The organism is Nostoc sp. NOS(2021) (assembly GCF_017115025.1).
Lineage (GTDB): Bacteria > Cyanobacteriota > Cyanobacteriia > Cyanobacteriales > Nostocaceae > Nostoc.
The window spans coordinates 1-56,388 of the sequence record NZ_JABXKM010000107.1 but is presented as its reverse complement, the minus strand read 5'-3'; the positions used below and the strand labels follow the sequence as shown (position 1 = coordinate 56,388).

Sequence of the window (56,388 nt, the reverse complement as noted above, 5' to 3'; positions counted from 1 at the left end):
GGGTTGGGGGTGGGGTTCTAAGAACAACTAGTAAGGGCTGCACCACATTGATCTTCCCTTCTCAACCAACCCTTAACACCTTGATATTCCACCTGCGCCCAATCTCGCTGACAGCCTAACAATTTGACAGCCGTATTAGCAGGAATTCTTCCCACTTTCCGGCTTTTTTGACTGGTACTAGCATATAAATTCACGCTATTAGTACCGTAGCCCTGTGTTGTTAAGCCTAACTTTGGCACAAATACCCATCCAGTTCCTTTAAAACCATCACTAGCATTAGTAATCTGCACCCAATCTCCAGCAGCACCAATAACCTTAACTGTCTCGTTGATGGGTATTTGTCCTAAAATTGTGTTGTTTCTACTTGCACCACTCCGCACATTTAAACCTTGTGCATCTGTATCGGTAATGTAGGCAAGAATATGGCACTTTTGAGGATTAGTTGATTTAGCTAAAACTATTGATTAGCTATACCAGTATTAAGCATCACACTAATACAACTGAATGCCAATCCTATGACTAACTTTGATGCTGGATTTTTCACTTTTTTGTCATAATTTGTTCAACTTTTTGGCATCAGTACTTAAGATTGGAGTCTGATTTATATTTCAGAATATACTTAAATAAATTAGAGTTAACTTTGTAACGTAGTTCCCTAAAAGAGATTTTAGTACTGTAATAACACTTTTAATTTTACAAAATTTAGTACTGCGATGTCTACGACGGGCTACGCCGACGCTGATGGATGCAACACAACGACATGATTGAGTATTAAAATGTCAATATATGGTGTAGTTAACGCCAACAGTGAGTTCAAATTTCGCCAAAGATTTATTAAGTTATATGAATACCAAGATACAGCCCATATCAGATGGCATAGTTCAAGAGATTACTAATCTCGATCGTCTCAGTATTTTAGAATTAGACAAAGAAGAAATTATTAACCTGTTTAAATCTAATGGAGTCTTACTTTTTAGAGGATTTGATGTTGATACTGACCTTTTTAAAGAATTTACCAATCTCTTGAGTATCGATTTTATAAATTATGCTGGTGGTGCATTTACTAGAAGGGTAATTAATGGAGATCAGACTCTTTTAAGCGTAAATGATTTTAAGTCTGAGATTAAGTTGCACGGAGAAATGTATTATCAGCAAAATATCCCACTTCTGCTGTGGTTTTTCTGTGCTAATCCACCATTAGAAGATGGTGAAACTACGGTATGTGATGGCAGACAATTTTTTAATGAAATTAGTAGTTCAACTAAAGAGTTATTCAGCAAAAAGAAGTTAAAATTTACTGTTCGGATGTCTCAACACGACTGGCAGAAAAAATACCAAACAGATGATTTGAATAAGCTAGAAGAAATGTGTCAGAAGAATAATACGCATCTGACAGTAAATAATGATCAATCGATTCTACTTGAATACATTTGTCCAGCCATTATCCCCAGCAGATGTGGAAAGTATCAAGTGTTTATTAATAGCCTATTGCCCACAAAACAGTTAAGCCCAAAGATTCTTAATTTTGAGGATGATTCAGAAATTCCTGAAGAGGTTGTATCTGAACTTAATGAAATTGCTGAAAAAATAACCACGGAAATTTCGTGGCAAAAAGGGGATATTTTAATGATTGATAATACAAGAATACTTCATGGTAGAAGAGATTTTGCTGATGATCAAAGAGATATTTATATCAGACTATGTTCTCCAGCTTTTTCATTCTGATATTTTGTTAATTATGAGTAGGTTTGACTGATAAAAATTAGTGAAGCTGATAGCCAGCAGAGATTTTTACCAGTTTCTATCTAACACCTTATCTCATATCATAGCCAAACAAATTTGGGTCAACTTCTCCTAACTGCAACTCTGCTAAACCATACTCCGCCCATCGTCTCTCTACCATCGCCGCCACATCTGGGTCAGATTCCAAGGGCAAACCCCATTCATGGTCTGTTTCTGGCGGAATCTTTGTAGTCGCATCAATTCCCATGCGTCCACCTAAACCAATCTTTTCACTGGCAAAATCCAAGGTATCAAAAGGTGTATTCGGCAGAATAAAGACATCCCGCACTGGGTCAACTTTAGAACTAATCGCCCACACAACTTGACGCGGATCGCGAATATTTATGTCTTTATCCACAACAATGACAAACTTGGTGTAAGTAAATTGTGGTAAAGCACTCCAAAACGCTAAAGCCGCCCGTCGCGCTTGTCCTGGATATGCTTTATCAATAGAAATAATCGCCGCTTTGTAACTCAAAGCTTCCATTGGTAGGAAGAAATCGACAATTTCTGATACTTGTTGCCGCAGAATAGGTGTATATATGCGATTGAGTGCGATCGCCATCATCGCTTCTTCTTTAGGTGGACGGCCGCTAAATGTTGTTAAGTAAATCGGATTTTTCCGGTGCGTCATACACTCGAAGCGAATCAATGGCGAATCTTCCACGCCACCGTAATAACCCATGTGGTCACCAAAAGGCCCATCTGGCAAAACTTCCCCTGGTGTAATCGTTCCTTCCAAGACAAATTCTGAATCTGCGGGAACTTCCAAATCTACAGTTTTACACTTTGCCAACTGCACACCAGAACCACCGTAAAGTCCAGCAAATAGCCATTCTGATAAATCTACAGGGATGGGTGTGGCAGCTGCCATGATAATTAGAGGATCTACACCAAGTGCGATCGCAACTTCTAATTTCTTCCCACGTTCGGCCGCTTTTCGCAAATGCCTCGCCCCACCCCGCACCGATAACCAGTGAACTGTCATCGTATTCTGAGATTGTAGTTGCAAGCGATACACACCTACATTTGGAGTCCCCGTCTCACAATCCTTGGTAATTACCAGTCCCAGCGTGATAATCTTACCAGCATCACCAATATAAGGACGTATCAAAGGCAATTTGTTTAAATCTAAATCATTACCTTGAAGCACAACTTGCTGACAAGCAGGGAAAAAGTCCCGTCCTGGTTTTGCCTTCACCACGTCAAACAGCACTTTTGCAAAATCTATCGCCTGGGAAATCTTCTTCGGCGGTTTTGGCTGTTGCAGCATACTCAATTTTTTCCCCAGAGTTTCCAACTCCTCTGGATGCTGCATATTCATCGCCCAGCAAATCCTTTCCACAGTTCCCATCAAATTCACCGCCACCGGGAAGGAAGCGCCTTTGACGTTTTCAAACAACAACCCCGGGCCACCTTTTTGCAGCATCCGGTTGGAAATCTCAGCAATTTCTAAATCTGGGTCAACTAAAGCTGAAATTCGCCGTAATTGTCCCTTCTCTTCCAAAATTTTAATGAATCCCCGCAAGTCTCTCGCCATTGTTCTAATAAAGCTGATTATTTAAGAAGTGTGAAGCGCTTTCTTATATTATGGGGCATTGGGAATTAGGAAATATTTTTCCGTGTCCCCGTGTCCCCATCTCCCCATTCGGGAAATTGTTAGTTTTAATTGGAAATTAACCTATTTAGTAACTTTTCTTAACTGTGTTTTCCAAAATATTTAGTTATTGTATCTAGGGATACGCAATTATTTTTTACAAATAAGCGCTAACCTGATCAAACATGGCCAGAATATACTATACCTTCCTGGCAGGCGGCCTTGTTATATGGCCCCTGCTAGGTTTATTTGTTACAAGCTTGGGCTGTGCCTTGCTTTTAGGTTTTTCTGAATTTTTATGAGTTTGCGTTGACGTAGCCCAACCAGCCCTTTCAACGCGAACAAATGAGCTAGGATTTTGATATCTGCAACCCTTTCCCAGTATGGAATGTGAGTTACAACTTCAATGTATCCTCAAGATATTCGACGAGTTTTGGTGTAGTACAGTTGCTCTATCTAGAGGTATCTAGCGGTTCCCTTGAGTACTATAGTCTGATATGACTGTAATTGTCCAAACAGGGGAGTACGGATAAATCCTGATGTTTTTTCAGTAGTTAAAATGGCTTCGGTTTGCACAGAAGTTTCTGTATTACCGATAACTAGGTTGATAATTGGTAAGAGTAAGCTCAGTCTCACTATATTTCCTCCCAGCTTAGGGTTTGGTGGTCTGCTAATAATTACCGTGAGTAGTGTACCGATATCAATAGCTAATGTCTGAATTTGATCACCACTGAAATGCTCGGAAATGTTTTGAGTTCTGTAATCAAGCTGTGGAACTCCATTGAGAATTGAATACTTGATGTGAGTACCTTCGCCCTGAAGTTCAAACTCATTTGGTCGTTGCACAACAATTGCTTGTGCTGGCTTTGTGGATTTGGGAATCAAAAAAGATAACAGTGATGTTGTGGTTAAGCCAGTCACAAAGGTGAGAGCAGTTTTGAGAATTTGACGGCGAGGCGAATTTGGGGATATATCTTTAAGGTTAGGGTTCATAATTGCGAAATGCCAGAAAGTAAAATTATTTCTATACAATTATCTCAATAAATTATCCGATTGTAGTGACAAACTGATAATTTATTGGTGATGAGAATAAGCATCTCTTATTTAAGGCTTATAAGGGCTAATCTCAACCATTTGTAAATATTTATTTATCTTTTTAGAAAGATAAATATAAGTCAGAGACCGCGATCGCGTCTGTTAACTTTTGCCCACCATACTCATCGTTACTAAATAAATTGAGAAGGGTTGGCTTGAGTTATTTCATGACAACCCCTGATTCACCCGCAGAAATTTCTGCACGGACTAATTACAGATTACTCCCGCTCAATTATTATCTGATAATTCTGGTGCTGTTGGCTGTTGTTCAGAGTTAATGAATTCGGTCTTACCTGGTTTTCCTAATGTGTCAGGAGGTTGTGGTTGTGGGTCGGGTTGTGGGTTATCATTCTCGTTCATGTTGATTTATCTCCTTTGTAGCTTTAATAATTTGGCTGTTTTCAAGATTTCTTGCTTGGAGTTGATAAAGCAAGAAGTTCAGTAAACTGTGTCAGTTTGTGTTTTGACGATTATGACTTCAAGCGATGTTATCTCAATTCCGTAATTCTGTTTAAAATTTTGCTCCCAGTGGAGTACCCAAAGCAGAGAACTGCGATCGCCTACAGGTGCGGGTAAATACTTGCAGGTGATGAAGTGCTGATTTGCCCTACCGCGTGTATTTCCCTTACCCGACATGGGTAAGGCTTGTTTCTCACTCAAAAATATTTAAGTCCTGTTAACAGCCTTAAGTTTAGTAATAACGTGTAGATCTTTGCTGGTGAAGACAGGTTTGAAGCGAAATAATAACAACCATACCATTTCTCTTCTTTAATGCCACATATCACAATGAGAAGGCAGAGCGCAGAAGGGAAACCCCATAAATTCAGGGGTTTCAACAAGGACACCTTGTTTTGGCTCGTTCCGACGCTCGATTACTCGCTACCGCTGCGCTAACAGAGCAGTGGCTTCTGCCACTCCGACTTTTCGCTTTTTCTCTCTGCAAGACGCCAAGGGTGAACGCACTGTGTATCTCGAAAAAATCCTCTTACGTTTGTCAATAAATAAATTTAGTGCGGTGTTACCCTCTGGGAGAGGGCAAAAATATATTTTCTTCCTTTCCAGGACTTAGGCAAACAATAGCTGAAAAGAATGATTTTTAGGTAGGGGCAATTCATGAATTGCCCCTGAGCGCGTGTAGTTTTGCGTAAGTCCTACTTTCTTTAGTAAACTTTTTCTTCTTTTTTTCATTGACTTAAACATCTTCTTCCCTGCTAAGGCACAATGAGCAAAAGCTTAAGGAGACAAAATCATGGCCGTTTCGGAAACTATAGCCAGTCGAACGGTTCATCTTGGATAACAACAGTTCAAAGCCAGTATTCGTTCCAAGCTCAAGGCAGTCAGCAATTACTAGTTAAATCAACACCAGCCCTGGAGGTGAAAAATTGTCCTTACTGCTCTCATAGAATGCTCCAACATATTCGGAATAATCACGTATATTGGTTCTGCCGCAGATGTTGGCAGTAAATGCCGTTGCTATAGGACTCCGGTTTAATTAATGAAAATTTTTTCAGATAAAAACCTTGCTGGATAAAGATTTTAGTCTGAGTATGCTTTCAAAATTCAAGTTGGATTGCTATAGATGTAGAAACTATTTTATTGGCATGAATGGAGGTGCTATTAAATCAACTTGTCTGTGCTGCCTAATTGGCTAAAGTCGAACAGAAAAAAACTCATGAATACTTTCACGAATTGGAAAATCCTAAACTGGCCTGAATATGGTGCAGAGTTGCTGGGAACTGCTTTCAATCTCTTGGTTGGATTCAGTATAATCACTTTCAATTTTGGCAAAGGCTTGCCTATGGAGCATCTTATCCCTGCTGTGAGTCCTCGTTTATTAATTAATGGTCTCATCTTTGCTGGGAGTGGTGCATTATTTAGTATTTCACCTTTGGGTAAACTGAGTGGTTCGCACCTCAACCCCTGCTTATCATTGGCATTTTGGTTGCAAGGCAAAATGCATAGATATGACTTAATTGGATATATTTTTGGTCAATTTATTGGTGCAATTCTGGGCACATCTTTAGCATTAGCTTTGTGGGGAAATTACCTTGTCAGTGTCAATTATTGTATTACTTTACCTGGGAGAGGTTATCCATTATGGTATGTCTTTATAGCTGAAGTTTTCATGACATTTTTGTTAGTCTTGTCTATCTTCATCTTTTTAAGCCATCATCGGCTATTGCACTGGACACCTTTAATGGTATGGCTTCTAGTGGCAAGTATGGTTTGGTTGGGAGCGCCCATTTCTGGCACCAGCTTGAATACAGCACGCAGCATTGGGCCTGCTTTACTAGCATGGTCTTGGCAAAACCAGTGGCTTTATTGTATTGCATCTCCATTAGGGGCATTAACTGCTGTAGGAGTTTTTCAACTGATAGCTATGGGTAAACGCGAAGTTTTGACAGGCAAACTTTTTCATGTTCCCAATTATCGTTGTATTTTTAAAAATGTGAAAGTACCACATCTTAAAAAGCATGGATAGATTTAATCCTTTCTTAATCAAATAGATGACGTTACAGTACAATATGCCTTTAAGTGAGAGTCATTTATCAGATCCAAAAAACATCAAAATACTCTAGAAGGATAAAATCAATGAAGAAACTAGAAGGTAAGGTAGCTTTAGTCACTGGTAGCAGTGGGGGAATAGGTCAGACTATAGCTGTACATCTTGCTGAACAAGGTGCAGATGTTGTAATAGACTACCGCTCTCATCCCGAAGGCGCTCAAACAACTCTGTCTCAAGTGGAAGCTGCTGGATGCAAAGGCTTGATTATTAAAGCTGATTTAAGTGTAATTAGCGATATTCGCCAACTGATAGACCAGGGTATTCAATACTTTGGCAAGCTAGACATTCTTGTGAACAATGCTGGAATCGACGGTCAAAATGCTGACTTCTGGAACATCACCGAAGCCGACTATGACGCAGTGATTAATCTCAACCTCAAAGGCACATTTTTCGCCACTCAAGCGATAGTACAGCACTTCATCGAAACCAAGCGAACTGGCAAAATCATCAATATTAGCTCTACCCATGAAGAAATAGCATTCCCCCACTTCACTCCCTACTGTGTCAGCAAGGGTGGTGTAAAAATGATGATGCGTAACCTAGCAGTTGAGCTTGGCCCTTTGGGAATTACAATTAACAACGTGGCTCCTGGAGCAATTGAGACACCAATCAATAGTAAACTATTAAACGACCCCGAAAAATTGGGAGCGCTGCTGAAGAACATTCCTTTGGGTCGCTTAGGCAAGCCGGAAGATATCGCACCCATAGTTGTCTTTTTAGCCTCATCAGATGCCGACTACATCACAGGCGCAACCTTCTATGTAGATGGAGGACTGAGCCGAAATTATCATGAGCAATAAACTATTTGTGTTGGCTTTACCATTCCAGAGTTTTTGTGATCTGGAGAACAAAACGTACTGTCCCTTATGAGTATCAACTTTGGATGCTAAATTTGTGGTGTTCTCGATTTGGCAGCAGGCCGAGAATGGTTGGTAAGCTGTTCCACATTTAACTAGCATAATTAGGGCGCTCATGTTGCCCACCCCACAAGAGTTATATTTAATTCGGTTATGCAAATTAGATGTTTTTTCAGCTTAACCAATGGTATCGGTAACTCCCCAAATCACGCCAGTTGCAACAACAAACTGCTTACCGCAACGCACTGCCTCCAAAATGTAAAATTTAAAATCCGAAATCGCTATGACCCAAGAAGAAGCAAGATTAGCAGCAGACCGCGATCGCACAGCCTACTGGAAACGATGGGGTTCTTACCTGAGTGAACGGCAGTGGGGAACAGTGCGGGAAGACTATAGCCCTAATGGTACCGCCTGGGAATTCTTTCCCCATGACCATGCCCGCTCCCGCGCCTATCGCTGGGGAGAAGATGGGATTGCGGGAATTTCCGATAATCATCAGCGACTATGTTTTGCGATCGCTCTCTGGAATGGTGAGGATACAATTCTCAAAGAGAGGCTTTTCGGCCTTACAGGAAATCAAGGGAATCACGGGGAAGATGTTAAAGAATACTACTTCTACCTGGATAACACCCCGACTCACTCCTACATGAAATATCTTTATAAATATCCCCAAGCTGCTTTTCCATACAGCCAGCTGGTAGAAGAAAATCGGCGCAGAGATCGCCAAGCCCCAGAGTTTGAATTAATCAATACAGGTATATTTGACCAAGACCGCTATTTTGATGTATTCGTTGAGTACGCCAAGGCTTCACCCGACGACATTTTGATTGAGATCCGTGTGATCAACCGAGGGCCAGAAGCAAAAATGCTGCATTTGTTACCAACACTCTGGTTTCGCAACACCTGGTCTTGGACTTCTAATCAAGAAGAGAAGCCGTGGCTGAAAATTAGCCAATCTAACTCTCACCTCAGCACCATCGAAGCTTATCACTCCTCTTTAGAAACCCGATGGCTCTACTGCAATGAAACTCCAGAACTACTATTTACAGAAAATGAGACTAATAATCAAAGATTGTTTGGGGTTAGCAATGCTTCAGCATACGTTAAAGATGGAATTAACAATTATGTCGTAAATGGGCAAAAAACAGGTGTCAATCCTAATCAGATTGGCACTAAGTTTGCTGCTCATTACGAATTACACATCGGTGCAGGCGAAACCAAGACAGTGCGGTTGCGATTAAGTGACGCGCAAAATTTAATTGCACCATTCGGGACTGAATTTGATACAGTTTGGCAACAGCGCCAGCGCGAGGCAGATGAATTTTATCAGCGGATTTGTCCGTTGCCGATGTTAGAGGACAGTCGGAATGTGCAGCGACAGGCATTTGCTGGCATGTTGTGGAGTAAACAATTTTACTATTATGTAGTTGAACAATGGCTAAAAGGCGATCCGGCCGGCCCGCCGCCGCCAGCATCGCGGCTCACTGGCAGAAACCATGAATGGTTTCATCTATTTGACGACGATATACTTTCCATGCCCGACAAATGGGAATATCCTTGGTTTGCGGCTTGGGATTTAGCTTTTCATGTAATTCCGCTCTCGATGATTGACCCCGACTTTGCCAAGCTGCAACTGAGTCGTTTGACACGAGAGTGGTATATGCATCCTAACGGTCAGCTACCAGCCTATGAATGGGCCTTTGGTGATGTTAATCCGCCGGTACATGCTTGGGCTGCATGGCAGGTTTATCAGATTGAGCAAAAAATCTATGGTCATGCGGATAAAAAATTTCTGGAGGGTGTTTTTCAGAAATTACTGCTGAACTTTACTTGGTGGGTTAACCGGAAAGATTTAGAAGGCAGAAATATCTTTCAGGGTGGCTTTTTGGGCATGGATAATATTGGTGTCTTCGACCGTAGCGTTCAACTACCAACTGGTGGATACCTGCAACAAGCAGATGGCACAAGTTGGATGGCGATGTATTGTCTGAATATGCTGACGATCGCCTTAGAGTTAGCAAAAGAAAATTCTACCTACGAAGACATCGCCAGCAAGTTTTTCGAGCATTTCTTGTACATTGCTGATGCCATGAACGGCGTTGGTGATGCCGAAATAGCATTATGGGATGAAAGTGATGGCTTTTACTACGATGCCCTACATTCACCAAATGGTCATCAATTCCCGATGAAAGTGCGATCGCTGGTAGGGTTAATCCCATTGTGTGCCGTGAGCATTTTAGAACCAGAAACCTTAGAACGGCTCCCAGGCTTTAGAGAGCGGACGCAATGGTTTCTAAAAAATCGCCCCGATCTAACCCAAAATATCGCTTGTATGCATAAACAAGGTGTCGGTGAGCGCCGACTACTAGCGATCGCTCATCCAGATAAACTCCGTCGCATCTTAGAAAAGATGTTAGATGCAACAGAATTTTTTGGCCCTTATGGTATTCGCTCTGTTTCTAAAGTTCATGCATCCCATCCTTATGTCTTGACGGTCGATGGACACCAGTATCGAGTCGATTACGAACCTGCTGAGTCTACCACAGGGATGTTTGGCGGTAATTCTAACTGGCGTGGCCCAATTTGGTTTCCGATTAATTATCTACTCCTAGAATCATTGCAAAAGTTCTATCGCTACTTCGGTGACGATTTCAAAGTTGAGTGTCCAACCGGTTCTGGGCAAATGATGACGCTTAAGGAAGTAGCCATTGAATTAGCTCAAGGGCTGATCCAAATTTTTCTCACAGATGCTTCTGGTCGCCGACCTTTTTATGGTGGAATAGAAAAATTCCAAACTGACCCGAATTGGCGTGATCTGATTCTGTTCAATGAATACTTTCACGGAGATAACGGCGCTGGTATTGGTGCTAGTCATCAAACTGGTTGGACGGGTTTAATCGCCAAATTAATCCAGCAGTGTGCAGAACAGGTGTTGTCAGATTAATTTCGGGCTGATGCCACTCAAGTGATGCACTGGATAATGAACGTCTGCCGCATAAAGTATATTTAGATAGGTATCTGGTTGCAATACAATTCAGTTAAGACTTGATCCCCTACCCTCCTTAAAAAGGCTTGCTCTAATTCCTTCTTTTTTAGGCTTGTCATTACCAGGTATCTTGAAGTGTACAAGCTTTTATATCATGTCCGGTTGATTAGTTGTCATTGCCTTCGCCCCTGGCGTTCCCGTTCGCGTAGCGTCTTTGCCAGGAGAAGGGTACGAAGTGTTCGCGGAGCATAGCTTGCTTCTCCGTAGGAGTACGTTCCACTTCGTTGCACTCGCCATGACATATCGTAAGTGATTAGGCGGACATGATATTACTTGTATTACTTTGATTCAATTTTATTTACTGGCAATTTTAAAATAATATAATATATATTAAGTTTATTCTTAATTTATCTTTCTTTCTTTATTGCCTTGTCAAAATATTCTAAAGTTTAAGGAGTTGCATATCTTGTAAATTGAACAAGTAATATTGCCAGATATTTATTGAAGGCATTAATTATGAGCTTTACTTTTGAAAAAGTAATGGTTGATAATAAGTCCAAATTTTCCAACAGCAATTGAGGATGATATCGAAATTTGTGCTCAAAGAAACTAGTGAGGAAACCGTAGTTGTCAAGGGAGCTATACCGAAAACTTTAAAGCTTAAGTTTAAGGTGATTTGTGTACAGAAAGAGTTAGAAATGAGTGAAGTCTTGGATAATTTAATTAGGCAATGGATACAAGCAGATGCGCCTCTTGCCGAATTATCTCTAGATTCGTTGAACGAAGACCCTGAAGATGTTAAAGCATATGTTCCAAAATCTTTAAAGCGTCAATTCAAATTGCTTTGCACTCAGAAACAAGTGAGTATACGTTCTATTTTATACCTACTCATCAAGCAATGGGTAGAAATGGGAGAAGCGTTGCAATTTTCCCACAGTAGGGGAAGAAAAGATAATTCGCAAGTTTGAACTACTGACTACACATACGAAATTGAGAATTCCTAAGTAGAGATGGTATTTCTGCCTTAATTGTTATAGAAATATAGCAGTTGCCAGGTAGCCATTGACATCAGCTAATCAGAAAACACTTACAGCAAGAGACTTTCAACCCAGATAAGTCAGAGCGCTCTCAAGCCCCCGATGCCAAAACCTGATCAGAACGAGGATTACTTGCAACTGGGGGTAAAAGAAACGATCATTGCCTATTAGACATCTGGTAAAAATTAATTCTGCGTTGCTCGAAATCTTTGGTAGGGACAATTCATGAATTGTCCCTACGTCATTTTCACTCCTATGTCTATTGCAGATGTTTCTTCAGTTCAGCGGCTGCCTGGACAAAAAGAGAACGAGTTGCTGGAAGCTCGGCTAAACCATTCAGCAATCCAAAGTCATGAATCATCCCGTTGTAGCGCACGGTTGTCACCTTTACCCCGGCTTCATCTAGCTTGCGTCCATAGGCTTGGCCTTCATCATGCAAAATATCGCTTTCTGCGAACTGAATTAACGCTGGAGGCAACCCTTTCAGTTGCTCAACGGTGGACTGCAGGGGCGAGGCATAGATGTCTTTGCGTTTTTCTGGGTCAGTGATGTACATGTCATACATCCACTTCATTGTAGATGTGGTCAGGAAACGGTTCTCGCCAAATTGTTGATAAGAATCCGTTTCAAAATTAGCGTCTACGATCGGCCACATCAAGATTTGCAACTTAATCTGCGGCCCCTGTTTCGCTTTCGCCATCAACGTGGTGACAGCCGTCATGTTACCGCCGACACTGTTGCCGACTACTGCCAGATTTTTGCCATCAACACCAATCTCCTCACCATGATCAGCAACCCATTTGGTAGCGGCATATATCTCATTGATAGCTTGTGGATACTGAGCGTCTGGAGTGCGAGTGTAGTTGACAAAGACAGCCGCAAAACCTGAAAGCACGACGAGATCGCGAACCATGCGCTTGTGTGTTGGATAATCACCGAGTACCCAACCACCGCCATGAATAAAGATGAAAACAGGCAATATACCTTGAACACCTGCTGGTCGCACGATATTGAGCGTGATTGGATAACCGTCAGCAGTAATTGTCTTCTCAGACTCGTCAATGCCTGAAAGATCCACTTCAACGGCAGCCTGTGCATCCACGAGTACTTGACGCGCTTCGAGTGGAGTTAACGTCTCTAAACCCACACCTCCTGAATTCAGCAATTTCAAAAATGCCTTCACTTCTGTAGAAAGACGCGGATCATCTGCGACTTCCAAAACTTTTACTGCTGGCGATTTTACTTGACTAACCATAATGGTCTCCTTTTGTTGATAAGGGTCAATGATCTGTTGAAATGGCACTGTTAAACCACCTGCTGGCGCAATTGTGGAATGGCAATTATCCACTATCTAGATCAAAATCGAGATCAAAGTAGGTTGGCATGATTTTGATTACTCAACATGAGTTGTCAGTTGTAAGTTTATAGCGGCGAAATTTTGGCGTTTTACAGTCGCTCAAACTTTGGATTGATTAGATAGGGATGGTTTGCAGCCGTGACGTGAGAAATTGAGCGATATAGTTTGCGATAGCATCTCCTTCTTCTTCCAGGGCAAAATGTCCGGTATCGAGTAAATGAAACTCAACATCTTTCAGGTCGCACTTGTAGGGATAAGCACCTTCGGCAGGGAAGATATAGTCATTCTTACCCCAAACAATCAGGGTGGGTGGTTGATGTTTGCGGAAATACTCCTGCCATTGCGGATATAATGGTGGATTAGTGCCATAGCTATACAGCAGCGCCAGCTGAATCTCATCGTTGCCGGGGCGATCGAGGAAGAGTTGATCCATATTCCAGGTGTCAGGGCTGATCGCTTCCAGATTGCGAACGCCGTTGGTATATTGCCACTTAGTTGCTTCCAGGGTGATAATATGTCTGAGTTTGTCAGCATTCTCAGCAGAACGGTCTTGCCAATAAGCCTTGAGCGGTTCCCAAAATTCGCGCAGACCTTCTTCGTAGGCATTCCCGTTTTGGACGATGAGCGCTTCCACTCGCTCTGGATATTTAGCCGCAATCCGATAGCCAATGGGCGCACCATAATCCATCACGTAAAGGCTATATTTATTGAGATCGATCGCGGTAATAAATTTCTCCACGATCTGGGCTAGGTGATCAAATGTGTAATCAAACTCATTCACAGTTGGCATCGAACTGTTGCCGTAACCCGGATAATCTGGTGCAACTAGATGGAAGCGATCGGCAAGCGCAGACATCAGATTGCGAAACATGTGAGAGGAGGTCGGGAAGCCATGCAATAGCAGAATTGTCGGATTATTGCGGGAGCCTGCTTCTCGATAAAAGATATCTAAACCATCGATCGAAACTGTGCTATATGTGGTCATGACTTTACTCCTTGTAAGGTTATATACAGGTGAAGCTGAAATTGTGGGGTGAAATCGATCGTCAGTGATTACCCATAACTAAAACTCGTTGCTTTACGGTGAGTCGTCGTGTTGTCATTGCTGAGGAGGCGGAGGAATAATTTCGATGCCGTACTTAGGTGAAGTGGTGAGGATTTTATCTAAGTCTTCAGAACTACAATGGTGGGGCAGATGTAATTTTACCATTCACCGCCTTTCCAATTTCAGCAATAAATTCCTTTTTTAGTTGGGTTTTGTGCCTCAACCAACCTACACAAGCCCTATATTTAATTCTATTTACCTACTTATCTCTGGAAATAGTCGCGCCAACTTTGGGGTAAGGCTTCAAGTTGAGCAGCCCGGTGAAGTAACTCTGGATTGTGCTGCTCACGCACATAAAGTTGAGTGATATCGGCAACCGTAATGTTGTTATCATCCCGGCTCACTAACTCTAGAGTGTCTCCGGCTCCGACTTCGCCCTCTTGCAAAACACCGAAGTAAAATCCGGTTCGACGACTTGCGAGAAATCGTTTAACCATATCCGGTCGTCCAAAGCGAATCCCAAGTTTATAGCAGGGTAGGCGAGGTTGTGTCACCATTAACGTGACAGTGCCGATACGAAAATGAGAGCGCTACCGCGCACACTTCGTGAACGCCAATGTTCACTTCCTCTTCTCTGAGTCCAGTGGTTGTGAAATTTTCACCAAATATGCCTAGCGGCAGTTCTGTATCAGGCAATTCACTTCGCCAGTACTCGTAATGCTCGAACGGGTATAAATAGACTGCTTTATCTGCTCCTCCATGAACGGTTAAATCAGCCTGTCCATCCCCGTCTAAATTAAGCGATCGCAAGCTGTAAAAAAGTGGATAAGGGCATGGGGCAAAAGATATAATGGTGTTCGTCTAGTACAAATCCACCCGGAAACTGCGAAAAAAGCGTTCCTAGATTTCAGCAGGAGCGGTGTTTCGCTTGGTATCAACGCTTTAGTCCGTCGTCTAGTCGTTAGATGGGAGCGTCCAAAGGCTTATTTTGACGCATTTATTGACCTCGCTACCATCCACATCTGGATTCACAAAATATTATTAGTGGGATAGGTTCATAATTCCCTCTCTACGAGAGCAGATTATCAATGAAATTTGTATCTGAATCACCTTAAATTTCTGGATCGACCAAGCGGGTAGTAGGACGACTCTGATATAAATCCTGAACGACTTGGACAACAGAAACTACAGCTACAAGGGTGATGACTGTAACAGGTAACAAACCTTTGCCAAAGATGGCGATCGCTAGCAGCACAACTGCACCCCAAAGTCGATACTGAGAACGCATTTGGCAATAGCGAAGCACCCCATATCGGTGGAAAATACTGATAGCCAGAGAGCATAATGCTACTGAACCACAGATCAGCCATCGCTGTGAATCGGGTAGTGCTAAAGTTGGCTTACTCAACAAAATTTGTTCGACGCCGACTCCAGCAGCAGCAATCCCAATCACTAGCGGTAAATGGGTGTAGAGCCAGATATTGACAACACCAATTCTTCCATGTGTCCGCGCCATCTGAATAGGTGCGCCACCAAGGTTATCAAAATAGACCCACCACCAACTAAAAGCGATAAGTAGACCAAACACGGCAGCAATCACGGTTAAAGTATCCCATTTTTGCTCAGAAACACCATTGACCACCGCGATAATTGCTTCTCCTAAGACAATAATCGTAAACAGCCCGAAACGTTCTGGTAAGTGTGAGGCGTGGGGGAGTAACCCGATCTGGAACTTAGCTCCTGTTAAAGGTGTGGCAAAGTCAATAATGATTCCCAATGTCCAGAGTGCGAACCGCCAAGGAATGGGTACAGATGTCGAAACCAACCAGAGGAAGGCTGCGATCGCAAAACCAATAGCGTAGCGAGTGGTCAAAGGACGGGCCGAAGGGATATGTCTTCCAGCACGGACGTATTCTATAACCAGCACGGCACGACCAAGAGCATAGGAAAGGGCAAAACCAGGCGAACTCTCAGCTAAACCGTGGTGGATGTTGATAGCCATTGCTGCTGCTGTCAGCATTTGTAAACCAATCAGCAACCGATGTCCTACATCATCGCTATCAAAGCGGTTGGCATAGAGTGTGGTGCCAATCCATGAGAACCAAATGGGTATGAATAGAACTACAAAGCCAAACCAGCCGGATAGCGATATATCTTCTGTGAGATTGTGAGCCAGTTGAGAAATGGCAACCACAAATACCAAATCGTAAAAAAGTTCTAACCAAGTGGCGCGTCGTTCTTCTTCGGTGTCTTCACCAACGCGTAACCTTGGTGGTTGGAGAAAATTACTCGTCATATTGGCAATTATTGCTAAGGAACGTGGATCAAATAATCGCAAAGGCAGAATCAGCGGCAAATTTCCGAAGATATCATCATCAATACATGGTCTGCTGATTCAAGATTTGCTTGAGCAAAAGTATTACAGACGATAATATTTCTGAGCGATCGCTCCAGATAAAAAACTTTTCGATCTACTGAAAGATTATTTTACCGCCAAAATTTAATCAGTGTTTCAGGTTTAGCGTTAATTTCTGTACAATTGCTCATCCTTATCCTTACTATAATCTTTGATGTTTATTCTCTGCAAAACAAATTATTTGGCGAATTAAGCAGGGGTTTAACCCATCGTGAATTGACCAACAGTCTCATATAATTTGCGACTACACAAACAAAGTTTGCCTGTACGAACTAACACCCAATTAAGGTTAAGGTTTTCAAACCAGCGTAGACTATCTTTCATCTGAGAAGCCGCTACGCGTCTTGCCTGTGTAGCTGCGACTTGCGATCGCTAGGTTAAGTATGAAATAAGACTTATTTAACATCCTCTAAAGTTTAAGTCCTTGCGGCTCTAAGGACTTTTTGTGATATATTCATACTGAAGTACATCTGCTGCTTTTAGGGACTTCCAAAAACTAAATTATCTATCTTGTGGGGTGGGCAGGAAAGCCCGCCCTGAATATGCGATGAGTGCGGACACCCGTCCCACAAGAAAGTTTGGGATGTTTTTTGATTTGTCAGTCCCTATGTAAAATATCTTTAGTTGTAGTAAAAAAAGCAAGTAATAAATTGTAGTTGTAGTTCTAAAATAGTCCGCTTTAGAGTAACTAAATTAATCACATAGCCAAGCCATTTTATGGCTAAAAAGGTGGTGCGTTAAATGAAACTTACAAAGCAAAAGCGTAAACGTGGTCTGATTCTCACTCCCGAAGGATTACAAAAACTTCAGTCCGCTAGACTGACTGCCGAATTAAACGAAAATTATGGAAACAGGTATACCTTTGAAGATTTAAGTGAGCGGATTGGAATCAACACGGCGACAATTTCTAAGGTGCTGTCTCGTGACGACGCAGTTGACAAACGAACAATTGAGCTTTTCTTCCAAGCTTTTAATATCAAGCTAGATAAAGATTGCTACACCAATTCTGACCAATCTCAGCACCAAGATTGGGGAGAAGCAACTAATGTATCAGTTTTTTATGGGCGCACAGAAGAAATAGCCACATTAGAACAATTGCTCCTTGAGGATCGGTGTAGGTTAGTGGCAGTGTTGGGAATGGGAGGAATTGGTAAATCGGCTCTGGTTATAAAGCTGACAGAGCGGATTAAAGATAATTTTGAGTATATCATCTGGCGATCGCTGCGAGAAGCTCCGCCCATCAAAAATATTTTAGCTAGCCTGATCCAGTTCTTATCCGACGAGCAAGAAACAGAAGTTTCTTTACCAGAAGGTGTAGGCGAAAGAATATCCCGACTAATTGATTATCTGCGCCAGCATAGATGTCTGCTGATATTAGATAATATAGAGTCAATTCTGCAAAGTGGTAGTCGAGCCGGACTTTACCGAGAAGGATATGAGGGATATGGGGATCTGCTCAAACGAGTGGGAGAAGTAACTCACCAAAGCTGCTTACTGCTGACAGGTCGAGAAAAACCTCAACAAGTAGCAGCATTAGAAGGAGAAACACTGTGTGTACGTTCATTTCTTCTTGGTGGTTTGCAGGCGGTGGATGGGCAAGAAATTTTGAAAGTCAAGGGAGTCTCTGCTTCCGAGTCAGAATCCAGCAAACTAGTAGAGCGTTATGCAGGTAACGCCTTAGCTTTGAAGGTGGTTTCTACCACTATTCAAGATGTATTTTGTGGTGACATATCTAAATTTTTACAACAAGAAACAACTGTTTTTGGTGATATTCATGAGCTTTTAGAACAGCAGTTTTCGCGGTTGTCAAATTTAGAAAAGGATGCAATGTACTGGCTAGCCATCAATAGTGAGCCAGTTTCGCTATCAGAAATACGGGACGATATTGTATCACAAATCCCGCCACAAAGATTGTTGGAGTCTTTAGAGTCTCTGGTGAGGCGATCGCTAATTGAGAAAAATGAAGGACTATTTACGCTACAAGCTGTAGTGATGGAGTATGTGACTCAGCGATTCATAGATCAAATTTGCCAAGAAATTGCTAATCATAATATTGATTTGTTCAGGTGTCATGCTTTGATGAAGGCAATGGCAAAAGACTATGTGAGGGATATTCAAATTCGCCTGATTGTTCAACCAGTTATAGATGGGTTGCTTGGTGTTTTTAGAAGCAAAAAAAACCTGGAAAATCAACTAACCAAAATTTTGGCAAATCTACGAGAAACATCACCCTTAGAACAAAGTTATACAGCTGGCAATGTCCTAAATCTGCTTTGTCATCTGGGGAATGACCTCAGTGGTTATGATTTTTCTTATCTGACTATTTGGCAAGTAGACCTGCGGTGTATGAAATTGCACGATGTCAATTTCCAAAACGCCAATTTTGATCGGTCTGTTTTTGCTGAAGCCTTCGGTGGTGTTGTGTCGGTAGCCTTTAGCCCTGATGGTAAGCTTTTAGCTTTGGGTGATACCAATAGTGAGATTCGCTTGTACCAAGTTTCGGATTGGCAACAAATTCTAACTTGTAAAGGTCATACTAATTGGGTTGTGTCGGTAGCCTTTAGTCCTGATAGCAGAACCATTGCTAGCAGTAGTATTGACTACACCGTGAAGTTGTGGGATGTTACTACTGGTCAAGTGCTTCAAGTCTTGCACGGACACAATAATGAAGTTTGGTCTGTTGCCTTTAGTCCAGATGGTGACACACTATTAAGTGGCAGTAATGACCAGACGATAAAGTTATGGAGTGTTCAAAGTGGTGAATGCCTAAGAACTTTACAAGGACATACAAGTTGGATTCCCTGTGCTACCTTCAGTCCTAATGGTCAAATTTTGGCAAGCGGCAGTGACGATCAAACGATCAAGTTGTGGGATGTGATTACTGGTCAATGTTTTAAGACTTTTCAAGGACATTGTAATGTAATCAGGTCTATTACCTTCAGTCCTGATGGACAGATGCTAGCGAGTAGCAGTGAAGACCACACCGTAAAGTTATGGGATATCAATACTGGTGAATGTCTCAAAACATTTCAAGGACATTCCAATGAAGTATATTCAGTCGTCTTTAGTCCACAGGGTGATTTCCTGGCTAGTGGCAGTCATGACCGCACGGTGAAGTTATGGGATATTAGTACTGGTGAATGCCTCAAAACTTTTCAGGGGCATTCCAGTTGGGTCTATTCTGTCGCTTTTAGTCCACAGGGTGATTTCCTGGCTAGTGGTAGTTACGATCAGACGGCAAGGCTATGGAGTGTTCACACTGCTCAATGCTTCAAAACTTTCCAAGGATATACTAATCAGGTACTATCAGTCGCTTTTAGTTCAAATGGGCAAAGGCTAATAAGTGGCAGCCATGACTCTGCAATCAGGTTGTGGGATATCAATACCGGCCGATGCCTGAAAACATTCCAAGGACATGGTGCTGCCGTTTGGTCAGTTGTTTTTAGTCCAGAAGGGCAGATGCTGGCAAGTGGCAGTCATGACTCTTCAGTAAGGTTGTGGGATATTAGTACGGGTCAAACCTTAAGAACTTTACAGGGACATCGTGCTTTGGTCTGGTCAGTTGCTTTTAGTCCTGACGGTCAAACATTAGCAAGTGGCAGTGATGATCAAACAGTCAAATTGTGGGATGTCAGTACAGGTCAAGTCTTAAGAACTTTCCAAGGACATCAGGCTGCGGTTTGGTCAGTTGCCTTTTGTGCTCAAGGAACGATGCTAGCTAGTTGCGCTTTAGAGCAGACAGTCAAATTGTGGGATGTCAGCACAGGTGAGTGCAAAAGAACATTAGAAGGTCATACAACTTGGGTTTGGGCAATTGCTTGTAGCCCAGATGGTGAACTCTTGGCAAGTACTAGTCCAGATGGGACATTAAGGTTATGGAATGTCAGCACAGGTGAATGTAAAAAAATTTTGCAGATAAATAGAGGTTGGTTACAGGTAGTTGCCTTTAGTCCAGATAGCCAGATGCTAGCAACTTCCAGCTACGATAATACACTCAAACTTTGGGATGTTAGTACTGGTCAATGTCTTAGGACTTTGCAAGGACATACAGGTAGGATTTGGTCAGTCACCTTTTGCCCTGATAATCAAACTTTGGCTAGTGGTGGTGAAGATGAGACATTTAGACTCTGGGATGTAACAACAGGTCAGTGCTTAAAAGCTCTGAAAGCAGAAAAACCATATGAGCAGATGAACATTATGGGTGTTACAAGTTTAACTCCAGCTACTATTGCGACGCTAAAAGTATTGGGGGCTGTTACTGGCGAAAAACAGCCTATTTAGCAAATATATGAAATCAGGTCAATGAGCGGGAGATTTTTTCTAGCCAAAAAATGTTATGTAATCCCCAACAGTCTAGCTGTTAATTTAGCCAGAGCTAACCAGCTTTGAAGCTGCTTTCGCTCCTGACTTCACAGAAGCTAGACAATCAGGGATATCGACTGTTTCAAGTTTAAGCCACTAAATGAACAGATAAGCTGAATCTACAAAAAACCGAATTCAGTGTCACTTGGCAATCCTTGTCGGAATTCATTGCTGATAATACTTTCCAAATCATCAAGTTTGATGTCATTCAACATATCGAAACTGGTTTCAAGCAAGTAGCTGGTAAACTCCTGCCTTAAAGACTGCTGCTTGGTAATTGTAGTATTCATTCCATCTGGAAATGTCCGTGAAAAAACAGCTTCATTGGTAAAACCTGAACCTAGCGATACTACAATCGGAGATACGAGTTCTAAAATCTGAGATGGCATTCTTTTTCTCCTTGTGATTTAAACAATACAGTTAAGGGTGTCTGAAAAAAGCCCTTCTTAGTTACCGGGTCATTTCTTTAGCTTCTGAAAATTAGTTCACACTCGTAGGGAAGTATTTAACTTTAGCGGTTTCAATACATTCTGAAGTTCTTCGTCTGATATGTAGCCTTCCTTGGGTGGAGTAAAGCGTAACAACGCAGTTTCATAACAGGCTTTTACTATAGAGGTAAGTTCTTGGAGAGTCAGATATGTAACAACCTTAACTATCTCCTCTACATGTTTGACTTCAGCACCAACACCGCTGTGTATGCGTAGCCAGCGTGTGGCATGAGTACCAGGTGGTAACAAAGCCTCTACACTCTGGATGTATTCCTCCCCTTGAAATGTCCCTAAGCGTTCGCCCGCATAGAAAAAGCCAAGGCAATCAATTGGATTGGTTCCCCGCACGGTTTGAGTGAAGTACTCTACAAAAGCCGTTGCCGCAGATGGAGTCAGCGCTTGCACCACAGCCTCTGCGTTATATCCCATCGACTGAATATCGAGCAGGGCGAGTCGGTCGTGACCAGCTTCCTCTCTGGCTTTCTGTGTAGCCCACTCTGCTAAACTCTGGCGACCAGATGCAGCGAAGTGTTTAGTAGCTTCTTCCATCAGTTGTGAGGTGTAGCGGCTTGAATGGTACGCACCAGCAAGCCGCCATACCCAACGTATAGGGGTAAGTTTTGGTGGTCTGCGATCCGTGTTGACTGTGTGCCAAGCAGATGCGATCGCCCTATCTAAAAGCTTCTTGGTGTTAGCCATCCTGTCTGCATTACTTATTTTTGAAGCGGTGCGATCGCCGCCCCCTACAAGAGTAGGTTGATGTATCCAAGTGCCTTTGGCAGTCGCCATCACTACTTTGTCAGACAGAATACACGCAGATTTAGTATTAATTAAAAAGTCATTACGCATGGTTCGTTTCCTCAGTTGTGGTTACTACAGACAGAATGAGAGAAAGTCACTTGTGGCAATAATACAGCTGTTGCAAAAAGGTGATATTCTTCATAATTGTGCTAGTGAACTGAAGTATCTTGATACTAAGTCTTGCAGCCCGACAAAGTTTTGTAAAATGAATATCGATAACTTAAGGACAAACTTAACACCTTAACTGTATAAGAAAAGCGCTGAAGCACTTGGTTTATCTGTGCATTTTTCAGCTTAAACTGTCACATCCGATATTTTGTGACTGCTCTAAAGGTTCAGACTCTACAACAATATATTGTTATGACTCAATACCGTTGAGTTCAGAATAATTTAGGACTAGCCCTTTCAAGGTGGGTAAAAATTTTCGGGTCAAGAAACTCCTCTTTAACTTCTTGACCACCGAAGTTATGTTCGGCTCTGTTGAATTTGGTGTGATAATTAAAATTATAGTTTGCACTTATGTTAGTCCCATTCCATAATTAGCCTTTTGCAAAAGTCCCTAACCCTCACCCCCAAGCCTTCTTTGCTTATGAGTTGGGGTTCTTCTTTTTGATTTATGCAAGAGGTTTATTGATTAGATGTCTTGCAAAAATAATTGACCAGTCTGGAAATCACTTTCCAAAGCAGGCTAACATCTGTTAAAAAGGACTTAAAGCCTAAAAATATTAGTCTGTTAAGTAGCTGGGCGAAATTAAATATAAAATATCATTGCGAGCGGAACGCAGTGGAGTGAAGCAATCGCAAAGACTGAGATTGCTTCACGACCTTCGCAATGACAAACTATCTTATATTTATTTAGAACCATCTACTTAAAAACGAACCTAGCTATAAGCCAGTTCTTATCTTTCCGCAATAGCCGCTTGGACAAGAGAATTTTGACAAACCCCTCACCGTAATAGTATAAAAGCTTAAATTTAGTCTTAACTCAAAGATTTTAGCTGGCTGATACTTTCCAAAATTGTTAAAAATAGGTAAAGAAACGAGGTTTATAGATTTATCAAAATGCAGTGCAAAGAATAATTATCGTAATGGCTGCACTGTGAGCATCGATGGAAACCAAAATCAAATTATTCATCAAAGTTTTTTGTCTTATTACACAAGCAAAGCACTTAATAGCTTTTTTTATTCCAAAACAACTTTGGTAGTATAAAAGCTAAATTTATCCAATAGTGGAGAAAATATATGAGTCAGCCTGATAATGCAACACTGGAGCTAAATGCCAAGACAACAGTATATAAAAATGCTGTTTTAGATGATGTAAAACTTCAAGATGCTTTAAAAAGTATCAATCCTAAATTTGGGGATTTTTGTACTCGCGTAGCAGGTGAAGCATGGGGTCTTCCGTTAATTGACCAAAAAACCAAGGCTTTAATAACAATTGCTATTGATGTTGTCAATCAAGATCAAGTTGGGACTGGCAGTCCTTTTGCTGCACATGTAAATATGGCCATGAAACAAGGCGCTACCCGTGCAGAAATAGAGGAGCTTTTTTTGTTCATGTGCGTTTACGCAGGATTTAATAAGGCTGCGGGGTGCTTTGGTACTCTGAATGATATTCTCAATTCAAATGAATAGCAGACTGATTAAGTGAAAGATTGAAGATGAATACAAGCCTGTTGTAAATAGGTATAGGTATAAAGGAGATACAAAAACATGGTAACTAATGCTAAAAATCAGGGTAAAATAGGTGTACTTATTGAAGAACATTTTGACGAAATTGAGTTTCGAGCATTTAATAGTTTTTTCCCGGAAAATGGATACGAAATAGAGTATATTTCTCATCTTTGGAACCAAGATAAACTGACCTATAAGGGAATTGGGTTAATAGAAGAAGTGACTGTTACTGTAGAAGTAAATGATATTGAACCTACCGATTATGAAGGCATTATTCTCATCGGTGCGTATGCTATGGATCGTCTTCGCTATGAAGAATATCCTAAACAGGGTCAACCCAATCAATCTCCTGCTGTCAGATTTCTCCGAAAAGCTGTCAAAGCTATGGATGCTGGCAAATTAAAGATTGGAACTATCTGTCATAGCCTTTGGCTGCTTTGCGCTGACCCAGAATTGCTGAAGAATCGTGAGGTGACTTGTGCACATAACATTCTTTGTGATGTACAAAATGCTGGAGGCATCATTATCTTCGATGGTGATGGAACTAAAAATTTACACATTGATGGCAATCTCATCACAGCAAAACATCCTAATGTAGTCGCCGAGTTCATGGAAATTTTCTTAAAGGCAATTAATGAGCAGAGATTGCAGGTAGCTACCAGGTAAAAAACTAGGATTAATAAATTGAGTCTGTCATGTCGGAAAGAAAAACGCTGCTACTTTCTCAGCAGTCTAGTTGGATTGTTTGCAACTATGTTAACGCTACTAGCCAGATTCAGGTACTTCGGATCGCAAATATTCCTAATTGGTACTTTGAGCGAGTTATTTTCCCAAGACAACGTTTTCGGTTTGAAGCACCTCCTGATGCCGATCTGGAAATTCACACGGGCATTATAGCTAGTGCAATTCTCTCAGATAAGATTCAGTGCAACCGTTTACACATTAGTTAGAACACCAATTCAGTATTAAAATAATGCGAATAAACTTGGTTTTTCTCTTCTGTAAAATGAAGTTTATTTGGTACTCTTTTAACAGACTTTGTTTCTGTAAATACTGAATTTATGCTCTCTAAAATATGCTTTATACTGATAAATTTTGGCGGAATTGTTCAGTAAATTATCAATTAACGCTCCAGGTGAGAAGAAAGGCACAATGATTGCAATACCACTTCAATATCAAGCAGAAACTACAACAAACTACCAAGTAGAATTGGGACGTACATATCCTTTGGGTGCAAAGCCCGACAAATATGGAGTCAACTTTTCCATCTTTTCTGAACATGCCACATCTGTCGAACTGTTGTTGTTTGAAACACCCAATGATTCAGAACCCATACAAATCATTCAGTTAGACCCAAAGCTCAATAAAACGTTCTTCTTGTGGCATATCTATATCAGAGGCTTAAAACCTGGTGCTGCTTATGCTTATCGCATTGATGGCCCTCAAGATTTACATGCAAAAGGACACCGCTTTAACAAAAACAAAGTACTAATTGATCCTTACTCAAAGGGAAACAGTACTACGCTATGGAAGCGCACTGATGCTTTAGGCTCAAAAGATAACTTGGCTACTTCAATGCGTAGTGTAGTCATAGATATATCAGATTATGACTGGGAAGGCGATCGCCCTATTAACCGACCCATGAATGAAACCATCATTTATGAGTTACACGTTCGTGGATTTACTAAATCACCTTCTTCTGGCTGCAAACATCCCGGTACTTTTTCTGGAGTTATCGAAAAGATTCCTTACCTGCAAGAATTAGGGATCACATCTGTTGAATTGTTACCAATATTTGACTTTGATGAAACGGAAGTTCTTCGAGAAGTCAACGGTAAGCAACTGAAAGATTATTGGGGATACAATCCACACAGCTTTTTTGCCCCAGAAACTTCATATTGTGCTTCTCCCAGTGAGAAAAACCCAATTACAGAGTTTCGGGATATGGTGAAAGCCTTACATAAGGCAGGAATTGAGGTCATTCTAGATGTAGTCTTTAACCACACTAGTGAAGGAAACCATGAAGGCCCAACTATTAACTTTAAAGGGTTCTTTAATAGTATATTTTATCACCTTGTGCCATTTGATAAACAGTACTACATGGATTACTCAGGGTGTGGGAACACGATTAACTGCAACCATCCTTTAGTGCAGAAGTTAATTGTTGATTGCCTAGAGTTTTGGGTGCAAGAGATGCACGTTGATGGCTTTCGGTTTGATGAAGCCTCTATCTTATCCCGTGACCAAAACGGAAACCCGATGGTTCATCCGCCCGTAGTCTGGCAAATTGAAACATCGGAAGTCCTAGCGGAGACAAAAATTATTGCTGAAGCGTGGGATGCTGCTGGATTGTATCAAATTGGCTACTTTCCAGGATATCGTTGGGCGGAATGGAATGGACGCTTCCGAGACGACGTTCGCCGCTTTATCAAGGGAGATTCAGGACTCGTAGGGGCAGTGGCTTGGCGTATTTCTGGAAGTGCTGACCTTTACCAAGCAAGCGGACACTTACCAATTAACAGCGTTAACTTTATCACTTGCCACGATGGGTTTACTCTCAATGACTTAGTTTCTTATAACAACAAGCACAATCAAGCTAATGGCGAGGGCAGTCGGGATGGAATAAATGATAATTTGAGTTGGAATTGTGGTGCTGAAGGAGAAACTGACAATTCCGAAATTGATGCTTTACGGCGGCGACAAATTAAGAATTTTACGGCTATTCTTTTTCTCTCGCAGGGTGTGCCAATGATTACATCTGGTGATGAAATTAGGCGCACTCAAAATGGCAATAACAATGCTTACTGCCAAGATAACGAAATCAGTTGGTTTGATTGGAATCTTGTGGAGAAGAATGCTGATATATACAGATTCTTCAAACTGATAATTGATTTCCGTAAGTGCTATTGCCATGAAGCATTACACCGCCGCCACTTCTTCAACGGCGAAGTTAATGAGCGAGGTTTGGCAGACATCTCTTGGCATGGCTTACATTTGTTTAGACCGGCTTGGAACGAGGCTCATGGCAGAGTTCTCGCTTTTACATTAGCAGGCTTTAAAGGAGCATCAGATATTCACATCATGCTCAATATGTACTGGGATACTCTCAAATTTGAAATTCCTTCTCTTGCAGCTAGGAAATGGTACAAAGTCGTGGACACTGCTCAACCTTCCCCGATGGATATTGTGGAATCGGGGCAAGAGACTTTAATTTCAGAGGATTTTTGCTTAGTTCAAGGTCGTAGCATTGTTGTTCTGATTTCCAAATAGTTTGACAGTCAACGTGCTTTGCATTGGGGGTAGAAAAATCCTCTAACTAAAGTTAGCAGTATCAAATCAGAACGCCTTTTTTCTTCAGTTTATTAGTCATCTAAAAAATCTCCTTGATTTTCCATTATTAAATTCAGGAGCTTATATTCAATAGATTTCAAGGCTAGTTCTTTTGCCTATACCCTGCTACCTGCCCTGAAAGGCTTTGGTCATCGACATTACATCTTGGGAGATAATTCAATGAACACAGTGACTTTCCCATTCTCAGATTTAATCGCTGGGTATGTTATCAACTTTAATTCTCAAAACGGAGCTTTTGGGACATTCAATCTTAAAACGACCGATGGAAGAGATTTTGAAGTAGCGCTGTCTGAGACGACCTATGCTGAACTAGTACGGAATCTGGGTGAACCTTATTATGATTGCACTCTTCAAATGAGAGCAATGTTGGTTTTAAATCGCTATCTTTTCGTGTACGGGACTTTTTATCCTGGGGATAGTCAGCATAAATTTGAAGCTAAACATATTGTATTCCTTGGCAAAACTGAAACTGAGTATGCTTTTGAAAAGCAGGATTGGTGGGTCAATCAAGTACGGAACCTTGCTAATTTTTACTTAAAAGTGCAGTTTGAAGATGGAGAAATAGACTATCGGAAATATCGCACTAATTTAGGCTTGGTTGGTGCAAAAGAAATAAGTAATCGTCAAGAAACCGACACGATTTCGCGTCTAGTTTACGGTTTTGCTACAGCCTACCTGATGACTGGGGATGACCGTTATTTAGAAGCTGCTGAAAAAGGCACTGAATATTTGCGCGATCACATGCGTTTTCTGGATGAGGGTGAAGGAATTTGTTATTGGTATCACGGAATTGATGTTAAACCAGATGGTAGAGAGCAAAAAATATTTTCCTCAGAATTTGGAGATGACTACGACGCAATACCAGCTTATGAGCAGATTTATGCACTAGCAGGTCTGACCCAGACTTATCGGGTGACGGGCGATCCAGGTCTCATGAATGATATCGAATTGACTATGAATCTGTTCAAACGCTATTTTCTAGACAAAACGGACAAAGGAGGGTTTTTCTCACACATTGATCCGATTAATCTCAGTCCCTACAGTAGTACCTTGGGTCATAACCGGGCGAAAAAGAATTGGAACTCAGTAGGCGATCATGCTCCAGCATACTTAATCAATCTTTGGTTGGCTAGTGGCAAGAATGAATATGCTGATTTACTAGAGTATACCTTTGACGCAATTGAAAAGCATTTTCCAGATTACGACTCTAGTCCGTTTGTTCAAGAACGTTTTCATGAAGATTGGAGTCATGACAAAACGTGGGGATGGCAACAGAACCGAGCAGTTGTAGGTCACAACCTCAAAATCGCTTGGAACCTAATGCGGATGCATCACCTAAAACCAAAAGAGAAGTATGTTGCCTTGGCTGAAAAAATTGCAGACATCATGCCCGCAGTTGGTAGCGATCAACAGCGTGGAGGGTGGTACGATGTCGTAGAGCGCATTCTAGAACCAAACCAAAAGACACACCGCTTTGTTTGGCACGATCGCAAAGCTTGGTGGCAACAAGAACAGGCTATACTAGCCTACTTGATCCTAGCTGGCTCACTTAACAATGCTCAGTACCAAAAACTAGCGCGTGAATCAGCAGCTTTTTATAACGCTTGGTTCCTTGATTACGCAGATGGGGGTATCTACTTCAACGTTTTGGCTAATGGAGTTCCCTACTTGCTAGGAACTGAAAGGGGCAAGGGTAGTCATTCCATGAGCGGTTATCACTCGTTTGAACTGGCCTACTTGTCTTGTGTTTATACTAATCTATTGCTGACTAAGAAGCCGATGGATTTGTATTTCAAGCCAAAACAAGGAGGTTTCAAAGATAATATTTTACGAGTTCAGCCTGATATTTTACCACCTGGTAGTGTCCAAATTGGCGAAGTTTGGATTAATGGGCAGCCTTATTCCGACTTTGATGCTGAAAACCTGATAGTCAAACTACCATTAACTCAAGACGAACTAAAAGTTAGAGTTAGACTTCTTCCCACTCAAGTATTTTTCAATGCAACTTTGTTAGAAGTAACCGGAGGTGTTGCCAAAATATCTTTAAGTGGTTTACTTGATGCCAATGCTTTGGGACTGCTTGAGGAAGAATTGCAGAAAGCAACAGCCCAGTCAATCAAACGCTTGGTCTTGCTGGTACAGGATTTGAAATGTATAAGCGCGTCTGGTCTAAGATATCTCATTTTCACTAAGCAAAAGCTGGGTAGCGATATTGATATCTATATCGTTGGCGCAACTGAGAATGTATTAGATTTCTTGAAGAAAGGTGCATTTTGTGAGGGTGTCACTGTTTTAGAGCATTATGACACTGTTGAACTAGCGATCGTGTAGGTAAGGGCAGCAACTTCTTTTTTCTTGCTACTAGTAGCAATTTTATGTGAAGCCCACAGCTTCATACTTACTAAAAGCCTAGTATGCAAGGCTTTTTATCCCTAGAATGTGTATCTTTATTTCATGACTCTCGAATCAATTAACGTAAGTTCAAGGATACAGCCAATGAAGATTTAAATTTTCACCCCAAAGTGATGAAAAAAGCCTATCTAGCAGGGCTTTTAGTGAATTCAGATTTTGTGCTTTTGACCTATGTAGCTTGTGTTTTAGCGCTAGTTAGAGACTCACATATAACACTTGTGAGGAGACTGAATACACACCGACTATAGAAAACAATTGTGTCGTTTGCTGGATGTTGCTGCAAGCAGCATTTTTAAGGAACTTATGGCTAAACCTGTGATACTGACATTAGATGATGACTCGGAAGTTTTGCAAGCGATTGAGCATGACTTACGCAGCGAGTATGGCGATCGCTTCCGGGTACTGCGAGCCAGCTCGGCTAAGACGGCTCTGGAGGTGCTGCAAAAGTTGAAATTACGTAACGAGTCAGCAGCCCTGTTTCTTGTAGACCAGCGAATGCCACAAATGACCGGTGTGGAATTCCTAGAACAGGCAATGGAAATTTTTCCCATGACCAAACGCGTCTTACTCACAGCTTATGCAGACACTAACGCGGCTATTCATGCTATCAACAAAGCAAAAATTGATTATTACCTCTTGAAACCTTGGAACCCTCCTCAAGAACGTTTATATCCGATGCTTAACGATTTGCTTGAGGTTTGGCAAGCTTCTTTCCGTCCACCTTTTGAAGGTGTTCGGGTTATTGGTTGCCGTTGGTCGCCGAGATTGCATCAAGTCAAAGATTTTTTAGCCCGCAATCATATTCCCTATCAGTGGTTAAACATTGAGTCAGATGAGGCCCATCGCCTTGTTAACTACGCTATTAGCTCTGATACTAAACGCCAGCCGATAGTCCTCTTCCCCGACGGTTCAAATCTTGTAGAGCCGACAAATATCCAAATTGCCGAGAAGATGGGGTTAAAAACACGCCCCAAAATGCCGTTTTACGACTTAATTATTGTGGGTGCTGGCCCGGCTGGTTTGGCAGCAGCTGTTTATGGGGCATCTGAGGGACTTCGTACAGTGTTAATTGAACGAGAGGCTCCAGGAGGGCAGGCTGGTACTAGTTCCCGGATCGAAAATTATCTTGGTTTTCCGGGTGGTATTCATGGCGGGGATTTAGCTAAACGTGCTGTCACACAGGCTCTAAAGTTCGGAACAGAAATTCTCTCGCCACAAGAAGTCACCGATGTTCGTCTGGATAGTCAATATCGATTGATCACTTTAGCAGACGGTTCGCAACTCAGCACACATACATTAATTATTGCAACTGGCGTATCTTATCGTAGGTTCAACATACCTGGAAGTGAAATATTAACAGGTGCAGGTGTGTACTATGGAGCTGCAATGACCGAAGCACTTACTTGTAAAGGGGAAGAGGTATTTATTGTCGGTGCGGGTAACTCGGCTGGACAAGCAGCTGTATATCTTTCTAAGTATGCACGCTCCGTTACCCTTATAGTCCGTGGAGACTCGCTCAAGAAAAGTATGTCTCAGTATCTGATTGAGCAGATTGAGGAGATTAATAATATTGGCGTAAAGCTATTGAGCGAGGTTACTGAATTTTTCGGACAAGACAAGCTGGAGGCAATAACCCTTTTGAATTCAATAACTGGTGAAGTCGAAACTATTCCCACCAATGCGCTGTTTAGCTTTATTGGTGCAAAGCCGCGTACCGATTGGTTGCAAGGTGTTGTAGAGCGTGATGAAAATGGCTTTATTCTCACCGGAGCTAACACAATGCGAAACGGGATGTCACCGAAAGGATGGACATTAGAGCGCGATCCCGCTTTTCTTGAGACTAGTGTACCGGGTATTTTTGCTATCGGTGATGTGCGTTGTCACTCAGTTAAACGGGTCGCTTCAGCGGTGGGCGAAGGCGCGATCGCAGTTCAATTAATCCACCAATATCTTACATCTTTGTAGTGATATTCCAGGTAATCACCATGCTTGAGAAATTGCGTAAAATATCGGTTTTTGAGAACTTGAATGAAAATGAACTTAAGTGCTTTCTCAACGGTACCGAATTATGGCTGAATTCAGGAGATATACTGTTTCATCAAGGAGATCCTGTAGAGTACTTTTATGTGGTATTTGAAGGAGCAATCCAGCTTTCACGAGAGATTGGTAATCAAAATATCGTATTAGCTACATACGGTACTGGTACATTCTTTGGTGAAGTGCCTCTCCTTGCAGGTACACTTCACCTTGCAAGCGGGCAAGCAGTGCGTAGAAGTTATATGTATTGTCTACATGAGAATGATTTTTGGCAAATGATTACCATTTGCCCAACGGTTAGAAAAATTGTTCTTGGTCATATGGCTTGTCGAATGCAAGAGTTGCAGTTGTTATCTCAGCAACACGAAAAGCTAGTTGCCTTGGGTACGTTGTCTGCTGGTCTTGCTCATGAGCTAAATAATCCAGTATCAGCAGCACATAGGGCTGCTGGTCAGTTGCAGGATACAGTTAAGTCGTTGGATGCTGTTACTCTCAAATTTATTGAGCAATATCTCACACCAACTCAAGTAAAACACCTCTTGACGTTCAGGCAAGATGCTATTGAACATGCTGCATATGCAGCCACACAAAACCCTTGCGATCCCTTGGTTCAGATTGATTGGGAAGATGAATTAGCGCATTGGTTGGAGTTACATAATGTTACTGATGGTTGGAAACTTGCTCCTGCACTTGTTGCGGCTGGGCTAAACAATGATAAGTTAGAAGCAATTAGCAAGTATTTAACAACTAATACGTTTACTGATGTGCTAATTTGGCTCGAAGCAACGCTGTCTATAACCGGGCTGTTGAAGGTACTAGAACAAGGTACTACTCGTGTTTCAGAAATAGTCAAGGCTATTAAAGACTACTCCTACATGGATCGGGCTTCTTTATTGAAGATAGATGTACATGAAGGCTTGGAAAATACCCTGACGATTCTGCGCTACAAGCTGAGAAAGCACAATATTGTGGTGACACGCGAGTATGAAAAAAGTCTCCCGTGCATTCAAGCTCATGGAAGTGCATTAAATCAAGTGTGGACTAATCTTATTGATAATGCGATCGATGCCTTAGGTGAACAAGGTAAGATTTGGGTACGTACTTCCAAAGACAAAGATTATATTATTGTTGAGATTGTAGATAACGGCCCAGGAATTCCCCCTAAGATTCAATCTCGAATTTTTGAGCCGTTTTTTACAACTAAGGAGGTCGGTGCAGGCACTGGCCTAGGTTTGGAAATTTCCTATCGAATTGTAGTGACTCAGCATAACGGAGACATTCGCTGCTTTTCTCAACCTGGTCAGACACGCTTTCAAATTCGTTTGCCTATCAGTCCTTCATGAAGTACTAACTACCATACGGCTTGTAGTGTGGTGGTGGTACTTTTATCAAGAACAGGACTTACGCAAACAATAGCTGAAAAGAATGATTTTTAGGTAGGGGCAATTCATGAATTTCCCCTGAGCGCGTGTAGTTTTGCGTAAGTCCTAAAGAAGAATAAAGGCGCTTTACTAATAGTTTGAAACTCTAACTTAATTTCTTGATAAATCTATTTATTTATTATATCATGTTTGTCCACCTGGGGAATTAGCTCATCAACAAACTTTCTTAACCGTTCCTTCCAATCGGGGAGGTTAATAGAATACTTGTCCCAGATATTCGATCTGGGACAAAGCGGACTTAATTTTTTGATGTCTAAATGCTTACTTATTTTTGCAAAATATCAAATCCAAAATGGTATTAGCCAGTCGTGATCAATTTCAGTAGCCCACTTGGAGCAAAAACATCGCGGTAGAAGCTCAATTGTTCTGTTTTTAGATAGCATCCGCCTCTATGTCCACGTCGAATCCAAGTAACATTTCCCTTGGCAAGTGTTTCGTTAGTCTCATCATCTACACACTTCCATTCAAAGAAGGTAACTTCACCATGAAACATGACAATTGGCCAGCACATTGTGACACCTGGTTGAGCAATTAATGCCCACCAATGCTGTTCGCGTTCTTTTTGTTGTTCCAAGCCTTGATAGGGGCCATCCTGGCAGAAATAAACCAAATCATCTCGATATTCGCCAGTTAATATATCGCCTCGTCCCTGTCTCAATGCCTCACAATGGGTAGGCCACCATTCTTTATTCTCTTGTTCAATTTGTTCTAGAGTATAACTAGGCCCAATTTGCGGCAAAGTCCTTTCTTTCATTGCCACAATTTTCTCAGCATCCTCTATGAGTTTTTTCGCTACATAAGCAGTCACCAGTCCCGGTCGAGAATAATCTGCTGCTAAATCTTTGTAGTAGTTAGTTCGTTTGTTAATAAATCTGCTAACAGTATTTTGGGAGCCATTCGAGTGACCATTTGAGTTAGAGATAAGTTTCTGTTCCAACATAAGACTAACTACGTCCTCCTTGAGTTGATTAGTTGCGCCAATGTTTGCAATCAGTTCTGCCACTGTAGAACTCCGTTGACCCGCTAGTGTCATTTTGCCGTCGTAAACAAAGGTGTAAGCAGTTCGTTCGGGAAATGGTAAAAGTCGCTGGACATATTTAGCTTGCTCTTTGATAGCAATAGCATATTCTTTGGAAGCTAAGAATGTTTCCATTTCCAGAGGATTAGCAAAAGCAATTTCAAAGGCAGCTTGATACTGTTTTTCTGGGGATTCGTAATGAGAAACTCCAGCAGCATCTGGGCGAGAGTTATCTACTTGCTCAAACAAATGCAATCGAAACTTGAGGATAGAATTGCTTTGAATAACGGCTGGTGCAAAACTATCTGTCAGATATCTGCGAAAAGCTTCTACACTCACGGCATCAGATTTCTTTACCATGACATGAAACTTAATTACACCTACTTTGCCGTTGGGATCTCCTGTGGGGATGCTATCAAGATAGGTTTGAGAATTACCAAAACTAGTGTTGTAGCCGATCGCTTTACTGAATATGTTATGCTCGTCATCCATAAGGATGGCAGCAGATTTAAACCAGATATCTCGTTGGGCAGCTGTCTCAAAGGTTAATTCGGCAATACCATTAAATTGATCTTCATCTGGACAAGTGTACTCAATACCGTTAAGAGTTGGCCATAGACCACCCTCATTTTGAGCCAGGTGAAACTGCCAGTATTGCTGCTGACTTGATAGCTTCGCGCAGACTGGCCCGTGAACATCTCTCCAATAATCATCAAAAAGTTCTAGAGAAATTCCTTTGCGTTTCCACAAGAGAACGTAGAAGGATAATTTACCTTTTTGATCGCGAATTGCATAATCGAATCTCCTAATTGTTGCTATCATTACTGCTTTCCTTTGTCCACATCTACTATCTTGGTTTATCAGGTTTGGGAACTTAGAATTTTGTTGAGGACACCGAAGTAGTCAGCTATTTTATTTAAGCCCCCGTCAGGACGAAAATATAAACTATCGTCACTTGCTTTGGTTTCCTCAACCAAACATTAATAGGATGCGATCGCTAAACAAAATTGTAACCTGATGTAAGCTCTCTGGTGATAGCGACTAGAAATCCCACATTACCATTGGATTACGCAAGTTAGTTTTAGGATCGCTGACTGGAATGCCAGCATCCATTGTGAGAACTTCTTTTTCGTTGTTCATTGTTTGATCTTCACTTTCGTTTATAGATTGTTGTGAGAACCATCACAAAAGGGAGCCTGATTCGTGTATTTGCACAGACAAAGAGCAACGCGCTTTTTTTCAGTAACTTCAAATGGAATTGGTTTGAATCCAGTCCCTTTATGAGCGCCATTGCAGAAAGGTTGATTGCTGGAGTGCCCGCACCCACACCAGTAATATGTCCCAGGTTCCAGTTCCATTACTATTGGTTTCTTGTCAACGATGATCGGTTCATTTGGTTGTTGATTGACCGATATTGTTTCACTCATTGTGTTCTCCTTATTAAGGTGTTATGGCACTTCTCGTTCAGATGGGGTACATCCTCAAAGCTTGAAGACTTTATATCTAAGGTTTAGATGTACTTAACCAGCATAAGAAACACTATATTCAGTAGAAACTTTCTCTGGATGTTGAACGATGTCTCTATTTTCGCCGAACTGTACTAGTCTGTTGAACTGCTTTATTCAACAAATAATTATTTAATTTTTCTCAATTTTTTAGTAGAGAAGATCAATAAATTAAGGAGAAATTTAAGAATATCGATTTAATGGGCAGATATTCAAAGATAATTCCCCCCAAATCAGGTCGGGAGAACAAAATTTCCGCTGTGAAACAGAAGCCTACAGTTGCTACCAGCATTATTATCAAGGCTTGTGTATAGCGAAAGCCTTTATGTTGCAGAAATAGCAATACCAGGACATCCAGCGCAGTCATACACACACCTCATACTAAAGGAATACCGAATAAAAGTTGCAGTGCGATCGCACTTCCCAGTAATTCTGCGCTAAAACCTAGACACAGCAGCCGTTTACAGACCAGATTACCGAAAACCACACATATCTCCGCTTAATACCAAATCCATGCCAACTAGAAAGAGAAGACCGTTCGGAGAGTGCCTGTAATGATCACACCATTGGCATTCTGGTTGGCAGAATTATTAATTACCTGAATCAAAGGACTAACTTGGATGTTGTCACTCACTCTAAAGTTGTAGAATCCTTCAAAGTTAGTTTGAGTAGTATTACCAATCTCACTAGCAATAAAGGGTTGACCAACTGCAATACCAGCCAAAGCACCTGGGGAAAACAAATCTCGGAACGCCACCCCTGCCATCCAGTAGTTGGGTTTGATGTCACCAAAGGTAGTGTTATTGTAATTACCATAGCCATAGCGACCAAATACAGCAAGTTTCGGTGAAAAAGTTAACTCAAAATTTGCACCGAATGCGTCATAGCGGTTATTGAATAATTCTCCACCACTGTATTGGAGTCGTATAGCAAAAAGTTTCGATGGCGCATACTCTAGTTCAACAGTACCTTGATACGTATCGCCAAATAAACCTTGTTCCCCACCACCAGTAGGATACAACAACTGAGTAAACGGCGCTACACTTCTGATAATTCCCTGATTACCTGGATTGGCTGCTTCTGCTGCTGCATACAAGGCCCGTACAGTTAATGCTCCTCCTCCTGGCTTCCAATCAATTGCTGCACCTGCACTTGGGCCGTTGACAGGGAAAAGAATGTAGTTATTTACAAATGCCAAAGTGCTAAAGTCTTGAAAGCTTAGGTAAGCGTAACTGTTGCGGTCAACATAATCTGTAGTACGAATATTAGGGCCCACAGACACCGTGAAGTTTTGGAATGGCTTAAAAGTGTAATATAACCGTGCCAGCCCAATGTCATTATTAGTGGGTGGTTTAATTGAGTAGTCTAGAACACTACCAAAGGTCGACTCTAAGAATCCTGCCGTATTATCGCTACCATTATAACTACCTGTATCAAGGCGGATTTTTAATTGGTCTGTGCCAAAAAAACTTGTATCTAAGTCTAGAGCAACCCGATAAAGCACCGTAGTATTCGGGTCAGAACGAGCAATTTCTTCACCTGTAGGGCTGATGATACGTTCTCCAGCAAATGTTCCTGAATTCACCGCCATGATCACTTGACCACTGAGCTTGGTGGTTGTCGAGAACTGATTTGCCTCTAGTTCTGTAGTACGGGTTTCTAAAGTATCTATACGACCCCGCAGCGTGGTCAGTTCTACCGCAAATTCCTTTTGCAGACGCTGAATTTTGACTACATCTTCTGTGTGAGCTAAGTCAGAAGTTGTCGTTGCAATCAGTTCGTTGACTCGCTCCAAACAAGCATTTAACCCAGCTGCAAACTCATATCTTGTCAAGGCTCGATTACCCCGGTAGAGATTTTCGGGATACCCTGCAATGCAACCATATCGCTCAACTAAAGACTGTAACGCACCAAAAGCCCAATCTGTTGGTTGTACATCTTTTAGCTGAGACACAGAAGTGACTTGTGCCATTGGGGCATCATTACCTGTGTTTGTTTGCGCCTTTTGAACAATAATAAAAGAAAGTGGTAAACTGTCACTTTCATCAGCAGGCGTTGTTGTTATGCCAAACACAGACTGGTTATTAGAAGCAGCAAAGAGAGTAGCCTGATTTTGAGAAGTACTGACTGGGGCTAGCTGGGATAGTTGAGTAACACTCCCTGGAATTGTTTTGGTTGCTTCAGAAGTCGTAGAGATGGCAGCAGAAATAGTCTTATTAATGATCGCCCGTTCAAGCCGGATGTTCGTAGGTTCTGATATTTCAGCTAAAGCAGGAACACTTAGGACAATGAAATTGAGGATACTCATCCCACTGACCAGATTCAAACGCATCATTAAGGTTCGCATCATGAGATTTAAGTCTGAAATACCAAATTTCTTTCGGATCTTGAATATGAGCAAGTACTGATTTTATAGAGGCAAAACATACCGCAACCAAATGAGCATACTTGACTTGATTTTTTGATCAAAGTCACAGCAAAAAGATGAAATCAGTATTAATCAGCGACTTGCAGGACAATTTTTCCCCGTATTTGACCTCTTTGACCTAAATCATGGGCTTTATGTACCTCTGCCAGAGGCAAGACTGTCTCAACATTGAATCTAATTTGTCCTGCGTCAATCAACTGAGCAATCTCAGTAAGTTGCCTAGAGTTGGGCTGCACGAAGAGCATTTCTCCCCGAACACCATAGGTGGCAGCGATTTGTTTTGAAGGTAGGCTGATTGTAGAGATGAGGACACCACCTTTTTTCAAGACACCCCAAGACCGCTCTTGCGTATCTCCCCCTATTGTGTCAAGCACGACATCCACGTTTTGAACAACGTCCTCAAATCGGACTGCATTGTAATCCAATATCTGATCTGCACCTAACTCCTGTAGGCGATAGTGATTATGGGCGGAGGCTGTTGCAATCACCCACGCCCCTTTCCACTTTGCCAACTGCACCGCCAAAGATCCAACGCCGCCCGCCCCTCCATGAATCAGCACCCTTTGTCCTGCGGAAAGTCTACCTATCTCGAATAGTGCTTGCCAAGCCGTCAGCGCTACCACTGGTACAGCAGATGCCTGGGTTGGTTTCAGTGTTGTCGGTTTAAGTGCAACATCTGATACACCTGCAACGGCATACTCTGCATAGGCTCCATTCCGAGTCATGTTGAGGCTGCCATACACAGGTGAGCCAACTTTAAGGCTACTAACACCTGAACCAACCGCGTCTACCACACCCGCAATATCCCAACCAAGGATTAAGGGCAGCTTGTATGGAATTATATCTTTCATCTGACCAGAACGTATTTTCCAATCGATGGGGTTAACCCCAGCAGCTTGTACGCGGATCAGCACTTCGCCCTCACTTGGTTCAGGACGTAGAGCGTTTTCATAGGTAAGAACTTCTGGACTACCATAAGAATGAATATGCACTGCTTTCATTGTTGTCATCAGGAATCTCCGATTCACGTAATAAATTGTCCTGGAATTCAAATTAAGACTACTTGGCACAAGCCAAGTCAGAAGTCAAAACCTACTTACTTATGAAGCATTTTCGATCTTGAATTTAGATTTAAATTATAGTTTTCACTTTCAAAAAGCTTTTGACCAGATAAGATCCTAATGTTAGGAAGAAATTTAGGTAAATTAGACTTATCTGTTTACTTTGACTTGTGTGTACACCGTAGCCTACTGGGGAGGGGCTAGGGGAGAGATGGCGCAGGAATTACAAGTAATTTACCGGACATGATGTGAGCCGCGCACGCACATATTCAAAAAAACTAACACCCAACTTTCAAGTCGTGGCAGTCAGAATAATTGCCTACCCGGTATTGAGGAGATACAAATTATCTGTCATCCCGCTCATCTGAATGTTTTTTCTCATAAGTGAGAAATCCGGGTTCTGCATCTCATGAAAAGTCAGATTTTTTATGGGACTTCATTCACAGGCTTAACTTCAGTAATAACGTGTAGAACTTTGCTGGTGAAGACAGGCTTGAAACGAAATAATGATAACTATACCATTTATCTTCTTTAATGCCACATGCAACAGTAAAGGCACAAATGCGAAAAGTTAACTTTTTATTCTCTGGTTACCTTTTTCATATTCCTCAATTCGCACTCTTTTTTCCGCTCCTTACCCCATTGGAGAAAATCCTCGTCTTCACCTTGTAACTTGATGATCTGTGCATCCAATTGACTCTGACTTTCTCAATAGATGCAATCAAATCAGCAAACTCTGGATACTGAGGCATACTGACGGCAATGCCTCCAATAGCTAAGAGTTTTGTATTGCGTGAATCAACTAGTACTAAATATAGCATTTCATAAATTCATCGCTAATTAAATTTGGCAACATTCTGTGTCCCTCTGCGTTTAAAAACGCTACGATTCTACGCAAAGCTGTACTAAACAATTCAATATCCTGCTCATAGCAAGCCTCTTTTAAATTTATCAGATGCAATTTAAATGTATATCAGGCTAGATGTTATGGCGTGTAGTTACTAGAGGTTACAGCATGAGTTTTGGTGAACAAGGCAGCTAACTTTTGCTAACAGTGGTATGTCGGATCAATCGGACACAGTATTAGCATGAAAACCTGTTAGAGCTTGGATGCCTCTAATGAAATTGTAAAAGAAATTTGGCTTCATTCTTGAGAACATCTTCTTTCCAGTCAAGGCGCAATTAGCAAACGCTTAAGGAGACCAAATCATGACCGTTTCGGAAACTAGAACGAACCCTTTGCAAGCATTACAAAATTATGGACAGTCCATTTGGCTAGACTATATCCGGCGCAGCCTGATTACTAGTGGCGAACTGCAACGCCTAATTGATGATGATGGGGTACGAGGGGTTACATCTAATCCAGCAATTTTTCAGAAAGCCATTGCGGGTAGTACTGACTACGATCAGGCGATCAAGATAGTTGAGGATAGTGAGGATCAAAATGCTATTTCGCTCTATGAACAGTTAGCAATTGAAGACATCCAAGCCGCAGCTGATATTTTGCAACCTATTTACCAACAAACCAACAGACAAGATGGTTACGTCAGCCTGGAAGTCTCACCCTATTTAGCTCACGACACTCAGGAAACCATTTCAGAAGCGCATCGGCTTTGGCAAGCTGTAAAAAGACCCAACCTGATGATTAAAGTTCCTGCTACACCTGCTGGGATCTTTGCTATTCAACAACTGATCAGCGATGGCATTAATGTCAATGTGACGCTGCTGTTCGCCCAAGAAGTCTATGAGCAAGTTGCGAATGCTTACATCGCAGGGTTAGAGGCACTTGCTGCTAGAGGTGGAGATGTCAGTCAAGTGAACAGCGTTGCCAGTTTCTTCATTAGCCGGATTGATACTGCCATTGATAATCTGATCACTACTCGACTCAAAATAACGAGCAACAGCAACAAGGATGAGCGGCGATTACTTGAGGTGATGCTGGGGAGAATTGCGATCGCCAATGCTAAACTAACTTATCAGCGCTACCAGGAGATTTATCAGAGCGATCGCTGGCAAAAACTTGCAGGGTTGGGTGCTAAAGCCCAACGACTTCTATGGGCAAGCACAGCTACTAAAAATCCCCAATACAGTGATGTTTTGTATGTGGAAGGATTAATTGGTCTAGACACCGTGAATACAATTTTGCCTACGACTTTGGCAGCTTTTGCCGACCACGGACAGCCTCGCCTTAGTTTGGTCGAGAACCTTGACATTGCTTCGCAGATGATGCTGAAACTGGAAAGGGCAGGTATTTCCTTTAAAAGCGTCACAGATCAATTGCTGGTTGAAGGATTAGATTTATTTTCCGATGCCTTTGACCAATTGTTGGGTTCAGTAGAGAAAAAGCGAGAAATAGTTTTGGGGGCAAAACTTGACTCCTTATCCTACAAACTGCCAGAAGACCTTGCTACTAGCGTTCAAGCACATCTAGAAGACTGGCGCGTTAAGGGCAAAATCCGTAGACTGTGGTCGCATGATGCTTCTCTGTGGACGGGCGCGGATGAAAATCGCTGGTTGGGTTGGCTTGGTATTACTGAAGATCAGCTAGCGCAAATTGATCACCTCAAACAGCTGGCACAAGAAGTTAAAGATTTGGGCTTTTCTCACGTTGTACTGCTGGGTATGGGTGGGTCGTCACTCTGCCCAGAGGTAATGAAGCTCACTTTTGGGAAAGTTGCAGGTTATCCAGAATTGTTGGTGCTAGATTCAACTGACCCTGCTCAGATTCAGACGCTTTTAAATCAAATTAACCTGACCAAAACCCTGTTCATTGTCTCTAGTAAGTCTGGCAGCACCTTAGAGCCAAACATCTTCAAGCAATATTTCTTTGATCGGGTGCAGCAAATTCTTGGGGCAGAATCAGCAGGAAACCGTTTCATTGCGATCACCGACCCTGGTTCCCAACTGCAACACATTGCAGAAGCTGACGACTTCCGTCATATCTTCTTTGGTCTGCCTAGCATTGGTGGTCGCTATTCTGCCTTATCTAACTTTGGGATGGTGCCAGCTGCGGCAATGGGTGTCGATGTTGCCAAGCTACTAGACTCTGCTGAAGAGATGGTGCATTCCTGCGCTCCTTCGGTTCCAGCAAAGGATAATCCTGGTGTCGTTCTCGGAACCATTTTAGGTGTATTGGCAAACCAAGGACGAGATAAAGTGACGCTGATTACCTCGCCCTTGATTGCAGATTTGGGTGGGTGGTTAGAGCAATTGCTGGCGGAGTCTACGGGTAAAGATAACTTGGGATTAATTCCAATTGACCGCGAACCATTAGGAGATCCAAAAGTATACGGTAGCGATCGCCTGTTCGTGTATATTCGTCTAGAATCTGCCCCTGACCAAACTCAAGATGCTGCTGTAGCAGCGCTAGAACAAGCAGGACAGCCAACCGTCCGCATTTTAGTTGCAAATTCATACCAGCTAGGACAAGAGTTTTTCCGTTGGGAAATTGCCACTGCGGTTGCTGGGTCAATTCTCGGCATCCATGCCTTTAACCAACCTGATGTGGAAGCTAGCAAAATCGCTACTCGTCAATTGACAACTGAATATGAAAGAACTGGGGCATTACCACCGGAAACACCAATTTTCACAGAAGCAGGTATTAAATTATTCACTGACCCCAAAAATGCTGTATTGCTGTCCGAGGCAGTGGGGCGTGACCAATCTCTAGTTGGTTATTTACGCGCTCATCTGAATCAACTCCAAGTTGGAGACTACTTTGCATTGCTGGCTTATATCGAAATGAACGAATCCCACCAAGCGCAACTGCAAGTTATCCGGCAATTAGTTCGGGACTCAAAGCAAGTTGCAACCTGTTTGGGCTTCGGGCCCCGCTTTTTACATTCCACAGGACAGGCATACAAAGGAGGGCCAAACACTGGCGTTTTTCTGCAAATCACTTGTGATGATGCTGTTGATTTGCCTGTAACTGGTCAAAAATACGGTTTTGGAGTTGTCAAAGCAGCGCAAGCAAGGGGTGATTTTCAGGTATTGTCAGACCGAAACCGTCGCTCTCTAAGAGTACATTTTGATCAAAATGTGCAAGCAGATTTAGAACTATTACAGACGGTTATAAAGCAAATTTTGGTCTAAGTTTCACGGCATATAGCGATTCTGATTTCAATGAAATACAGCTTTATGTGTGGTTGATTAATTCTTGGATGTACTTGATCAAATCAATAACCGCCATAGTGCATCTTCAATAGAGAGTATTTAGTCAATAGAGGAGACAAATGATGCAAATTGGTGTAGTTGGTCTTGGGCGCATGGGTGCCAATATCGTTAGACGGTTAATGCGCTATGGACATGAGTGCGTAGTCTTCAACCGTACCCCCGACAAAGTTCGGCAGCTAGAAGGCGAAGGTGCCACAGCAGCAACCTCACTTCATGAATTTGTACATCTACTCACAAAGCCAAGAGTCGTTTGGGTGATGGTGCCTGCTGGCGATGCAACCGAGCAAACAGTTACTGCTTTAGCCCAAAACCTGGAACCAGGTGACATAATTATTGATGGTGGCAATTCCTACTATAAAGATGATATCCGTCGTGCCAAATTGCTGAATGCAAAAGGTATCAACTACATTGATGTAGGCACAAGCGGGGGTGTATGGGGATTAGAGCGGGGTTACTGTCTGATGATTGGTGGCAGAGCAGAGGTTGTCAGTTACCTCGACCCGATTTTTAAGTCCCTTGCTCCGGGAACAGGAGATATTCCCAGGACACCTGGAAGAGAAAACCTGAGAAGCACTGCTGAAATGGGCTACTTACACTGTGGTGCTTATGGAGCAGGACACTTTGTCAAAATGGTGCATAATGGCGTTGAGTATGCGCTAATGCAGGCATACGCCGAGGGGTTTGACATTTTCCGCAATGCCAACTCTCAGGAACTGGCTGAAGATTACCGTTATGACTTAAATGTGGCAGATATTTCCGAAGTCTGGCGGCGGGGTAGTGTAGTGGGGTCTTGGCTGCTAGACTTGACCGCAATGGCGCTGGCAGAGAATCCCACACTTTCTAACTACAGTGGATATGTGCAGGACTCCGGTGAGGGGCGCTGGACAATTATGGCTGCGATCGAAGAAGCCGTCCCTACTGATGTACTATCGGCTGCCCTCTATACTCGTTTCCGCTCCCGACAGGAGCATACTTTTGCGGAGAAAATGCTGTCTGCCATGCGCTACAAGTTTGGCGGACACGTTGAGCAACACAGCTAAGGGATACTACTTGTAAAATCATGACTTTTGCAAAAGCAAATAACCTGACTAAATTGCCAGACCGACCAGCAAATCCCTGTGTGATAGTGATTTTCGGTGCAGCTGGAGACTTAACTAAGCGCAAACTTATTCCTGCCCTCTATAACTTGGCACGCAGTAACTTGCTGCCTGATGAGTTTGCCATTGTCGGTGTCACCCGTGCCCCCATGAGTAGCGAAGATTTTCGTACTCAAATGAGTCGGGATATCGAAGAATTCTCCACTAACGACATTGACCCCCAACTTTGGCAGTGGTTTGAGAAACGGCTGTATTACCTAGCAGGTGATTTCCAGGACACCCACACCTACAGTCAACTCAAAGAATTGCTAATGCAGGTTGATCAAGAGTGTAGCACCCAAGGTAACTATCTCTTCTACCTAGCAACTGCGCCTAATTTCTTCTGCGACATCATCTGGCAACTAGGCTCTGTTGGACTTGCCCAAGAAGACGGTTACTGGCGGCGTGTGATTATTGAAAAACCTTTTGGACACGATTTGGAATCTGCTCGCGCCCTAAACAAAAATATCAGCACAATTCTCAAAGAAAGTCAAGTATATCGGATTGATCACTACCTGGGTAAGGAGACGGTGCAGAACATTTTGGTCTTCCGCTTCGGCAACGGACTATTTGAGCCGATTTGGAATCACCGCTATATTGATCATGTACAGATCACAGTTGGTGAGACTGTGGGAGTAGAACGTAGGGGCGGCTACTACGAAGGAGCGGGGGCAATCCGCGATATGGTTCAAAACCATATATTCCAACTGCTGGCGATGATGGCAATGGAACCGCCTGTTTCCTTTGAAGCAGATGCAGTGCGAGATGAAAAGTCGAAAGTACTCAAGGCAATTCAACCCCTGACTCCCCAGGATGTGCTGACTCATACCGTTCGCGGGCAGTATGGGGAAGGAATAGTCAAAGGAGAGCATGTACCTAATTACCGTTTGGAGCCTCGCGTTGCTCCTGACTCTGGAACAGAAACCTTTGCCGCCTTGAAACTGATGATTGATAACTGGCGTTGGGCAGACGTACCTTTTTACCTACGTACAGGGAAGTGTCTACCACAGCGAGTCACTGAAATTGCCATCCAATTCAAGCGAGTACCATCCTTGCTTTTTCACGAAACCTCCGTTGACCAGCTAGTTCCCAACTTTCTGGTGATTCGTATCCAACCTAACGAGGGAATTAGTTTGCAATTTGGGGCAAAAGTTCCTGGCCCGACAGTACGAATGGGGGCGGTGGATATGGACTTTGCTTACACTGACTACTTTAATAGTACGCCCAGCACGGGTTATGAAACCTTGCTTTACGACTGCATGATTGGTGATGCTACTCTGTTTCAGCGATCAGACAATGTGGAATTAGGCTGGAAGGTGGTCAGTCCAATTCTGGATGTATGGAAAGCTTTGCCACCACGTAACTTTCCCAACTATGCCGCAGGCACTTGGGGGCCAAAAGATGCAGATGAGTTGTTGCAACGCGATGGTCGGCAGTGGAGAACGAGTACCGATTTTACTGCTCCAATCAAGCATTGAATGAATACGATCCCCCAAAGAATAGAAGTGACAACATTTATGAATCAAACGATTCATTTCAAACCATCTAAAATTTCTTTGTTGGTTGCCGATGTAGACGGCACTTTGGTTAATCGTGAGAAGATATTGACAAATCGCACCTATACAGCAGTCCAAAAGCTGAAGGAGGCTGGTATTATCTTCACCATTACTAGTGGTCGCCCACCCTTGGGCATGAAGATGATTGTGGATGCACTTAATTTGACTGCCCCGATCGCGGGCTTCAATGGAGCGGTATTCTTTAATTCTGACCTCTCCATTATTGATCAGAATGTACTGACTCAGGCGATCGCCAAGCAGGTCATTGAAATCATCACTGCTCACGGTCTGGATGTTTGGGTCTATGGAGGCAAGGATTGGTTTATACCTGAGCGGCACGGCTCTCATGTTGACCGCGAAGAAAGGACGGTCAAATTCTCACCAACCGTTGTGTCCAACTTTGATGGACTGCTAAACAACGTCGCCAAAATCGTTGGTGTCAGCGATGACTTGGAAGCAATAGCCCGATGCGAGGTTGATGTGCAGCGAGAGTTCAGTGGACAGGTCTGCTGTCAGGCGGGCGCGAGTTCCGGTGATGGGGAGCAAGTTTCTGCCGCCCGCTCCCAGCCCTACTATTTAGATGTCACCCACCCTCGCGCTAATAAGGGGGCAGTGGTGCAGCGTCTCGGTGAACTCCTGGCAATTCTGGCTCAAGAGATTGCCACCATTGGTGATATGCCTAACGATGTACCAATGTTTGAACAAAGCGGTCTAAGCATTGCTATGGGCAACGCCAATGTCCAAGTGCAACATCGGGCCCAATATGTAACGACTTCCGATGAAGAGGAAGGATTTGCCAATGCAGTGGAACGGTTCATTTTGGGTAACAACGGCTCAAAGTCAGTACTCGATGGGAACTCAAGGCAGTCAGCAGCAAGGGGTTAAATCTAGACCAGCCCTTGAGATGAAAAATTGTCCTTGCTGCTCTCATCGAATGCTGCAACATATTCGGAATAAGCAGATGTTGGCAGCAAATGCCATTGCTGAATGTAGAAACCCGTAACTCATTCTCAGCTTATGTTGTCAGCAGGTCATTAATTAAACATGAGTTCGACGGCTCAAATGGTGTTTGCCTAATGACCTGAATCAAAAGACCTCTTAAGAGTTTTTACTACGCAAAACCGTTCCTTTCTAACTCGGACATGATATCAGGGAGAGGTTCATCGAACTCACGTTAATTAAAAGAAAAAAACTGATTCATTTTGGAGAATCAACATGATCCAACAAGTAAAAGAAATTCTAAGTTGGTACGGCAGCGATAATCCAGGAACGCTAACCAACCTGGCACGACTACTCAATCATGGTAAGTTAGCAGGTACTGGTAAACTTGTTATCCTACCTGTGGATCAAGGGTTTGAACATGGGCCAGCCCGTAGTTTTGCGGCTAACCCACTTGCCTACGACCCTCATTATCATTTTGAGCTAGCAATTGAATCAGGCTGCAACGCCTATGCGGCTCCTTTAGGATTTCTAGAGGCGGGTGCAAGAGAGTTCGCGGGTGATATCCCCCTGATTTTGAAAGTTAACGACCATGATGTGCTGATAGATGAAAAAGACCCCAACCAAGCCTTGACTGGGAGTGTTCAAGATGCTTTAAGACTAGGTTGTGTGGGAATTGGTTTTACTATCTATCCTGGCTCAACTCATCGATTGGAGTTGTATGAGCAAATTCGCGCCTATGCTGAAGAGGCAAAACGCCACGGCTTAGTAGTAATTATCTGGTCTTACCCGCGTGGCTCTGGTCTGAGCAAAATGGGAGAAACTGCGATCGATGTGACGAGCTACGCTGCTCACATTGCTGCTCAACTTGGTGCCCATATTATTAAGGTGAAACTACCAACTGCTCATATCGAGCAAGAAGCAGCCCGTAAAGTCTATGAAAAAGAGCAAATTCCAATTACCACTCTGGATGAGCGAGTCCGGCATGTTGTGCAATGTACGTTCAATCGTCGGCGAATCGTGATTTTTTCGGGTGGCCCTACTGAAAGTGATGATGTGTTACTTGATGAGATTCGTGCTATTCACAAGGGTGGCGGATTTGGCTCTATCATCGGGCGCAATTCATTTCAACGTTCTCAACCAGATGCATTGCGGCTACTGACTGCAATTATGGATATTTACCGTGATGAATTCGCTCTGATTCCCACTCCAGTCCTTGCCTAGCGGTTCATACTCCAAAAATTTCCGCTCAAGACTAATTTAGATGAGTTAGAAGAAGTTTTATTTCAACGTTGCAATGTGCTATGGGACTCCGATTTGATTTTTAAAACATATTGAGACTGAAAAGCCCGCTTGCTTAGGATTTTATCTGAAATCCTGTTCAGAAATCAAAGAGGAGTCCTATATCTAGCGATCGCGACCTAATTTGCAGTCTAACTTGTTACCACTGCTAGCCACAAACAAACAACAGCATTACTATCTGCCTTTAACCGGATTTGATATTACTAGGAGATGAACTATGGCAAAGGTCAATTACTCAGCAGATGATCAAGATGTGACAACAATATTATATATACTTCTTAAAAAGAGAGAAGAAATAGATTGGCAAACATTCTATAGCTACTGGAAAAATGTTCATGGCCCAGTAAGTGCAAGGCTACCAGGTCAATACCAGTATTGGCAGTATCACTTGACTCATAATTGGGATAATATTTGGCCAAGCATTGATGGGGTAGAATACAAAATTTCAGAAGAAGAACAGTTAGATGGAATAGCAGAATTGACGTTTGTATCAGAAGAGAACTTTAAAACCTGGATTAATACTGCTGCTATTCTCGATTCTGACCAGCAGAACTTTGTTAGTAAAGCTGTTATGTATATAACAACTCATGGTAATTCTAAAACGTATGTTAACAGCATAGAAAATAGTTCCCAAATTGGCAAGATAGATGTAATCAAATTCCATGTTATGGTCAAAAAGACAAATGCTATCACTGTTGATGAGTTTCGGAAATATATGGTAGATACATTTGCTGAATCTTTTTGGAAAAGTGATTTAGTTCTTAAGTTTAGACTGCATCTACTTGAGGAGCATGACAATTCACTTCCACCAGCACCCGGAGTTTCTCATTACGAACCAATAGAAAAGCAATATCAAGCAGCATTTGAAATTGCCTTTAAAAATTCGATAGACATGGAAACTTTCCTTAATTCAGAAGCATATACTTCTGTAGTAAAAGATCACAGAAAGTATATAAAGCAATTTGTTACTTTTTTAGAACAGGGTACTTACACCTTTGTCGATAATGGGAAGTTAACTCTAGCTGGACAAAGAACTTCCACAGTAGCGGAACTTATCACAAATCTGGGTGCAACCAATCAAACACAAGACAAGATACTCAATCTGATGCTTGACAACGATAAATCGAGGCTTGTCATCTGACACTGAAGCACTTTTAAGGGTTTGAGGCTCAATCTTTATATCTACCGTCAAAGCCCTAGCAATGCCCAATTCTTGCTAGATAACTAGAAGTACAGGAGAGTAATTATTATAACAATCAATATCAAAACTACGTTAGTGCCGCCTAGTCCGAGTTCTACATATTTGGTGCTGGGTGACTTAGGGACTTCCAAAAAATAAAACATTTCCCTAAAAAACAATGATAATAATTCTTATTTACATACTCAGAAATTAATTCTTTGGGACAATTTATTCTTTGAAAGTCCCATAATCAAACTGAGGGAGGAGGCGAGCGTCGCTCGCCTCGTCTCACCACACACGATTATCATTTTTGTTAAGAATATTTTGAGTATTTTAACTGATTGACAAAAAGCGATTGTAGTAAAAAAAATTAGCAAATTTCACATCGTTCCCCATCCAAAGCTTTAAAGTGTAGTTAATGTTCCTAAGAGCCAAGCAAAACCATTACTACCCCAGAACTTTTAGGTAGAATGCTGACGTGGCGGGGTTTCTCAAAAACTTTTCGATTTACCGACACTCTTCACCCAAATTCACGATGACTGAAACCCTTATTTTTGCGTCGGTTTCCGAAAGTTTGTGATAAAGCTGACTGTCAGAGAAATGCCAAGATAGGGATCGCTTAACAACGAAAAATTATGACAAACAATATTGTTGACAGAATTCACCGATTCAATACAGAGCAAAAACGCGATCCAGAACTACTGAAATTAAAGTACAAGGCAATGCGTTCTAATGTTTTTACCTTTTATCGCGGCACTTGTCATTTATTTTACGAAGACTTCCCTAAAAATTCACCGTTGAATGCAGCGCCAAGTGTATGGATTTGTGGTGATCTACATCTGGAAAACTTCGGCAGTTATAAGGGTGACAATCGATTAGTTTACTTTGATATTAATGATTTTGACGAAGCTGTTATCGCCCCTTGTACCTGGGATATAGTGCGATTTATTACTAGTTTAATAGTCGGTTCACACACGCTGGGTGTAAATGAATCAGAAGCATTAGATTTAAATAATCACTTTCTCGATGCCTATGTTAATACTTTAGCTAAAGGGCAGATTAGGAGTGTAGAAAAGGAAACAGCTAAAGGCTTAGTTAAAGATTTATTATCAAGCTTAAATAAACGCGATCGCCAAATATTTTTAGATGGGCATACTCAAGAAAAAAAAGGCAACCGTCGCTTGATTGTTGATCACAAATCTATTGCAGCAAAAGCGACAGTAGAAGAACAACAAAAAGTCATAAAATTAATCGGAGATTGGCACAAATCTACACAAAAAGACGCGGAGTTTTACCAAGTTTTAGATGTACAAAGGCGGATAGCTGGTACGGGAAGTTTAGGGTTAGAACGTTATATAATTTTGGTGGAAGGCAAAGGTTCTCCTGACGGTAATTATCTATTAGATTTGAAGCTAGCAGCACAAAGCTCATTACAGCCATATTTATGTAAATTGCCTCAGCCACATCAGCCACAGTGGGCAAGTGAAGCAGCGCGGGTGGTGGCTATCCAACAGCGGGTGCAAGGGACGCCACCTGCACTACTGGAGGCGATAGTTGACGATACTAATTCTTATGCTTTGCGCGAGTTACAGCCATCACAAGACAGAGTAAGTTTGCAGGCGTGGGATGGAAAGCTGGGACGTTTAGAGAAGTTGATGCAGACAATGGGTGAAGTAACAGCGTGGGATCAATTACGCAGTGGTGGTAGACAAGGTTCTGCGATCGCAGATGATTTAATCAAGTTTGCTCACTTATCTGATTGGCGTAATCAAATCCTTAAGTATGCAACCAGCTACTCTAAGCAAGTAGAACTAGATTACCAAGAATTCTGTCAAAAATCATCAATCTTGCCTAGTTAAGAATCGCCATGTAATTAATTCTGTTTGGTTACTTATACCGCTAGCATTAGAGAAAGATTAATTAATTAATGCGGGAGCAAGTTGATGCGCCTCACCAGAAGTCGGAGAGCAGTACTGCTCCTACTGCTTGGCGGATTTATTCCCTTACTGATATTTGGGGACTTAGCAGAGGATGTCTGGAAACAAGGCGGATTTCCCTTCGATGTTCCCCTATTATTAGCTATTCACAGCACTGCCCAACCGAAACTAGACGTTTTTGTCTCGCACTTGACGAAGTTAGGAGTGTTTTGGGGGGTATTCCCAGCAGCAGCAATGATTGCGCTGTTCCTACTGATTCGACAACGGTGGCGTGCTTTAGAGTACTTTTTCACAGCCTCGGTGGGCAGTATAATCATTAATCAGACGGTTAAGCTGTTGCTGCACCGGGCACGTCCTCATCTGTGGACATCACCCGCTCCAGAATTTGATTATGGCTTTCCTAGTGGTCATGCTATGGCTAGTATGACTTTAGTAGCAGCTTTGAGCATTTTGAGTTGGAACAGCCGTTGGCGTTGGTTTGTGCTGATTATCGGAACCCTGTTTGTCTTAATAATTGGTTGGACACGTTTGTATCTAGGAGTCCATTATCCAAGTGATGTATTAGCAGGATGGATGGTGGCATTGGGCTGGACAGTTGGAGTCAGCTTGCTAATCAACCCACATCAAGTTCGCCGGAGATGTCAATAAGCTGTTCCACATTTAACTTGCATAATTAGGGCGCTCATGTGTGTATGCATCGCTCCTAAAGTATTACTTATTTAAATTACTTAAGAGTATGACTAATACTCTGTATCAAAGCAGTGAGGCGATAACTAGACTGGACAGTTTAGTATGTCGCTGTCAGGATAACTTGTCCGAGAAGATACGTTTTTGTGCCTTGATTGAGAAATCCGGGAGAAATTATTTCCAAAAGACCACCTACGACTTTAGAGTGTTGAAATAACTAAAATAACTATCTATCTGAAGGCGAGGTATGACAACAAACTTTAGTCGGCGTGAATTTATCTTGTTTGGTTCAGCAGGGTTTGGTACCAGCTTACTGCTGCAAGCTTGCAGTAATAAGCCGACGACATCAACAGTGACAACAACGGGTGGTACTGAAGGGTTTAAAATAGCGATCGCTCTCCCTGGAATGATTACTGACAAAGGCTGGAATCAATCTGGTTATGAAGGCATCAATCTAGCAAAACAAAAGCTAGGTGCAGAAACCGCCTATGTCGAAAAAGTAGCACAAGCAGATCAAACAGAAGTATTAACAGATTTTGCTCGTAAAGGCTACAATCTCATCTTCGCGCATGGCGGACAATTTGATGCCGCAATTGAACAAGTCGCTTCACAGTTTCCCAACACATTTTTTGTGGGAGTAAATGGTAATCTCAAGGCTGAGAATATTGCTTCTTTACGAATAGATCACCTACAAGCTAGTTATTTGTGTGGCATTATCGGTGCTTCCGTCACTAAATCTAATAAATTAGCTTATATTGCTGGAGAGAAGTTTCCCGCTACCGAGGGGGAACTGCGGGGATTTGAATTAGGAGCAAAGTCTATTAAACCAAATATCCAAATTACTTCTACTTTTACGGGTGATTGGAATGATGTCGCCAAAGCCAAGGAAGCGACTCTGGCATTTATTTCTTCTGGTGCTGATGTCATCTATCAATGGTTAGATAATGCTTCAGCCGCAGTTTTACAAACAGCAGGTGAAAAAGGAGTATATGCTTTTGGTAACACCAAGGATCAATTAGACGTTGCACCAAAAGCTGTCTTAACCAGCGCTGTCAAACGCTTAGATTTAGCCATCGCTTACATAGCAGAATTAGCCAAACAAAAACAAATCCAAGGACAAATATATACAATTGGGCTAGAAAGAACAGATATCTTATTTTTAGGGAAATTCGGAGCAATCATACCGGAAGCAGTAAAGCAAAAGGTATTGAATGCAAAGCAAGAAATTGTTAATAAAAAAATCGTTTTTGAAGACTGCAAAGAGGCTGGTAAGGATACGCGCTGCGTGAAGAAAGCAACAACATAGGTTTAGCAGACTATATTAAAAAACTTTCGTAGTGAGGACTTTAGCCCAGATTTTGAGGACTAAAGTCCTCACTACAAGCTATCAGTTTTGTGAACATGAACTATTTACGCTTAAACAATATTACCAAACGCTTTGGGTCTTTTATTGCTAACGACAATATCAATCTCTCTGTTGCATCTGGAACCATTCATGCAATACTAGGCGAAAATGGTGCAGGGAAGAGTACTTTAATGAATATTATTACTGGACTCTATCAACCTGATGCTGGTGAAATTTATCTCCAAGAACAACCAATAAAAATTAACTCACCAAATGAGGCAATTAAATTAGGCATTGGCATGATTTACCAACACTTCATGCTTGTACCTCAATTGACTGTAACAGAAAATATCATCTTAGGAACGGAGAAAACTTTGCGGCTAAATTTACAATATAAACAGCAAGAAATCGCTGCTTTATCCCAAGCTTATGGATTAGAAATTGACCCCACTGCCAAAGTTGAAAATTTATCTGTTGGGGCACAACAACGGGTAGAAATTCTCAAAGTTCTCTACCGTCGAACAAAGTTGTTGATTCTTGATGAACCTACAGCAGTTTTGACACCGCCAGAAGTAGAATCATTAATTGCTATCTTGCGCCAATTGGCAGCCGCAGGCAATACAATCATTTTTATCAGTCATAAATTAGAAGAGGTAATAAATCTCTGTGATTCAGTAACAGTTTTGCGCCAGGGAAAGGTAGTAGCAACAACATCAACTGAAGCGGCGACACCTCAGCAGTTAGCAACATTGATGGTAGGACGCGAAGTAGCTTTACAGTTAAATAAAAGTCCTACATTACCAGGAGAAATCATTCTGTCGGTGCAAAATTTGCAAGTTGCTGATGAAAGAAATATTCCTGTTGTAAATAACATATCTTTTGAACTGCGGGCGGGAGAAATTTTAGGAATTGCTGGTGTCGATGGGAATGGACAGCGAGAATTAGCTGATGCGATTACTCTTTTGCGGACTATTAAGCAGGGTAAAATCGAGTTTACGCCCAAACATTCCTCAGTGGGCTACATTCCAGAAGATAGACAGACAATGGGATTGGTGTTGCAATTTAGCATCGCCCAAAATTTGATTTTAAAAGCTTTTAAATATCTGCCATTTTGTCGCCGTTTTTTGTTACAACAAGAAGCGATCGCTAATCGTGCCCAAGCTGCAATGCAAGAGTTTGACATTCGGGCGAATGGGATTGATATCAAGGTAAGTCAGCTTTCGGGAGGAAATCAACAAAAAGTGGTGTTAGCGCGAGAACTGGCGCATTCCCCTGCTTTAATTATCGCTATGCAACCTACCAGGGGGTTAGATGTAGGGGCGACAGTAGCAGTCCAATCTCGAATATTAACAGAACGCGATCGCGGTGCCGCAATTTTGTATATTTCTACTGAGTTAGAAGAAGTGATGACTATAAGCGATCGCATTGCTGTAATCTACAGAGGTGAGTTTGTGGCTATTTTGGATGCAGCCACGGCGAAGGTGGAAGAAATTGGTTTGTTGATGGGTGGTGGGAATAATGAATGATATTGTGTACGGTTAAAGACGGATTGTTAAGACTGCAAGGGGGTAGGGGGAGAAAGAGTTTTCAAGTTTTTGGACAGATGCGGGAATATTAATCAGCCGGACATGAACGATCGCAACTAATCGCATGAAATTCCTGTTACCAATCCTATCACCGCTAATTGCGATCGCCTCCGCTCTCATCGTCGGTGCTATCCTGATGCTAATTGCTGGGGCAAATCCCATCACCGCATACAGCATCCTATTTCAAGAATCTCTCTCTACCTACTTTGGATTTGGTAACACTCTCACCAAAATGACACCGCTATTGTTTGCTAGTTTAGGCGTGTTAGTGGCGTTGCGGGCTGGGCAATTTAATATCGGTGGAGAAGGACAAATTTATCTGGGTGCGTTGGGAAGTACTTTAATTGGGTTATACGTGCAAGGATTACCTGCGGTGATTCATATTTCCTTAGCACTTTTAGCAGGATTTTTCTTTGGTGCAGTTTGGGGTTGGATTCCTGGTTATCTCAAAGCAATGCGCGGAGTGAATGAGGTAATTACTACATTGTTGCTCAACTATATCGCCGTGAATTTAGTTAGCTACCTCGTACAAAATCCATTAATGGCAACAGGTGCGCCTAGTCCTTATTCGCCATTAATTGCCAAAACATCGCGTTTGCCGATTATATTACCCCAAAGCCTTGCCCATGCTGGTATTTTATTAGCTTTAATTGCCGCAGGTATTTTATGGGTATTGTTAGTGCGATCGTCTCTAGGTTATCAAATTACGGCAGTGGGATTTAACCCGATTGCCGCCCGTTATGCTCATATATCTGTTGAACGTACCATTATGCTGGTGATGGCTTGTTCGGGTGGTTTAGCTGGATTGGCTGGGAGTTGTGAGGTGATGGGGTTGAAATATCGGCTATTTGAACAAGTTTCACCAGGTTATGGGTTTGATGCCATTGCGATCGCTTTTTTAAGTCGTGGTAGTGTTATCGGTGTAGTATTGACTTCTTTGTTTTTTGCAGCGCTTCGCAGTGGTGCGAATGTGATGCAGCGTAGTGCAGGTGTGCCGGTAACTGTAGTTTACGCGATTCAAGGGTTTATGGTGTTGTTTATTGCTATCAGTCTCGCAGTCGAAAGAGAGATAAGAGTCAAAACGCAGAGTGGCGCGAAGGTTTAATATCATGTCCGCATAATTAGTTATGCTAACCACAGTCAATATACCCCACCCCCAGCCCCTCCCGAAGAGCGGCTATCCATTAGTCACATCTTTCTTAACATTGCGGAAAAGAAGTCAGGGAGAGG

The 56,388-nt window shown here is 42.2% G+C and carries 40 protein-coding genes and 1 pseudogene; 24 read left to right on the top strand and 17 right to left on the bottom strand.

The features are described 5' to 3' along the window. Window positions 1-17: 17 nt before the first annotated feature. The gene (locus HWQ41_RS13490) at window positions 18-380 is read right to left on the bottom strand and encodes an SH3 domain-containing protein (protein WP_366931668.1); all 363 of its coding nucleotides are present in this window, start codon (window positions 378-380) and stop codon (window positions 18-20) included. A 463-nt stretch (window positions 381-843) separates the two neighbouring features. Between HWQ41_RS13490 and HWQ41_RS13485 the strand changes: the two genes are divergently transcribed. After that, entirely contained in the window at window positions 844-1,725 is an 882-nt protein-coding gene (locus tag HWQ41_RS13485) for a TauD/TfdA family dioxygenase (protein WP_292763434.1), read from the top strand. A gap of 88 nt (window positions 1,726-1,813) precedes the next feature. Here HWQ41_RS13485 and HWQ41_RS13480 read toward each other — a convergent pair whose 3' ends face one another. The 4 genes from HWQ41_RS13480 to HWQ41_RS13465 form a co-directional block, all read right to left on the bottom strand. Then, window positions 1,814-3,322 carry a UbiD family decarboxylase gene (locus HWQ41_RS13480; RefSeq protein WP_292763433.1) on the bottom strand — a complete coding sequence of 503 codons (1,509 nt, stop codon included), beginning with the start codon at window positions 3,320-3,322 and terminating at the stop codon, window positions 1,814-1,816. A 513-nt stretch (window positions 3,323-3,835) separates the two neighbouring features. Continuing rightward, window positions 3,836-4,372, bottom strand: coding sequence for a hypothetical protein (locus HWQ41_RS13475; protein WP_292763432.1), 537 nt, complete (start codon window positions 4,370-4,372; stop codon window positions 3,836-3,838). A 330-nt stretch (window positions 4,373-4,702) separates the two neighbouring features. Continuing rightward, window positions 4,703-4,834: a hypothetical protein gene (locus HWQ41_RS13470; protein WP_292763430.1), complete on the bottom strand. Its 132-nt coding sequence runs from the start codon at window positions 4,832-4,834 to the stop codon at window positions 4,703-4,705. Window positions 4,835-4,912: 78 nt separating this feature from the next. Then, a complete protein-coding gene (locus HWQ41_RS13465; RefSeq protein WP_292763428.1) occupies window positions 4,913-5,134 on the bottom strand; it encodes a hypothetical protein in 222 nt (73 codons plus the stop codon). Between the two features lie 1,012 nt (window positions 5,135-6,146). On the opposite strand from HWQ41_RS13465, the gene HWQ41_RS13460 reads away from it, so the two are divergent. The 4 genes from HWQ41_RS13460 to HWQ41_RS13445 all read left to right on the top strand — a co-directional run bounded on the left by HWQ41_RS13460 (window position 6,147) and on the right by HWQ41_RS13445 (window position 11,851). Beyond that, complete coding sequence (locus HWQ41_RS13460; RefSeq protein ID WP_292763427.1) at window positions 6,147-6,956, top strand: MIP/aquaporin family protein; 810 nt, start codon at window positions 6,147-6,149, stop codon at window positions 6,954-6,956. A 110-nt stretch (window positions 6,957-7,066) separates the two neighbouring features. Continuing rightward, on the top strand, window positions 7,067-7,840 hold the full coding sequence (locus HWQ41_RS13455) for a glucose 1-dehydrogenase (RefSeq protein ID WP_292763426.1): 774 nt from the start codon (window positions 7,067-7,069) through the stop codon (window positions 7,838-7,840). 340 nt (window positions 7,841-8,180) lie between these two features. Beyond that, a complete protein-coding gene (locus HWQ41_RS13450; protein ID WP_292763425.1) occupies window positions 8,181-10,841 on the top strand; it encodes a glucosidase in 2,661 nt (886 codons plus the stop codon). A gap of 638 nt (window positions 10,842-11,479) precedes the next feature. Continuing rightward, the gene (locus HWQ41_RS13445) at window positions 11,480-11,851 is read left to right on the top strand and encodes a hypothetical protein (protein ID WP_292763423.1); all 372 of its coding nucleotides are present in this window, start codon (window positions 11,480-11,482) and stop codon (window positions 11,849-11,851) included. 328 nt (window positions 11,852-12,179) lie between these two features. On the opposite strand, the gene HWQ41_RS13440 is transcribed toward HWQ41_RS13445, so the two are convergent. The 5 genes from HWQ41_RS13440 to HWQ41_RS13420 all read right to left on the bottom strand — a co-directional run bounded on the left by HWQ41_RS13440 (window position 12,180) and on the right by HWQ41_RS13420 (window position 16,618). Next, window positions 12,180-13,223, bottom strand: coding sequence for an alpha/beta hydrolase (locus tag HWQ41_RS13440; RefSeq protein ID WP_292763421.1), 1,044 nt, complete (start codon window positions 13,221-13,223; stop codon window positions 12,180-12,182). 169 nt (window positions 13,224-13,392) lie between these two features. Continuing rightward, the gene (locus tag HWQ41_RS13435; protein ID WP_292763420.1) at window positions 13,393-14,262 is read right to left on the bottom strand and encodes an alpha/beta hydrolase; all 870 of its coding nucleotides are present in this window, start codon (window positions 14,260-14,262) and stop codon (window positions 13,393-13,395) included. 323 nt (window positions 14,263-14,585) lie between these two features. Next, window positions 14,586-14,879, bottom strand: a complete 294-nt coding sequence (locus tag HWQ41_RS13430) for a 3-alpha domain-containing protein (protein WP_292763418.1) — start codon at window positions 14,877-14,879, stop codon at window positions 14,586-14,588. Then, a complete protein-coding gene (locus HWQ41_RS13425) occupies window positions 14,848-15,132 on the bottom strand; it encodes an MOSC domain-containing protein (RefSeq protein WP_292763417.1) in 285 nt (94 codons plus the stop codon). Before HWQ41_RS13425 ends, HWQ41_RS13430 begins: the two co-directional genes overlap by 32 nt. Before the next feature lie 301 nt (window positions 15,133-15,433). Continuing rightward, window positions 15,434-16,618, bottom strand: coding sequence for a low temperature requirement protein A (locus HWQ41_RS13420; protein WP_292763416.1), 1,185 nt, complete (start codon window positions 16,616-16,618; stop codon window positions 15,434-15,436). Between the two features lie 861 nt (window positions 16,619-17,479). Here HWQ41_RS13420 and HWQ41_RS13415 point away from each other — a divergent pair. Beyond that, window positions 17,480-21,019 carry an NB-ARC domain-containing protein gene (locus tag HWQ41_RS13415; protein WP_292763415.1) on the top strand — a complete coding sequence of 1,180 codons (3,540 nt, stop codon included), beginning with the start codon at window positions 17,480-17,482 and terminating at the stop codon, window positions 21,017-21,019. 200 nt (window positions 21,020-21,219) lie between these two features. Here the strand turns inward: HWQ41_RS13415 and HWQ41_RS13410 are convergent, their stop codons facing one another. Together HWQ41_RS13410 and HWQ41_RS13405 are read right to left on the bottom strand one after the other, a co-directional pair. Then, window positions 21,220-21,489, bottom strand: coding sequence for a hypothetical protein (locus HWQ41_RS13410; RefSeq protein ID WP_292763413.1), 270 nt, complete (start codon window positions 21,487-21,489; stop codon window positions 21,220-21,222). A 96-nt stretch (window positions 21,490-21,585) separates the two neighbouring features. After that, window positions 21,586-22,437: a hypothetical protein gene (locus HWQ41_RS13405; RefSeq protein WP_292763411.1), complete on the bottom strand. Its 852-nt coding sequence runs from the start codon at window positions 22,435-22,437 to the stop codon at window positions 21,586-21,588. 1,194 nt (window positions 22,438-23,631) lie between these two features. On the opposite strand from HWQ41_RS13405, the gene HWQ41_RS13400 reads away from it, so the two are divergent. The 7 genes and pseudogenes from HWQ41_RS13400 to HWQ41_RS13370 all read left to right on the top strand — a co-directional run bounded on the left by HWQ41_RS13400 (window position 23,632) and on the right by HWQ41_RS13370 (window position 33,206). After that, window positions 23,632-24,024, top strand: coding sequence for a carboxymuconolactone decarboxylase family protein (locus HWQ41_RS13400; protein ID WP_292763409.1), 393 nt, complete (start codon window positions 23,632-23,634; stop codon window positions 24,022-24,024). A gap of 78 nt (window positions 24,025-24,102) precedes the next feature. Further along, the gene (locus tag HWQ41_RS13395; RefSeq protein ID WP_292763407.1) at window positions 24,103-24,729 is read left to right on the top strand and encodes a DJ-1/PfpI family protein; all 627 of its coding nucleotides are present in this window, start codon (window positions 24,103-24,105) and stop codon (window positions 24,727-24,729) included. Between the two features lie 29 nt (window positions 24,730-24,758). Then, window positions 24,759-25,010, top strand: a pseudogene (locus HWQ41_RS13390) (DUF1830 domain-containing protein); the annotation flags it as partial. Between the two features lie 205 nt (window positions 25,011-25,215). Beyond that, window positions 25,216-27,333 carry a glycogen debranching protein GlgX gene (gene glgX, locus HWQ41_RS13385; protein WP_292763405.1) on the top strand — a complete coding sequence of 706 codons (2,118 nt, stop codon included), beginning with the start codon at window positions 25,216-25,218 and terminating at the stop codon, window positions 27,331-27,333. Window positions 27,334-27,573: 240 nt separating this feature from the next. Continuing rightward, window positions 27,574-29,745, top strand: a complete 2,172-nt coding sequence (locus HWQ41_RS13380; RefSeq protein WP_292763403.1) for an AGE family epimerase/isomerase — start codon at window positions 27,574-27,576, stop codon at window positions 29,743-29,745. A 384-nt stretch (window positions 29,746-30,129) separates the two neighbouring features. After that, entirely contained in the window at window positions 30,130-31,791 is a 1,662-nt protein-coding gene (locus tag HWQ41_RS13375; RefSeq protein ID WP_292763401.1) for an FAD-dependent oxidoreductase, read from the top strand. A 20-nt stretch (window positions 31,792-31,811) separates the two neighbouring features. Further along, window positions 31,812-33,206: an ATP-binding protein gene (locus HWQ41_RS13370; RefSeq protein WP_292763399.1), complete on the top strand. Its 1,395-nt coding sequence runs from the start codon at window positions 31,812-31,814 to the stop codon at window positions 33,204-33,206. Between the two features lie 397 nt (window positions 33,207-33,603). On the opposite strand, the gene HWQ41_RS13365 is transcribed toward HWQ41_RS13370, so the two are convergent. The 5 genes from HWQ41_RS13365 to HWQ41_RS13345 form a co-directional block, all read right to left on the bottom strand. Beyond that, window positions 33,604-35,145: an EthD domain-containing protein gene (locus HWQ41_RS13365; RefSeq protein WP_292763397.1), complete on the bottom strand. Its 1,542-nt coding sequence runs from the start codon at window positions 35,143-35,145 to the stop codon at window positions 33,604-33,606. A gap of 338 nt (window positions 35,146-35,483) precedes the next feature. Further along, window positions 35,484-35,750 (bottom strand): CDGSH iron-sulfur domain-containing protein, encoded by a 267-nt coding sequence (locus HWQ41_RS13360; RefSeq protein WP_292763395.1) that lies wholly within the window; start codon window positions 35,748-35,750, stop codon window positions 35,484-35,486. 241 nt (window positions 35,751-35,991) lie between these two features. After that, entirely contained in the window at window positions 35,992-36,195 is a 204-nt protein-coding gene (locus HWQ41_RS13355) for a divalent metal cation transporter (RefSeq protein ID WP_292763393.1), read from the bottom strand. Between the two features lie 153 nt (window positions 36,196-36,348). Further along, the gene (locus tag HWQ41_RS13350; RefSeq protein WP_292763392.1) at window positions 36,349-38,178 is read right to left on the bottom strand and encodes an iron uptake porin; all 1,830 of its coding nucleotides are present in this window, start codon (window positions 38,176-38,178) and stop codon (window positions 36,349-36,351) included. A gap of 146 nt (window positions 38,179-38,324) precedes the next feature. Beyond that, window positions 38,325-39,266: an NADP-dependent oxidoreductase gene (locus tag HWQ41_RS13345; RefSeq protein ID WP_292763391.1), complete on the bottom strand. Its 942-nt coding sequence runs from the start codon at window positions 39,264-39,266 to the stop codon at window positions 38,325-38,327. A 1,260-nt stretch (window positions 39,267-40,526) separates the two neighbouring features. Between HWQ41_RS13345 and HWQ41_RS13340 the strand changes: the two genes are divergently transcribed. The 11 genes from HWQ41_RS13340 to HWQ41_RS13290 all read left to right on the top strand — a co-directional run bounded on the left by HWQ41_RS13340 (window position 40,527) and on the right by HWQ41_RS13290 (window position 56,263). After that, on the top strand, window positions 40,527-43,409 hold the full coding sequence (locus tag HWQ41_RS13340; protein ID WP_292763389.1) for a bifunctional transaldolase/phosoglucose isomerase: 2,883 nt from the start codon (window positions 40,527-40,529) through the stop codon (window positions 43,407-43,409). Between the two features lie 140 nt (window positions 43,410-43,549). Next, a complete protein-coding gene (gene gnd / locus HWQ41_RS13335; RefSeq protein WP_292763387.1) occupies window positions 43,550-44,530 on the top strand; it encodes a phosphogluconate dehydrogenase (NAD(+)-dependent, decarboxylating) in 981 nt (326 codons plus the stop codon). A 20-nt stretch (window positions 44,531-44,550) separates the two neighbouring features. Continuing rightward, a complete protein-coding gene (zwf, locus tag HWQ41_RS13330; protein ID WP_292763386.1) occupies window positions 44,551-46,104 on the top strand; it encodes a glucose-6-phosphate dehydrogenase in 1,554 nt (517 codons plus the stop codon). A gap of 39 nt (window positions 46,105-46,143) precedes the next feature. After that, a complete protein-coding gene (locus tag HWQ41_RS13325) occupies window positions 46,144-47,067 on the top strand; it encodes a Cof-type HAD-IIB family hydrolase (protein ID WP_292763385.1) in 924 nt (307 codons plus the stop codon). A 330-nt stretch (window positions 47,068-47,397) separates the two neighbouring features. Then, a complete protein-coding gene (locus HWQ41_RS13320) occupies window positions 47,398-48,345 on the top strand; it encodes a class I fructose-bisphosphate aldolase (protein ID WP_292763384.1) in 948 nt (315 codons plus the stop codon). 295 nt (window positions 48,346-48,640) lie between these two features. Further along, a complete protein-coding gene (locus tag HWQ41_RS13315) occupies window positions 48,641-49,564 on the top strand; it encodes an EthD domain-containing protein (protein ID WP_292763383.1) in 924 nt (307 codons plus the stop codon). A gap of 674 nt (window positions 49,565-50,238) precedes the next feature. Beyond that, window positions 50,239-51,462: a DUF2252 family protein gene (locus tag HWQ41_RS13310; protein WP_292763381.1), complete on the top strand. Its 1,224-nt coding sequence runs from the start codon at window positions 50,239-50,241 to the stop codon at window positions 51,460-51,462. 84 nt (window positions 51,463-51,546) lie between these two features. Then, window positions 51,547-52,188 (top strand): phosphatase PAP2 family protein, encoded by a 642-nt coding sequence (locus HWQ41_RS13305; RefSeq protein ID WP_292763379.1) that lies wholly within the window; start codon window positions 51,547-51,549, stop codon window positions 52,186-52,188. Between the two features lie 286 nt (window positions 52,189-52,474). Continuing rightward, window positions 52,475-53,533 carry a BMP family protein gene (locus HWQ41_RS13300; RefSeq protein ID WP_292763378.1) on the top strand — a complete coding sequence of 353 codons (1,059 nt, stop codon included), beginning with the start codon at window positions 52,475-52,477 and terminating at the stop codon, window positions 53,531-53,533. Window positions 53,534-53,628: 95 nt separating this feature from the next. After that, a complete protein-coding gene (locus HWQ41_RS13295) occupies window positions 53,629-55,098 on the top strand; it encodes an ABC transporter ATP-binding protein (RefSeq protein ID WP_292763376.1) in 1,470 nt (489 codons plus the stop codon). Window positions 55,099-55,222: 124 nt separating this feature from the next. Then, window positions 55,223-56,263, top strand: coding sequence for an ABC transporter permease (locus tag HWQ41_RS13290; RefSeq protein WP_292763375.1), 1,041 nt, complete (start codon window positions 55,223-55,225; stop codon window positions 56,261-56,263). Window positions 56,264-56,388: the final 125 nt, after the last annotated feature.

Coding starts and splice junctions, on each gene's coding strand:
- HWQ41_RS13430 (WP_292763418.1), bottom strand. CDS start 14,879: ATGGTGACACAACCTCGCCTACCCTGCTATAAACTTGGGATTCGCTTT.
- HWQ41_RS13340 (WP_292763389.1), top strand. CDS start 40,527: ATGACCGTTTCGGAAACTAGAACGAACCCTTTGCAAGCATTACAAAAT.
- HWQ41_RS13470 (WP_292763430.1), bottom strand. CDS start 4,834: ATGAACGAGAATGATAACCCACAACCCGACCCACAACCACAACCTCCT.
- HWQ41_RS13415 (WP_292763415.1), top strand. CDS start 17,480: ATGAAACTTACAAAGCAAAAGCGTAAACGTGGTCTGATTCTCACTCCC.
- HWQ41_RS13360 (WP_292763395.1), bottom strand. CDS start 35,750: ATGAGTGAAACAATATCGGTCAATCAACAACCAAATGAACCGATCATC.
- HWQ41_RS13435 (WP_292763420.1), bottom strand. CDS start 14,262: ATGACCACATATAGCACAGTTTCGATCGATGGTTTAGATATCTTTTAT.
- HWQ41_RS13370 (WP_292763399.1), top strand. CDS start 31,812: ATGCTTGAGAAATTGCGTAAAATATCGGTTTTTGAGAACTTGAATGAA.
- HWQ41_RS13450 (WP_292763425.1), top strand. CDS start 8,181: ATGACCCAAGAAGAAGCAAGATTAGCAGCAGACCGCGATCGCACAGCC.
- HWQ41_RS13380 (WP_292763403.1), top strand. CDS start 27,574: ATGAACACAGTGACTTTCCCATTCTCAGATTTAATCGCTGGGTATGTT.
- HWQ41_RS13325 (WP_292763385.1), top strand. CDS start 46,144: ATGAATCAAACGATTCATTTCAAACCATCTAAAATTTCTTTGTTGGTT.
- HWQ41_RS13310 (WP_292763381.1), top strand. CDS start 50,239: ATGACAAACAATATTGTTGACAGAATTCACCGATTCAATACAGAGCAA.
- HWQ41_RS13455 (WP_292763426.1), top strand. CDS start 7,067: ATGAAGAAACTAGAAGGTAAGGTAGCTTTAGTCACTGGTAGCAGTGGG.
- HWQ41_RS13320 (WP_292763384.1), top strand. CDS start 47,398: ATGATCCAACAAGTAAAAGAAATTCTAAGTTGGTACGGCAGCGATAAT.
- HWQ41_RS13295 (WP_292763376.1), top strand. CDS start 53,629: ATGAACTATTTACGCTTAAACAATATTACCAAACGCTTTGGGTCTTTT.
- HWQ41_RS13290 (WP_292763375.1), top strand. CDS start 55,223: ATGAAATTCCTGTTACCAATCCTATCACCGCTAATTGCGATCGCCTCC.
- HWQ41_RS13400 (WP_292763409.1), top strand. CDS start 23,632: ATGAGTCAGCCTGATAATGCAACACTGGAGCTAAATGCCAAGACAACA.
- HWQ41_RS13405 (WP_292763411.1), bottom strand. CDS start 22,437: ATGCGTAATGACTTTTTAATTAATACTAAATCTGCGTGTATTCTGTCT.
- HWQ41_RS13315 (WP_292763383.1), top strand. CDS start 48,641: ATGGCAAAGGTCAATTACTCAGCAGATGATCAAGATGTGACAACAATA.
- HWQ41_RS13300 (WP_292763378.1), top strand. CDS start 52,475: ATGACAACAAACTTTAGTCGGCGTGAATTTATCTTGTTTGGTTCAGCA.
- HWQ41_RS13375 (WP_292763401.1), top strand. CDS start 30,130: ATGGCTAAACCTGTGATACTGACATTAGATGATGACTCGGAAGTTTTG.
- HWQ41_RS13460 (WP_292763427.1), top strand. CDS start 6,147: ATGAATACTTTCACGAATTGGAAAATCCTAAACTGGCCTGAATATGGT.
- zwf (WP_292763386.1), top strand. CDS start 44,551: ATGACTTTTGCAAAAGCAAATAACCTGACTAAATTGCCAGACCGACCA.
- gnd (WP_292763387.1), top strand. CDS start 43,550: ATGATGCAAATTGGTGTAGTTGGTCTTGGGCGCATGGGTGCCAATATC.
- HWQ41_RS13410 (WP_292763413.1), bottom strand. CDS start 21,489: ATGCCATCTCAGATTTTAGAACTCGTATCTCCGATTGTAGTATCGCTA.
- HWQ41_RS13420 (WP_292763416.1), bottom strand. CDS start 16,618: ATGACGAGTAATTTTCTCCAACCACCAAGGTTACGCGTTGGTGAAGAC.
- HWQ41_RS13475 (WP_292763432.1), bottom strand. CDS start 4,372: ATGAACCCTAACCTTAAAGATATATCCCCAAATTCGCCTCGCCGTCAA.
- HWQ41_RS13395 (WP_292763407.1), top strand. CDS start 24,103: ATGGTAACTAATGCTAAAAATCAGGGTAAAATAGGTGTACTTATTGAA.
- HWQ41_RS13350 (WP_292763392.1), bottom strand. CDS start 38,178: ATGATGCGAACCTTAATGATGCGTTTGAATCTGGTCAGTGGGATGAGT.
- HWQ41_RS13480 (WP_292763433.1), bottom strand. CDS start 3,322: ATGGCGAGAGACTTGCGGGGATTCATTAAAATTTTGGAAGAGAAGGGA.
- HWQ41_RS13365 (WP_292763397.1), bottom strand. CDS start 35,145: ATGATAGCAACAATTAGGAGATTCGATTATGCAATTCGCGATCAAAAA.
- HWQ41_RS13485 (WP_292763434.1), top strand. CDS start 844: ATGAATACCAAGATACAGCCCATATCAGATGGCATAGTTCAAGAGATT.
- HWQ41_RS13305 (WP_292763379.1), top strand. CDS start 51,547: ATGCGCCTCACCAGAAGTCGGAGAGCAGTACTGCTCCTACTGCTTGGC.
- HWQ41_RS13355 (WP_292763393.1), bottom strand. CDS start 36,195: ATGACTGCGCTGGATGTCCTGGTATTGCTATTTCTGCAACATAAAGGC.
- HWQ41_RS13345 (WP_292763391.1), bottom strand. CDS start 39,266: ATGACAACAATGAAAGCAGTGCATATTCATTCTTATGGTAGTCCAGAA.
- glgX (WP_292763405.1), top strand. CDS start 25,216: ATGATTGCAATACCACTTCAATATCAAGCAGAAACTACAACAAACTAC.